The sequence below is a fragment of the Thalassotalea sp. ND16A genome (assembly GCF_000764205.1).
GTDB lineage: Bacteria > Pseudomonadota > Gammaproteobacteria > Enterobacterales > Alteromonadaceae > Thalassotalea_A.
This window is the reverse complement of record NZ_JQDZ01000114.1, coordinates 1-57,671: the sequence shown is the minus strand read 5'-3', so window position 1 is coordinate 57,671 and position 57,671 is coordinate 1. Positions and strand designations below refer to the sequence as shown.

50 protein-coding genes and 4 tRNA genes are annotated in these 57,671 nt (G+C 40.2%); 38 read left to right on the top strand and 16 right to left on the bottom strand.

The annotated features are described in order from the left end of the window. The first annotated feature begins 60 nt into the window (after positions 1-60). From ND16A_RS02355 to ND16A_RS02365, 3 genes are read left to right on the top strand one after another with little or no spacing between them, the layout of a single operon-like run. On the top strand, positions 61-906 hold the full coding sequence (locus ND16A_RS02355; protein WP_033079048.1) for an AAA family ATPase: 846 nt from the start codon (positions 61-63) through the stop codon (positions 904-906). Continuing rightward, entirely contained in the window at positions 906-2,078 is a 1,173-nt protein-coding gene (locus ND16A_RS02360) for a vWA domain-containing protein (protein WP_033079047.1), read from the top strand. Before ND16A_RS02355 ends, ND16A_RS02360 begins: the two co-directional genes overlap by 1 nt. A 52-nt stretch (positions 2,079-2,130) precedes the next feature. After that, positions 2,131-3,387 (top strand): RDD family protein, encoded by a 1,257-nt coding sequence (locus ND16A_RS02365; protein ID WP_033079046.1) that lies wholly within the window; start codon positions 2,131-2,133, stop codon positions 3,385-3,387. A 77-nt stretch (positions 3,388-3,464) separates the two neighbouring features. On the opposite strand, the gene ND16A_RS02370 is transcribed toward ND16A_RS02365, so the two are convergent. Further along, the gene (locus tag ND16A_RS02370) at positions 3,465-5,732 is read right to left on the bottom strand and encodes a carbohydrate binding family 9 domain-containing protein (protein ID WP_033079045.1); all 2,268 of its coding nucleotides are present in this window, start codon (positions 5,730-5,732) and stop codon (positions 3,465-3,467) included. Between the two features lie 247 nt (positions 5,733-5,979). Here ND16A_RS02370 and ND16A_RS02375 point away from each other — a divergent pair, with 247 nt between their 5' ends. The 3 genes from ND16A_RS02375 to ND16A_RS20415 are packed head-to-tail and all read left to right on the top strand — an operon-like array spanning position 5,980 to position 7,415. Then, positions 5,980-6,693 carry a DUF599 domain-containing protein gene (locus tag ND16A_RS02375; protein ID WP_033079101.1) on the top strand — a complete coding sequence of 238 codons (714 nt, stop codon included), beginning with the start codon at positions 5,980-5,982 and terminating at the stop codon, positions 6,691-6,693. After that, positions 6,686-6,886, top strand: coding sequence for a hypothetical protein (locus tag ND16A_RS02380; protein ID WP_052073299.1), 201 nt, complete (start codon positions 6,686-6,688; stop codon positions 6,884-6,886). The genes ND16A_RS02375 and ND16A_RS02380 overlap by 8 nt, the downstream gene beginning before the upstream one ends. A 13-nt stretch (positions 6,887-6,899) precedes the next feature. Continuing rightward, positions 6,900-7,415: a DUF2919 family protein gene (locus ND16A_RS20415; RefSeq protein WP_052073298.1), complete on the top strand. Its 516-nt coding sequence runs from the start codon at positions 6,900-6,902 to the stop codon at positions 7,413-7,415. A gap of 32 nt (positions 7,416-7,447) precedes the next feature. Here the strand turns inward: ND16A_RS20415 and ND16A_RS02385 are convergent, their stop codons facing one another. Beyond that, positions 7,448-8,320 carry an MBL fold metallo-hydrolase gene (locus ND16A_RS02385; protein ID WP_033079044.1) on the bottom strand — a complete coding sequence of 291 codons (873 nt, stop codon included), beginning with the start codon at positions 8,318-8,320 and terminating at the stop codon, positions 7,448-7,450. A gap of 98 nt (positions 8,321-8,418) precedes the next feature. Next, entirely contained in the window at positions 8,419-8,883 is a 465-nt protein-coding gene (gene rnhA / locus ND16A_RS02390; RefSeq protein WP_033079043.1) for a ribonuclease HI, read from the bottom strand. 244 nt (positions 8,884-9,127) lie between these two features. Between rnhA and dnaQ the strand changes: the two genes are divergently transcribed. From dnaQ to ND16A_RS02425, 7 genes are all read left to right on the top strand, one after another. Next, positions 9,128-9,838, top strand: a complete 711-nt coding sequence (dnaQ, locus tag ND16A_RS02395) for a DNA polymerase III subunit epsilon (RefSeq protein ID WP_033079098.1) — start codon at positions 9,128-9,130, stop codon at positions 9,836-9,838. Positions 9,839-10,001: 163 nt separating this feature from the next. Next, positions 10,002-10,078: transfer RNA gene (locus ND16A_RS02400), tRNA-Asp, on the top strand. 90 nt (positions 10,079-10,168) lie between these two features. Beyond that, positions 10,169-10,245, top strand: a tRNA-Asp gene (locus ND16A_RS02405). Between the two features lie 91 nt (positions 10,246-10,336). Continuing rightward, a tRNA-Asp gene (locus ND16A_RS02410) sits at positions 10,337-10,413 on the top strand. A gap of 42 nt (positions 10,414-10,455) precedes the next feature. Beyond that, positions 10,456-10,532, top strand: a tRNA-Asp gene (locus ND16A_RS02415). 1,086 nt (positions 10,533-11,618) lie between these two features. Then, positions 11,619-12,230 carry a hypothetical protein gene (locus tag ND16A_RS02420; protein WP_033079042.1) on the top strand — a complete coding sequence of 204 codons (612 nt, stop codon included), beginning with the start codon at positions 11,619-11,621 and terminating at the stop codon, positions 12,228-12,230. A gap of 416 nt (positions 12,231-12,646) precedes the next feature. Then, positions 12,647-13,081, top strand: coding sequence for an SRPBCC family protein (locus ND16A_RS02425; protein ID WP_033079041.1), 435 nt, complete (start codon positions 12,647-12,649; stop codon positions 13,079-13,081). 88 nt (positions 13,082-13,169) lie between these two features. On the opposite strand, the gene fadE is transcribed toward ND16A_RS02425, so the two are convergent. Further along, on the bottom strand, positions 13,170-15,638 hold the full coding sequence (gene fadE / locus ND16A_RS02430; RefSeq protein WP_052073297.1) for an acyl-CoA dehydrogenase FadE: 2,469 nt from the start codon (positions 15,636-15,638) through the stop codon (positions 13,170-13,172). Positions 15,639-15,854: 216 nt separating this feature from the next. Between fadE and ND16A_RS02435 the strand changes: the two genes are divergently transcribed. Next, entirely contained in the window at positions 15,855-16,643 is a 789-nt protein-coding gene (locus ND16A_RS02435) for a class II glutamine amidotransferase (RefSeq protein ID WP_033079040.1), read from the top strand. Here the strand turns inward: ND16A_RS02435 and ND16A_RS0119695 are convergent. From ND16A_RS0119695 to purM, 3 genes are all read right to left on the bottom strand, one after another. Beyond that, positions 16,640-17,413 carry a DUF3108 domain-containing protein gene (locus ND16A_RS0119695; protein WP_052073296.1) on the bottom strand — a complete coding sequence of 258 codons (774 nt, stop codon included), beginning with the start codon at positions 17,411-17,413 and terminating at the stop codon, positions 16,640-16,642. The genes ND16A_RS02435 and ND16A_RS0119695 overlap by 4 nt on opposite strands. Positions 17,414-17,525: 112 nt before the next feature. Further along, a complete protein-coding gene (gene purN / locus ND16A_RS02440) occupies positions 17,526-18,176 on the bottom strand; it encodes a phosphoribosylglycinamide formyltransferase (RefSeq protein WP_033079039.1) in 651 nt (216 codons plus the stop codon). 1 nt (position 18,177) lies between these two features. After that, entirely contained in the window at positions 18,178-19,218 is a 1,041-nt protein-coding gene (gene purM, locus ND16A_RS02445; RefSeq protein WP_033079038.1) for a phosphoribosylformylglycinamidine cyclo-ligase, read from the bottom strand. Between the two features lie 406 nt (positions 19,219-19,624). On the opposite strand from purM, the gene ND16A_RS02450 reads away from it, so the two are divergent. Both ND16A_RS02450 and hda read left to right on the top strand, forming a co-directional pair. Beyond that, positions 19,625-20,728 carry a DUF2066 domain-containing protein gene (locus ND16A_RS02450; protein ID WP_033079037.1) on the top strand — a complete coding sequence of 368 codons (1,104 nt, stop codon included), beginning with the start codon at positions 19,625-19,627 and terminating at the stop codon, positions 20,726-20,728. Positions 20,729-20,730: 2 nt separating this feature from the next. Further along, the gene (gene hda, locus ND16A_RS02455) at positions 20,731-21,429 is read left to right on the top strand and encodes a DnaA regulatory inactivator Hda (RefSeq protein ID WP_033079036.1); all 699 of its coding nucleotides are present in this window, start codon (positions 20,731-20,733) and stop codon (positions 21,427-21,429) included. Between the two features lie 363 nt (positions 21,430-21,792). On the opposite strand, the gene ND16A_RS02460 is transcribed toward hda, so the two are convergent. The 4 genes from ND16A_RS02460 to ND16A_RS02475 all read right to left on the bottom strand — a co-directional run bounded on the left by ND16A_RS02460 (position 21,793) and on the right by ND16A_RS02475 (position 26,062). Continuing rightward, the gene (locus tag ND16A_RS02460) at positions 21,793-23,694 is read right to left on the bottom strand and encodes a hypothetical protein (protein WP_052073295.1); all 1,902 of its coding nucleotides are present in this window, start codon (positions 23,692-23,694) and stop codon (positions 21,793-21,795) included. A gap of 43 nt (positions 23,695-23,737) precedes the next feature. Next, positions 23,738-24,181, bottom strand: coding sequence for a DUF2069 domain-containing protein (locus ND16A_RS02465; protein ID WP_033079034.1), 444 nt, complete (start codon positions 24,179-24,181; stop codon positions 23,738-23,740). Continuing rightward, complete coding sequence (gene arsC / locus ND16A_RS02470; RefSeq protein WP_033079033.1) at positions 24,181-24,531, bottom strand: arsenate reductase (glutaredoxin); 351 nt, start codon at positions 24,529-24,531, stop codon at positions 24,181-24,183. Before arsC ends, ND16A_RS02465 begins: the two co-directional genes overlap by 1 nt. 67 nt (positions 24,532-24,598) lie before the next feature. Continuing rightward, positions 24,599-26,062 (bottom strand): M48 family metalloprotease, encoded by a 1,464-nt coding sequence (locus tag ND16A_RS02475; RefSeq protein WP_152593930.1) that lies wholly within the window; start codon positions 26,060-26,062, stop codon positions 24,599-24,601. 227 nt (positions 26,063-26,289) lie between these two features. Between ND16A_RS02475 and ND16A_RS02480 the strand changes: the two genes are divergently transcribed. Both ND16A_RS02480 and ND16A_RS02485 read left to right on the top strand, forming a co-directional pair. Further along, positions 26,290-26,517: a sulfurtransferase TusA family protein gene (locus ND16A_RS02480; RefSeq protein WP_052073294.1), complete on the top strand. Its 228-nt coding sequence runs from the start codon at positions 26,290-26,292 to the stop codon at positions 26,515-26,517. A gap of 7 nt (positions 26,518-26,524) precedes the next feature. After that, positions 26,525-27,595: an AI-2E family transporter gene (locus ND16A_RS02485; RefSeq protein WP_033079031.1), complete on the top strand. Its 1,071-nt coding sequence runs from the start codon at positions 26,525-26,527 to the stop codon at positions 27,593-27,595. 88 nt (positions 27,596-27,683) lie between these two features. Here ND16A_RS02485 and bcp read toward each other — a convergent pair whose 3' ends face one another. Continuing rightward, positions 27,684-28,157 (bottom strand): thioredoxin-dependent thiol peroxidase, encoded by a 474-nt coding sequence (gene bcp, locus ND16A_RS02490; protein ID WP_033079030.1) that lies wholly within the window; start codon positions 28,155-28,157, stop codon positions 27,684-27,686. 453 nt (positions 28,158-28,610) lie between these two features. Here bcp and bamC point away from each other — a divergent pair, with 453 nt between their 5' ends. From bamC to ND16A_RS02505, 3 genes are all read left to right on the top strand, one after another. Beyond that, positions 28,611-29,690: an outer membrane protein assembly factor BamC gene (gene bamC, locus ND16A_RS02495; protein ID WP_033079028.1), complete on the top strand. Its 1,080-nt coding sequence runs from the start codon at positions 28,611-28,613 to the stop codon at positions 29,688-29,690. 355 nt (positions 29,691-30,045) lie between these two features. Further along, a complete protein-coding gene (locus ND16A_RS02500) occupies positions 30,046-30,867 on the top strand; it encodes an ABC transporter permease subunit (protein ID WP_033079027.1) in 822 nt (273 codons plus the stop codon). Further along, positions 30,864-31,769 carry an ABC transporter ATP-binding protein gene (locus tag ND16A_RS02505; protein WP_033079026.1) on the top strand — a complete coding sequence of 302 codons (906 nt, stop codon included), beginning with the start codon at positions 30,864-30,866 and terminating at the stop codon, positions 31,767-31,769. Before ND16A_RS02500 ends, ND16A_RS02505 begins: the two co-directional genes overlap by 4 nt. Here ND16A_RS02505 and ND16A_RS02510 read toward each other — a convergent pair. Both ND16A_RS02510 and ND16A_RS02515 read right to left on the bottom strand, forming a co-directional pair. Next, positions 31,766-32,839 (bottom strand): hybrid sensor histidine kinase/response regulator, encoded by a 1,074-nt coding sequence (locus tag ND16A_RS02510; protein WP_052073293.1) that lies wholly within the window; start codon positions 32,837-32,839, stop codon positions 31,766-31,768. The two genes, ND16A_RS02505 and ND16A_RS02510, sit on opposite strands and share 4 nt — an antisense overlap. A 357-nt stretch (positions 32,840-33,196) precedes the next feature. Continuing rightward, positions 33,197-34,486 (bottom strand): citrate synthase, encoded by a 1,290-nt coding sequence (locus tag ND16A_RS02515; RefSeq protein WP_033079025.1) that lies wholly within the window; start codon positions 34,484-34,486, stop codon positions 33,197-33,199. Positions 34,487-34,997: 511 nt separating this feature from the next. Here ND16A_RS02515 and sdhC point away from each other — a divergent pair. The 8 genes from sdhC (at position 34,998) to sucD (ending at position 44,982) form a co-directional block, all read left to right on the top strand. After that, positions 34,998-35,372: a succinate dehydrogenase, cytochrome b556 subunit gene (gene sdhC, locus ND16A_RS02520; protein WP_033079024.1), complete on the top strand. Its 375-nt coding sequence runs from the start codon at positions 34,998-35,000 to the stop codon at positions 35,370-35,372. Then, positions 35,366-35,713: a succinate dehydrogenase, hydrophobic membrane anchor protein gene (gene sdhD / locus ND16A_RS02525; protein ID WP_033079023.1), complete on the top strand. Its 348-nt coding sequence runs from the start codon at positions 35,366-35,368 to the stop codon at positions 35,711-35,713. Before sdhC ends, sdhD begins: the two co-directional genes overlap by 7 nt. Further along, positions 35,714-37,483 (top strand): succinate dehydrogenase flavoprotein subunit, encoded by a 1,770-nt coding sequence (sdhA, locus tag ND16A_RS02530; RefSeq protein WP_033079022.1) that lies wholly within the window; start codon positions 35,714-35,716, stop codon positions 37,481-37,483. A gap of 12 nt (positions 37,484-37,495) precedes the next feature. Next, complete coding sequence (locus ND16A_RS02535) at positions 37,496-38,206, top strand: succinate dehydrogenase iron-sulfur subunit (RefSeq protein WP_033079021.1); 711 nt, start codon at positions 37,496-37,498, stop codon at positions 38,204-38,206. Positions 38,207-38,388: 182 nt separating this feature from the next. Further along, a complete protein-coding gene (locus ND16A_RS02540) occupies positions 38,389-41,187 on the top strand; it encodes a 2-oxoglutarate dehydrogenase E1 component (protein ID WP_033079020.1) in 2,799 nt (932 codons plus the stop codon). Positions 41,188-41,209: 22 nt separating this feature from the next. After that, on the top strand, positions 41,210-42,697 hold the full coding sequence (odhB, locus tag ND16A_RS02545; RefSeq protein WP_033079019.1) for a 2-oxoglutarate dehydrogenase complex dihydrolipoyllysine-residue succinyltransferase: 1,488 nt from the start codon (positions 41,210-41,212) through the stop codon (positions 42,695-42,697). Between the two features lie 246 nt (positions 42,698-42,943). Continuing rightward, positions 42,944-44,110, top strand: coding sequence for an ADP-forming succinate--CoA ligase subunit beta (sucC, locus tag ND16A_RS02550; protein WP_033079018.1), 1,167 nt, complete (start codon positions 42,944-42,946; stop codon positions 44,108-44,110). Then, a complete protein-coding gene (sucD, locus tag ND16A_RS02555) occupies positions 44,110-44,982 on the top strand; it encodes a succinate--CoA ligase subunit alpha (RefSeq protein WP_033079017.1) in 873 nt (290 codons plus the stop codon). The genes sucC and sucD overlap by 1 nt, the downstream gene beginning before the upstream one ends. A 161-nt stretch (positions 44,983-45,143) precedes the next feature. Here sucD and ND16A_RS21900 read toward each other — a convergent pair whose 3' ends face one another. Further along, positions 45,144-45,269: a hypothetical protein gene (locus ND16A_RS21900; RefSeq protein ID WP_268746321.1), complete on the bottom strand. Its 126-nt coding sequence runs from the start codon at positions 45,267-45,269 to the stop codon at positions 45,144-45,146. Positions 45,270-45,350: 81 nt separating this feature from the next. Continuing rightward, the gene (locus tag ND16A_RS02560; RefSeq protein WP_033079016.1) at positions 45,351-45,995 is read right to left on the bottom strand and encodes an ERCC4 domain-containing protein; all 645 of its coding nucleotides are present in this window, start codon (positions 45,993-45,995) and stop codon (positions 45,351-45,353) included. A 171-nt stretch (positions 45,996-46,166) separates the two neighbouring features. On the opposite strand from ND16A_RS02560, the gene ND16A_RS02565 reads away from it, so the two are divergent. The 9 genes from ND16A_RS02565 (at position 46,167) to cas6f (ending at position 56,641) form a co-directional block, all read left to right on the top strand. After that, the gene (locus tag ND16A_RS02565; protein WP_033079015.1) at positions 46,167-46,592 is read left to right on the top strand and encodes a GFA family protein; all 426 of its coding nucleotides are present in this window, start codon (positions 46,167-46,169) and stop codon (positions 46,590-46,592) included. A 114-nt stretch (positions 46,593-46,706) separates the two neighbouring features. Next, entirely contained in the window at positions 46,707-47,540 is an 834-nt protein-coding gene (locus ND16A_RS02570; protein ID WP_235282233.1) for a WYL domain-containing protein, read from the top strand. 190 nt (positions 47,541-47,730) lie between these two features. Further along, positions 47,731-48,699: a type I-F CRISPR-associated endonuclease Cas1f gene (gene cas1f / locus ND16A_RS02575; RefSeq protein WP_033079013.1), complete on the top strand. Its 969-nt coding sequence runs from the start codon at positions 47,731-47,733 to the stop codon at positions 48,697-48,699. Next, on the top strand, positions 48,692-49,060 hold the full coding sequence (locus ND16A_RS02580; RefSeq protein ID WP_033079012.1) for a hypothetical protein: 369 nt from the start codon (positions 48,692-48,694) through the stop codon (positions 49,058-49,060). The genes cas1f and ND16A_RS02580 overlap by 8 nt, the downstream gene beginning before the upstream one ends. Before the next feature lie 7 nt (positions 49,061-49,067). Beyond that, a complete protein-coding gene (gene cas3f / locus ND16A_RS02585; protein ID WP_033079011.1) occupies positions 49,068-52,508 on the top strand; it encodes a type I-F CRISPR-associated helicase Cas3f in 3,441 nt (1,146 codons plus the stop codon). Between the two features lie 223 nt (positions 52,509-52,731). Continuing rightward, positions 52,732-53,988, top strand: a complete 1,257-nt coding sequence (gene csy1, locus ND16A_RS02590; RefSeq protein ID WP_033079010.1) for a type I-F CRISPR-associated protein Csy1 — start codon at positions 52,732-52,734, stop codon at positions 53,986-53,988. Beyond that, positions 53,985-54,929, top strand: a complete 945-nt coding sequence (csy2, locus tag ND16A_RS02595) for a type I-F CRISPR-associated protein Csy2 (RefSeq protein WP_033079009.1) — start codon at positions 53,985-53,987, stop codon at positions 54,927-54,929. The genes csy1 and csy2 overlap by 4 nt, the downstream gene beginning before the upstream one ends. A 61-nt stretch (positions 54,930-54,990) precedes the next feature. Further along, on the top strand, positions 54,991-56,016 hold the full coding sequence (gene csy3 / locus ND16A_RS02600; protein ID WP_033079008.1) for a type I-F CRISPR-associated protein Csy3: 1,026 nt from the start codon (positions 54,991-54,993) through the stop codon (positions 56,014-56,016). A 37-nt stretch (positions 56,017-56,053) separates the two neighbouring features. Next, complete coding sequence (gene cas6f, locus ND16A_RS02605) at positions 56,054-56,641, top strand: type I-F CRISPR-associated endoribonuclease Cas6/Csy4 (RefSeq protein WP_033079007.1); 588 nt, start codon at positions 56,054-56,056, stop codon at positions 56,639-56,641. Positions 56,642-57,671: the final 1,030 nt, after the last annotated feature.

The window sequence follows — 57,671 nt, the reverse complement described above, 5'->3', positions numbered from 1 at the left end:
TATTACTTATTTGCATATTAATAGCTGTTTTATCCACTTTAGTCACTTTTCAGGACCATTATGACCACTTTCACCGGTACCAAAAACTACATCGCCAGTAACGATCTGCAACTTGCGGTAAATGCAGCTATCGCCCTGGAAAAACCTTTATTGATAAAAGGCGAGCCGGGCACGGGCAAAACCATGTTGGCTGAAGAGTTGGCCCTTGCCCTAGATACCGAGCTGATTCAATGGCACATAAAATCAACTACCAGGGCTCAGCAAGGGTTATATGAATACGATGCCGTATCGCGCTTAAGAGACAGTCAATTAGGCCGGGAGGGGGTAAAAGATATCAGCAATTACATTGTCAAAGGTAAACTTTGGCAAGCATTTTCCGCCGGCAAACGCCCGGTGCTGTTGATTGATGAAATCGACAAGGCCGATATTGAGTTCCCCAACGATTTATTGCTAGAGCTCGATAAGATGGAGTTTTATGTGTATGAAACTCAAGAAAAGGTGGTGGCCAAACAGCGTCCGATTGTCATTATTACTTCCAATAATGAAAAAGAGCTCCCGGATGCATTTTTACGTCGTTGTTTCTTCCATTACATCAAGTTTCCTGAGAAAGAAGAAATGCAAAGCATTGTTGATGTGCATTTTGAAAATTTAAAACAAGCATTACTCGATGAAGCCTTGGCGGTGTTTTTCAATTTAAGAGACATTCCTGGCTTAAAGAAGAAGCCTTCCACGTCAGAGTTAATTGACTGGTTAAAATTATTGGTGGCGGAAGATATTGCCACTGATGTATTGCATGAAACCAACGAGAAAAAATTGATCCCGCCATTGCACGGCGCGTTATTGAAGAATGAACAGGACGTACATTTATTTGAAAAGCTTGCCTTTATGCACCGAGGTCAGCGTTAATGCTAATAGAGTTTTTCTTTAAGCTTAAAGAGTACCGGGTACCTTGTACGCTACGCGAGTTACTCGATTTATTATCGGCGATGGAAAAACGGGTGATTTTTTGCTCGGTTGACGACTTTTATACGCTGTCGCGGGTGATATTAGTGAAAGATGAAAGCCATTTCGACAAGTTTGATCGTGCCTTTGCCGATTATTTTCAGGGCGTCTCGAACATTGAGCTGGATTTATCCAATATCCCCAAAGACTGGCTGGAAAAACGCTTTCAACAGCAGTTATCGGCAGAAGAAAAGGCCCAGGTGAAACAGTTAGGCGGCTTAGACGAATTGATGAAAACGTTGCGCGAACGCTTAGCCGAACAACAAAAGCGCCATCAAGGCGGCAATAAATGGATAGGCACTGGCGGCACGTCACCTTTTGGTGCGCATGGCTATCATCCGGGCGGGGTCAGAATAGGCCAGGACGGCAATCGTAATTTTTCTGCGGCAAAAGTATGGGACAAACGCGAGTTTAAGAACTTAGATTCAAATGTTGAGCTTGGTACCCGAAACATTAAAGTGGCTTTGCGTAAACTGAGACAGTTTGCCCGTACCGGGGCTGCAGAGGTGTTAGATTTAGATCATACCATTCGCGCAACGGCAAAAAATGCCGGTTATTTGGATGTGAAAATGCAGCCTGAACGACACAATGCCATTAAAGTGTTGATGTTTTTTGATGTCGGCGGTTCTATGGATGAATACATTAAAGTGTGTGAGGAATTGTTTAGTGCGGTGCACACCGAATTTAAGCATCTTGAATACTTTTATTTTCATAACTGCGTATATGAGCACGTTTGGCACGATAATGGCCGCCGTTATCAAGAAACCATCGAGGTATGGGATATTCTCCATCGCTTTTCTCGTGACTATAAAATCATCTTTGTTGGCGACGCCACCATGGGACCTTACGAGGTTTCTTACCCGGGGGGCAGTGTCGAGCATTGGAATGAAGAGCCGGGCAGTGTCTGGTTAAAACGGATTACCGATCATTTTGATAATTGCATCTGGTTAAATCCACAACCAGACAAGTATTGGCATCACTATCAGTCAATCGGGTTAATCAACCAGCTGATGGCACAGCGAATGTACCCAATGACAATATCGGGTTTATCTTCCGCCATAAAAGAATTATTGTAGTAAAATTAATTGCTTATATAGTATAAATATTGAGGTTGCCACAGGATTGTCGATGAAAAATATTTTTACCAAAACGAAAAAGAAACTCACCTTTGATGAAACCCAAGAAATCGTTACCCCGTTTGCTTTTAAGTTAGATCAAAATTTATTTGGTACGCCAATCGCCAGCCCATGGAAACGGGGGGTTGCCTTGGCGATAGACGGATTGCTGATTGCTATGTTAAGTAGTGCCGGTGGTGAATTTTTAGCGGTAGCCTTTGCCATCATGGCGTTTCGCATGGGCAGCAAGAAAAGAGCAGAGCAGCAAGGCAAAGTGTCGGGCCGAAAGCGGCGGGCGGTGATGCGATTTTTTGGCGCTTTTATTGTGTTTGTCTTGCTGGTGGAAACCTTGCCACCTATGGTCAATGATATTTTTGATGATGATACATCCTCTCATCGTTCTAACAATGCGACTGATAATGGTGCTGAATATGACGATGATGTTGACGGTAAAGACGTTGATCTTGCCACTGCACTTAAAATTACTGGTTATGCGATAAACGTGGTGAGCCAGGCGGAGCAAAGCGATTGCCAACAGCTTGACTGCTGGCAACGGATATTAAAGGATGTGCCTGAAAATGCCGTTGAGTTTGACTTTGACCGACACCTGGCTAACGAATTGTTTGCTGAAATAGCAGAAGCGACAGAGTTGGATGCAACTGATCAACAAGCATTGGTTGCTGGTTTCAAGGCTCAATATCAACGAATACAGCCCGATGCTGAAATAAGTGCAAACACTGAAATTGAACCCGTAGAAAATACTGTGCCCACGACAGAACAAAAATTGGCAGAGCAAAAACCGGCAGAGAAAAATGGCGATATTGATAAGCTAAATAATGCTTTGGAGAAAATAGAGCAATTGGAATCAGAAAATAACGGCAACGATAGACCTATTTATTCGATTGTGGAATTAATCAAAGGCTTTATTGTTGACGATTTAGGCCTGGGTATCGGTTGGGCGGCACTGTACTTCTCTGTGTTTACCTCTCGCTGGAACGGTCGAACGCCGGGTAAGCGTTTGATGAATATTAGAGTGTTGCAACTTGATGGCACGCCGCTATCGCTGTGGGACAGCTTTGGCCGCTTTGGTGGCTATGCGGCCGGGACGGCAACTGGCTTGCTAGGTTTTTTACAAATATTCTGGGATCCAAACCGACAGGGTATTCACGATAAAATATCTGCTACGGTAGTGATTGATGAGAAAAAACGCGTTGACCCTGAAATTATCCGCGTTGCCAAAGAAAAAATAGCAGCCCAACAAAGCAAATAAAGAGGTCCTATCCTAGAATAAGTTGACGGAATTAGAGGCCAGTTACCGCAGTAACTGGCTACTATTAATGTGAGGAATTAATGAAACGCATAGCTCAGCTTTAAAAATGCCGTTCTATCTTTTTTCTTTAATTCGTTTAGCGCATCATCTTCGATGGCGATATCTGAATAACCTAAAAAGAATACCGTTTGCGGGTTAAGCTTATAGGAATATAATAATTCGGTCACTAGTTCATCTTCTTCAGTTGAAGGGTATATTACATCGGGATTGTTGCTTAAATTATAATCTGTTTGCGTGTATACCAGGGTAAGGCGTAAAAAGCTGTTCACGTCAAACGCGTAAGTAAGTCTTAAGTCACTAATGTTCTCTCTAAACACGTAAGCACCGTCGGCTTCAAGTTCGGCGAAACTGTAGTTAAAATTGAATTCCAGGTGGCGAGTGATATTCCAAACTAAGCGAGGTGAAATTTCAACAATATCGCCTTTGCGATCATTTCCATAATCGATGGCATCACCGAATAAAGTATAAAAATTCATATAAACGCTGGCAACGGGCTGGAAGTCGGTATAAAGCTGGATCTGATTTAAATCATAACCATCGGTATTGCCATCAATTGCATCATTGTGTTCATCAAATCGCAGGCCAACTTGCTGCTGATCGATGAAAGTTAAACTGAATGTCGATTGCCAGGGGCCATACATTCGAAAATTCAGCTCTGTGGTTTCATTGATTAATTCATTATCGTCATTGTGAGTGGTTTCAAATTCAACGCCAATATTGGCTTCTGTCCACCAACCATCGTCATTATAAAAGTTACGAACCAATTCAGTTGAAAATTCATTGCTGTCGACTTTCGGAAGAAACCCTAAATCGGCACGAAAATCTTTACCAATAGCCTGGTACATCAAGTTAAACAACCAGTCTTCACTGCTGTGTTCAAAAGCAAGATGATAGGCCTGATCTGACAAATCATTGACATTATTATCTTCATCACTATGGTCGAGCAAATAATTCGGATATTCACTGTCAGAGGTTAATACCTGCGCAATGACTGAGTTACTTAGTGATAACTTATATTTGGCATCGATTCCACTTACCAGGTTTGCATAATCATCGGCACTTCTTAAGGTAGAGATAAAGCCGAAAGATAAGTCTTCATCGACGTCATACCGATAGCGTAATGCAGCAGAAAAGCTGTCATCATCAATTTCGGCAATGGAAGAGAAGAGGTTACCTGGGAGTATGATATTGGTGCGGTTGTCCTGAGTGATAAACAGACCAAATGAATGCTCATCAACGCGGCCAGTCACTTTACTGCCGTAATCAGGATCGGCAATGTTGCGGGTATAAACCAGGTTAAATGGACTGGAAAAATACTCGGCATTGTCTAGGAAAAACGGCCGCTTTTCGTCATAAAACAAGGCATAGGTTTTATTAACCTTGAGTTTACCAGCATCCGATTCGACCGTAGAAAAATCTGGGTTCACCGTGGCATTTAGTAAAATGTCGGGAGTGATGCCCCATCGCACGCTCAAACCTACTTCAACGTCTTCATCACTATGCCATTCTTCATTAGAATAAACATCACGTATTTCATTACTGCTGGCAACAATGGACGGAGTTATTAATACGTTATTGCCAATTTTTGCCTGTTCGAAGCCCTGCATTTCTGCCATTTGGCAAATCCAACATGGATCATCCCGATTAAGTGGGATGTTGGATATTCTAAGAATATTATCTCTGGGGTATTGGCGAATGAGTTCGATGCCCCAGGTTTTGATATCGGACCCTTCGGCAAAGTTTAGTTCAGAATAAGGTATGGCAAATTCAACCTGATAGCCTGTTTTAGTGATTTTTCCAAAAGATTGCCAGATGCCATCCCAATTAGTATTCGTGTTACCGGTCATTTCATTTTCAATGCCATCATTTTGTACACCATAGGGGTTTACAAAGAATTGATAGGCTAAACGGTGATCATTAAAGGTATCTAATTTGATGCCGACGATATCATCTGAGAAGGCATCATCCCGGTCTCTGATGAAAGCCTGAATTTTTTCAGGGTCGGGATCTTGGGCATTGAAGGCAAAATAGATATGTTCCCCGTCCTCAAAAATGTAGGCGTCAGTTTTAATGGGGCTGGGGGTGTTTTCATAGGGGTAGTTAACAATATTTAATTCGACATGCTTGGCTTGTTGCCAGGCAGGTTCATTAAGTTCCCCGTCAAAGGTAATGCTGGCTTTGATGTTAGGAATGGCTAATGGTTGGTTCGCTAAAGAGGGAAAGGCTAACCCGAAAAAAAGTGATAAAGTACAAAATTTTTTTGCACTTTTCCATGGCAAAATCATGACTACTTCCTATGTTTGCTCTAATTTAATTATTATTTTATTTACTAGCTGGAAACTACCAGTGATACTTGCCATTTTATAACGTATTAAAGGACTTACTGTCAATTGTTAAAAAATGTTTCGAGGCGGGTAATTCAATATTTTAATGAGCCAAGGAACTGCATTTTTGGTCGTATATTGTGCTTGGATTGGGCATAATAATATTTACAGAATTTGTAATCACTTAGCAATTAAACGGGAGTCTTTGGTGTCTTTAGCATTTGTTGATTTTATTGCGCTGGCGATTTTTTTTAGTAGCTGGGTCGGCTATACCCAATTTGCGCGAATTAAAGCCAAAAATACCGCTTGTTTATCAAGATGCTTACATCAGCATCGAATTTTGTGGATGCGGCAAATCTTAGATAATGATGTGCGGGTTTCACACGCGTCGTTGTTATCCAATTTAGAGCGACACGTATCGTTTTTTGCATCGACTACCTTGCTGGTAATCGCGGGGGTTTTAACTTTGTTTACCCAGGTAGACAATGTCAATGAAGTACTGTCTTCGATACCCATAGCAACGGAAAGAAACCATGTTGCCATTCAAATCAAACTCAGTTTGTTAGGCATGATATTTATTATGGCATTTTTCCAATTTACCTGGTCGATGCGTCAATATGGTTTTTTAAACATCATGATCGGCGCGGCACCGGTAGAGTTGCATACTAAAAGCGCGCGTTTACTCGATTACGCCAAACAAATGGGCGTAGTACAAGATCAGGCCGGGCATGCCTACAATTATGGTTTACGCTCTTATTATTTTTCTTTAGCGGCATTGAGTTGGTTTTTCCATCCATTACTGTTTATTATTTCCAGTTTAGCGGTGGTGTACGTATTGTTTACTCGTGAATTTAAATCGCGGGCCTTACAAGCGATCAAACAGGGCATTCAAGATTTAGACCCGGAGAATAGCTATGAATAAGATTGCCAAACATTATTTTTGCAAAAACTGCGGCATAAAATCATTTTACCTACCACGGTCAAATCCTGATGGTTTTAGTATTAATGCCCGCTGTCTGGGCACTAGCGATTGGCAAGAGAGGCAAATTGATGCGTTTGACGGGCAACATTGGGAAGCCAATGCTGGTCGCTTAGCACATTTGTCGAAAGAGTAGGGCATTCGTTAAAATGCACCCTCTGGCACAATACAGCTTTAAAGATTTTGATAAGCATAACTGTTTAAAACTCTCCTTTAGTTTTTATTTTATTTTGATTTTTTTGCTTAGGGGTTATGCCATTGGCATACTTTCTTTAAGTAATATGCGCGATAAACTCAGTTTAATTCAGTGGTTTTACCCTGAATCAACGGCTTTTTATCTAAGTTTAGTTACCGGAATTCCCGGATTGTTGTTGTTTGTGTTGTTGCTTGCACGCAGACCTGCGGCAAGTTCGTGGCTAAAATCTCTATGGCCAAAGTTCCTGCTATTAAGCACGATTGCAGTATTTATTGATTTAAGCTTTTACTGGGGGCTGTTCTTTATTCTTCAGCAGGGAAAATTGAGTTGGTTAATTGGCCAAAGCGTGATTGGTTGTGCATTATTATTACTGATAAAAACCAGTCATCGGGCAACCATTAATTTAGTGGAATTCCCTGAAGAGATAGAAGAAAAACCGAAAAAAAGACGCACAACTGATCTTCCTTAAAGGGGAATCCCCTTTCAGGAATGCTCAACCAGTTAATGTAAGTTCGCAACCCCGGCTATTGGGGTTTTGAAAAATCGTAAATTATCTGCATCTGCGGCGGGCAATTCACCCGCTTGAATATTGCATTGTAACGATGGAAAAATAAGTCTTGGATTCGCCAGCGTTGCATCTCGCGCTTCACGGATTTTCACGTAATCGGCTTGGCTTACCGCGGCGTTAATTTGAATATTTTCAGCCCTTTGTTCAGCAACCGAAGTTAAAAACTTTAATTCTCGTCCACCAGGTTGATAATCATGACACATATAGAGCTGAGTGTTATCGCCCAAGGCATAAATCTTTTGGATTGAGCTGTAAAGCAAGGCGGCATCACCGCCAGGGAAGTCACAGCGGGCTGAGCCAGAATCGGGCATAAATAAGGTATCTCCGATAAAGGCATTGTCGTCAATCACATACGTAAGGCTGTCTGCCGTATGGCCCGGCGTTTCGAGAATGCTGAATTCAAAATTACCCAATGGCAGTGTATCACCTTGTTTTAATAAACGATCAAATTGAACGCCCTGAGTGTTAAAGTCTTTGGCTAAATTGAATAAAGATTTAAAAGTTTGTTGGATGCCTTTAATACCGCCGCCAATACAAATATCACCGCCAATTCTTTCTTTAATATAAAACGCGGAAGAAATATGATCGGCATGCGCATGTGTTTCAAGAATATATTTAAGATTGAGTTCATTATCTTTAATAAAGGCAATGAGTTGCTTGGCATAAGTACAATTGATGCTACTTGCTAATTGATCGTAGTCTAGTGCTGGATCAATGACTGCACAATCTTTAGTCTGATCATCAAATACGATATAGCTAAGAGTAAACGTTGCTTTATGGAAGAATTGTTCAATTTGTAAAGCCATGGCTATTCCTGATCTTAAATTTGTTGATGCATTATTAAAGATTTAATCAATGCTTTCTGCTCTTAAAGATGATTAAGCGGTTATATTTAAACCGTTATTTATGGCTTATAGCCAGTATCTTCGATTAAACCCTTACCTTCGGCGGCACTGCGAGCCAATTGATCACATTGTTCATTTTCGGGGTGGCCAGAGTGACCTTTGACCCAATGCCAATCTATGTCATGACGTTGGCTTTGTTCGTGCAGTGCTTTCCATAGATCAACATTTTTTACTGGTTGTTTACTTGCGGTGCGCCAGTTATTTTTGATCCAGTTTTTTATCCAGCTAGTAATTCCTTGGCGAACATATTGACTATCGGTGGTTAAGGTAACTTTGCAAGGTTGTTTCAAGGTTTTTAACGCTTCAATTGTTGCCAGCATTTCCATCCGATTATTGGTGGTTAGCTTAAAACCTTGTGACAACTCCTTACAGTGACCATTATACTTTAACACTGCACCATAGCCACCCGGACCAGGGTTACCTAAACAAGAACCATCGGTATATATTTCTACGTGTTTTTGCATTGCTGTTTATATCTTTTGTTGCACATTTATGCGAAAGAGTTTATCAGCTAAACCGTCTTGCTTAAATATATAGTCTGTTTAATTGTGTTATTTTTTAATAATCGATTTACAGCCTGGGGTAAAATTTGATTGAATAGCGTTTATAAAGAATTAATTGATAGCGAAAGGCTAATTTGTGCAAAACCATTCAACAGAGTCTCAACATCCTCAACCCCAGGGACAACAAGATGAACCACAAGAACGCATTATTGTTCTTGATACCGAAACCACAGGTATAGACCCAAAACAAGGTCATAGAATTGTAGAAATTGGTTGCGTTGAGCTGATCGACCGGAAACTTACCGGCCGTAATTATCATGTTTACATTAATCCGCAAATGCACATGGACCAAGAGGTTATTAATATTCATGGCTTGAGTAATGAATTTTTACTCGATAAACAGTTGTTTAACCAAGTTGCTGATGACTTCATCGAATTTATTCGTGGTGCCGAGCTGGTTATTCATAACGCTCGATTCGATGTTGGCTTTATGGATCATGAATTTGCCATGACCCGTCGTGGTTTACCGAATACTTATGATATTTGTACCGTAACCGATACGCTAAAGACATCAAGAGACGAATTTGGCTCGCCAAAAACGTTGGATTTTCTAGCGCGTCATTATGGGGTTGAGAAACTGGTTGATCGTACTTACCATGGCGCATTAATTGATGCCCAGTTATTGGCGTACGTGTATATTGAGATGACTCGTCATCAAAATACCCTGAACTTAAGCCAAGGCGATGAAAATACAAGTGATTCGCTGAGTGTACGACGAGTAGATCAAAATAGATCAGGTTTAAAGGTGATTGCAGCGTCAACAGAAGAACAACAAGCTCATGACCAAAGAATGGCAATTATCGAGAAAAAAGCAGGACACAGTATTTGGCGCGGTGAGGTATCAGCCGAGAACTAACTGATCGGCTAAAATGGAGTCATTTTGCCCTAAAAATATGCGGATTGTATGACATTTGTGCAGTCAAACATTTTTATTAAAAAAAGTAGTTGACTCGTATAGTTCATATCCGTATTATTCGCTCCGCATTCAACGACATGTTGTTGAAGATGACTTATGCAGCGGAGTGGTAGTTCAGTTGGTTAGAATACCGGCCTGTCACGCCGGGGGTCGCGGGTTCGAGTCCCGTCCACTCCGCCAAGTAAGCTGATATGCAGCAGGAACTCGAAAGAGTCCCGGCAACATATCCGCCAATAAGTCATCAAGTAATGCTGCAAGTATATCCTTTGCGGAGTGGTAGTTCAGTTGGTTAGAATACCGGCCTGTCACGCCGGGGGTCGCGGGTTCGAGTCCCGTCCACTCCGCCAATTTGGTTGATATATAGTAGGGTACTCGAAAGAGTCCCGACAACATATCCGCCACTTGATATACATAAAGCATTACCAATCAAATCTCAGCGGAGTGGTAGTTCAGTTGGTTAGAATACCGGCCTGTCACGCCGGGGGTCGCGGGTTCGAGTCCCGTCCACTCCGCCAACGATTTGATAATAAACATGTATCTTTTGCAAATGATTTTGCGGAGTGGTAGTTCAGTTGGTTAGAATACCGGCCTGTCACGCCGGGGGGCGCGGGTTCGAGTCCCGTCCACTCCGCCACATCATTTGATTCAAATGTTTATCTTCCTGACATTCAAAATACCCTTATTAAATTACCGTGTGGTAGTTCAGTTGGTTAGGCTCTTTATAAAGTTAGCGGCCTGTCTCGCCATGCTCTTTTGGGGTCGCGGGTTCGAGTCCCGACAACGAAGCCAATATGTTTTCTAAATACAAAAATTCTTATTAGCTCCAAATATTATTTATTAAATTACCTGAGTGGTAGTTCAGTTACTCTTGTCATATCAGCGCTCTTGATAAAATTAGCGGCCTGTCTCGCCATGCTCAGCTCTTGTAAATAATTGCTCGCGGGTTCGAGTCCCGACAACGAAGCCAATATGTTTTCTAAATACAAAAATTCTTATTAGCTCCAAATATTATTTATTAAATTACCTGAGTGGTAGTTTAGTTACTCTTGTCATATCAGCGCTCTTGATAAAATTAGCGGCCTGTCTCGCCATGCTCTGCTCTTGTAGATAAGTGCTCGCGGGTTTGAATTCCGGCAATAAAGCCATTTATGTCATTTCATTTTATTTTGCCGTTATCACTCTTCCATTAAGCATTTGAATAAATGCATTTATCCAACCATACTCAGCACTAGCCGTTATCTCTGAAAAAAGGAATAATTATGTCGTGAAATGAAAAAGATCTAGGAGTAATTACCGTACTCCTTAAGCGGTTTGAAACTGAACGACTGCCAAGGGCTCAAGCATTAAAAGCTAAGGTTGATAATGGTTATATACTCGATGATGCGGACCTTAACTATCTTGAATTGGTGTTAACCGACTCTCATCAAGTGTTGGGACTAATCAAAAAGCATCCAGAATTTGCAACTTTAGCAAAAGCAGCTATCATAATTTATGAAGAGATAATGAGTAAGTCACAACAAAATAGTCAGTCTCAGTAATCTTGATCCTGGCAAGCATTAGCCTGTAGATTAATTGCTATATATTACAATAAACATCAATGAGTAGAGCTAAATAATACTCAACCAAAAGCTCACAGGTTGCTGCGAACGATAAGCGGATATAACTGCTTTTAGATAATAAGAAAAGATAGATAATAATAAAATTTCAAGGAAATAAGAGTATGAGTATTAAACAGATTGTTTTTTATGCTTCATTGGTTTTAGTGTCAAGTTGTTCGTCACAAAATCAAACTGAAAATGAGGCTGGCGACATGCCACTGCAATCAAATTCTTGGAGTTACACTCCTAATTCTAGTGAAGAATGCCCTCAAATTAACGACCTGTACCATTTATCTAGTGAATCCTTTAAATCGCAGAATGACCAATACTTGAATCTGGGTAATTCAGATATTAATTGGGTAAACTTGATTAATAATTTAGATAGAAAGGCCAAGACTAGTAAGTTCTTACGAAGCAATGGTGAAAATTTAAATGGGGAGCTAAAAGTCGATCTATCTAAGCAGCAACTGCTGATAACCTATTATGGCAACGATAGTCAGCATAAGTATGTAGATACATTAGATTTGGAAAAATTGGGATTTAGCTGTTCTGGTGGTAAGCTAATATATCCTATACATGATTTTTTCGGCGGCGGGGGTAGCAGCGCAATTAATGTAAAAGTTTATCGGGAATTATTTGTATCTGATGACAATAATCTTGTTTTGTATAGACAAACAATTAACAGTAAAAACTCAGTACATACCTATCATATTTTCAAAGCCAGTAAATCATAAAAGATGACTGTATCTTAACAACACGTTATACCGTTCAGTGATTTAACGTAATGTAATCAAAAGCTCACAGGAGGCTGTGAGCGAATAGGCGACTTCCGCGATAAAAGAAAACACACACCGTCATCCCTGAAGAGCACTAGCGATATCAGGGACCTCCTAACGCGTAATGTGGTTATAATAAATAGCACAGCTACCATTTAAGATATTGTTAAATATATTACTTTATTAAACCTCTGCTCAACTGAAGGAGGTCCCGTGTCTCGCTTAAGCTCGCACAGGATGACGTTGTTAATTGTTTCTGAGTATTGCCCGGAGATCCCGTGCAAAAGCATAACGGGATGCCTTCAAGGCTCAACATTATTGAATTATTCTCGTTCTCTCTTATAGTTAATGAGTAGAAGAAATTAGAGTGACTTATGAACTATACGTTAGAGATAGATATCGATTTGCCTGTTCAACGTGTTATTGAATTGTTTGATGACAGTGAAAACATGAAACGTTGGCAACCGGATCTCATTAGCTTTGAGGCGGTTAGTGGTGCTCCTGGACAAGTAGGGGCAGAATCTAAACTGACTTATAAGATGGGTTCTAAAGAAATAGTGATGACTGAAACCATCACCATAAGAGATTTACCTGAAAAATTTGCTGGGGTTTATGAAACTGAAAACGTATGGAATTTGGTTGAAAACTCATTTGTTGAGTTAGACAACAATAAAACCCGCTGGATTTGTAAAAACGAATTTAAATGCACGGGATTTGTTAAGCTTATGTCGATGCTTTTGCCTGGCATGTTTAAAAGCCAGTCGTGCAAGTATTTAACCCAGTTTAAAACCTTTGCCGAAACACAATAGTGTTAAACCGTAAATGCTAAAAAGCCGTAGCGATTATGCTACGGCTTTTGGCGTATTAAGCGGCGGTGTTGGTTATAACGGCTCTTGCTTAAGCGGCTTTAATTTTGTTTTTCTCCGGTAAGTTTGCCTGATGCTTTTCCTGGTTTGCGATTAAATCCATGGTCTCAAAGTCATCTACGTTAATCACGGCTTTACGTTGCTTTTCAGTAACAACAAGCAGCTCGGCTTCTTCGGTTGAGATATAACCATTGGCAAGTGCAGTATCGGCGAGTTGATCAAGATTGATAATGGCGTGTCTTTTGCCAGTGGCTTTGTTGATTTTATCGATAACCTTCTCAGCTTTAATGATGTTGATTAACGTTGCTTCTAGCTGTCCGGTTACACTGCCATTTGTTTGGTTCAAATACTGGCCTTTCCCTAGACGGTCTCGACTCGCTGATGGGGTTTGTATAATCATAGCCACTTTATGATCTAATACATCACTCGGTTTTTTCATTGAGGTGCCAAATGGTAAAACCAGTAGCTTAAACAGTTTCCCAAGCAAGCGGTTAGGGAAGTTTTGAGTTAACTCTAACATTGCCTTTTCACATTTATATAAGCTATCTTCAACGGCCCACATCATTAATGCTTCGTCTTCTTTTATTCGGCCTTCGTCGTTAAAACGTTTTAACGTAGCGGAGGTTAAATATAAATAGCTTAATACATCACCCAGACGGGCCGAAATACGCTCACGGCGCTTTAAGTCGCCACCAAGAGAAGCCATAGATAAGTCTGAAATTAAGGCCAGGTTTGAACTAAAGCGCGTCATAATTTGATAATAACGATGGGTCTTATCTTTAAATGGTGCTTTTACAAAATGCGCTGCCGATAATGAGAACCAAACCGAACGGATCATATTCGAAATAGTGAAGCCCACATGCCCGAATACTGCTTGATCAAAGTCTTCAACGGCTTGTTCAAAGTTTGGATTTGCCGCTGCTTCCAGCTCAGCCAGCACATAGGGATGACAACGTATTGCTCCCTGGCCGTAAATAATCATGTTGCGGGTTAGAATGTTTGCCCCTTCAACCGTAATGGCAATGGGGGCTCCTTGATAGCCCCTTGCCAGGTAGTTTGCCGGGCCCATGCAAACCCCTTTACCGCCATGAATATCCATAGCATCAATAATGCAGCTGCGCATTTTTTCGGTTAAATGGTATTTACAAATGGCGGAAACAACCGATGGCTTTTCACCTAAGTCTACCGCACCGGTAGACATAGTCGTTACCGCATCCATTAGATAAGCGTTGCCACCAATACGACCCAGAGCTTCTTCCACCCCCTCCATTTTACCAATAGGCAGTTTGAATTGACGACGAATATGGCTGTAAGCCCCAGTAGCTAAAGCAACCTGCTTGGTGCCTCCGGCAGCATTTGAAGGCAGGGTGATTGCCCGGCCTACCGATAAACATTCAACCAGCATGCGCCAACCTTGGCCCGCCATGTCAGAACCTCCGATGATAAAATCAAGCGGAACAAAAATGTTTTCACCTTGAGTCGGGCCATTTTGAAAGGGGACGTTCAAAGGGAAATGTCTACGACCCGTTACCACCCCTTCAATATCGGTAGGGATCAAGGCGCAAGTGATGCCTAAATCACTCTCTTCACCGATTAAATTATCCGGATCATAAAGTTTGAATGCCAAACCTAAAATGGTAGCAATCGGCGCCAGAGTAATGTAACGCTTATTCCAGGTTAAGCGCATGCCCAGCACTTCTTTGCCGTCAAATTCGCCTTTACAAACAATACCAAAATCAGGAATTGCACCCGCATCAGAGCCTGCTTCTGGGCTAGTTAAGGCAAAACAAGGGATTTCTTCCCCGGTAGCTAGTCGTGGCAGGTAATGGTCTTGTTGTTCTTTGGTGCCGTAGTGTTGCAATAGTTCACCAGGACCTAAAGAGTTGGGCACGCCAACGGTACTGGCCAACACAATAGAAACACCACTGAGTTTTTGTAAAACTCGAGATTGCGCGTAGGCACTAAACTCTAAACCGCCGTATTGCTTTTTGATGATCATCGCAAAAAACTTATTGTCTTTTAAGTATTGCCATACTTCGGGGGATAAATCGGCTATTTCGTGCGTCGTTTCCCAGTCATCACATAAACGGCAGACTTCTTCTACCGGGCCATCGAGAAACTCTTGCTCTTCGAGGGTTAATCTTGGTTGTGGAAATTTGTGCAATTTGTCCCAGTTAGGATCGCCTTTAAATAGCTCCGCTTCAAACCAGGTAGTACCGGCATTAAGTGCGTCTTTTTCGGTGTCAGACATTTCGGGCATGATCTTTTGAAAAGCTTTGAGTAACTTGGAGCTAATTAATTGCTGACGTAAACTTCGAACATTGAGAGGTAAGGCCACAGCTACAAACACTATCCAAGCGAATGTTCCAACAAAATTATAGATATAACCAATAAACAGCATGGCAGTAAAAGCGAGGGTAAATACCCTTAAAGAAGCTCTGTTGTAAGCTAAATAACTAGTCACGATAAGGGCTATGGCTAAGCCAATTAAAAATTCCACATTAAATCCTTTATATATTACGACAGGGAGAGAGGTCTGACCACTAATTTAAGCATAATAACATTTTGTTAATAATTCAAATTAAATGTATCAATAAGTATAATTCATCCTGTCAGTTATTCGAATAAACTGAAATAATGTCTAATAATTGAAATGAGCAAACGCTATGGCATAACATAGTGTGAGTTAGTTTAAACATAGTGATAGGAACAGCGCATGTGCGAATTATTGGCGATGAGTGCCAATGTACCAACGGATATTTGTTTTAGTTTTGCCGGGTTAATGCAACGAGGTGGCAATACCGGGCCGCACCGAGATGGGTGGGGGATTACCTTTTATGAAGGCAAGGGCTGTAGAACTTTTAAAGATCCACAACCGAGTTTCGATTCTGAAATTGCCAAACTGGTCAGCAATTACCCGATCAAAAGCGAAGCCGTAGTGTGTCATATTCGTCAGGCAAATGCCGGTGCGGTGAGTTTAGAAAACACCCACCCATTTTCTCGAGAACTGTGGGGACGAAATTTTACTTATGCACACAATGGTCAGTTAGCAAATTATCAAGAAATTCTTAAAACTCATAAATTATTATCTATAGGTTGTACCGACAGTGAACAGGCATTTGTCTGGATTTTAGAGCAGTTACGGGTAAAATTTGGTGATAGCCGGCCAGAACAAGAGCCACTGTTTAAGTTTCTGGCAAGCTTGTGTCGTTTAATTGATCCACTTGGGGTGTTTAATTTGATTTTGAGTGATGGTGAATTTATCTTTGCCTATTGTTCGAATAATTTGCATTGGATCACCCGGCGAGCACCATTTGGCCCGGCCAAGTTAATTGATACCGATGTTGCCATCGATTTTAAAAAAGAGACCACGGAAAATGATGTGGTTACGGTAATTGCTACTCAGCCCCTCACCGCGGATGAAACCTGGATTAAATTAAAAGCGGGTGATTGGTTAGCTTTTGTTAAGGGCGAAATTGCCTTTAGCGGCAACCGGCTCTCTTAATTCTTGTTATTTTCTTCGGAATTGGCGCTAGCTGCTTTTTTGACATCTGGGTCAACCGAAACCAGCTCTGCTTGAAACTGTTGAAAACTGCTTTCTATTTGGTGAAGTTTCACCATCATGTAATTAAGCTCAGGGGCAAACCAGGCATAAGTGACTTGTTTAGAGCCTGGTTTTTTACGCTTCAATTTAACCGTATCTAACACCCCATAAGGTAATAGCAGTTCTTCTGTGCCTAAGTATTCGTAGTGATAGCTGCTCACTTTACCTGAGCTACTTAACGCTTTGAAATTGAAGTCTTTCTTTTTATTGATCAAATTTATACGAGATTGCAGGTGATAACTCAGCTTACTTTGTAAGCCATCTACCCATTCACCTTTCATCGGTTTGTTGTTCTTTTTTAAGTTGTATGCGGTTTTATTGTCTGCATCAAACCGCCATTCATAAAACTTGTCTTTACCAGTGCCTTCTCTATCTGACTTATAAGTTAGCGGGATAACCTGGCCATTGACAATTCTGTTGGTGGTTATTTCACGGCGGTGATCAGAAAATATAAGCCACTCAATGTCGGTTTTATAATTGAAGTCGAAACTGCCATCGGGAAGGTTTTTTAATGTTCTAACCGCTTTGCCAACAATGTCGCCATCGTGGACAATATTGTACTTCGCGGTAAAGTCGTCGATGTGGCTGACCACTTCATTGGCAGCTGCCGCTTGAGAAAAGTAGGACAGGCCAAGGCCAATAATAACGGGAGGTAAAAACTTACTGCGCATAGTGTTCCTTATTGCTTACTTTAGTTGCTAACACTTTGTTAGAGTTAGCTAAAGTTGGAGTATGGTAACAGTAAGTTAGTTCAAAAAAATTCTCATACCAATTTTAATACTGTTAATCTTCGCTGGCATAGCCATTTTCAGGCAATGCTTTACCATCAAGTTTGGCACAATCTGCAGACATTGCGAGGCGAGATTGACAGAACCATTTCGCCACTAACGGATAGATACGGTGTTCTTGTTGATGCACTCGCGAGGCCAGATCATCGGCACTGTCACTTTCAAATACAGGTACTTTCGCTTGTAGAATGACCGGGCCGCCATCGAGCTCTTCAGTGACAAAATGTACGCTAACCCCATGTTCTTTATCGCCCGCATCGATGGCACGCTGATGCGTATTCAGGCCTTGATATTTAGGCAATAGCGAAGGGTGGATGTTCAGTAACTTGCCTTGAAAATGTTGCACAAAACCGGGGGTTAATATGCGCATAAAACCGGCGAGAATAACCAAGTCAGGTTTAAAAGTATCAATATTGGCAATGAGCTCAATGTCATAGGCTTCGCGCGAGTCAAACTCTTTGTGCGATAACACACAGGTGGCAATATCAGAATTTTGCGCTCGGGTTAAACCATAAACATCGGCTTTATTTGATACTACACCAACCACATCACCCTCTATGTATTGGTTCTTGCAGGCATCAATGATAGCCTGCAAGTTAGTACCACTACCCGAGATAAGAACAACAATTCTTTTCTGGGCCGTCATTTTAGTTAATTACCACTTGTTCTTCGTTGTCATTTGCTGCTTGAATTTCACCTATGTGCCAGGCATTTTCGCCATGCGCGGTTAAAATCTCAATACTTTGTGCAACTTTATCGCTTGGTACTACGATGATCATGCCAACACCACAGTTAAAGGTACGGTACATCTCATGCGTAGTGATGTTACCTTTTTGTTGTAACCAGTTAAAAATTTCAGGCCATTGCCAGCTGCTACCATCGACTACTGCTTTGGTGTTTTTAGGCAATACGCGTGGAATGTTTTCCCAGAAACCACCGCCGGTGATGTGAGAAAGGGCATTTGCTTTCACTTCTTTGAGCATGGCTAAGGTGGATTTAACATAAATCTTGGTTGGCTCTAATAAATGATCCGCAATAGTTTTATCCGCTAACATTTCACTGGTGTCAGTGTTATTAACTTCTAAAACTTTACGGATTAATGAGAAGCCATTTGAGTGTGGACCCGAAGAGCCAAGGGCAATTAATTGATCGCCGGCTGCAACATTGTCACCAGTAATTAATTCAGATTTTTCTGCAATGCCGGTACAAAAACCAGCGATATCGTAGTCGCCTTGATGGTACATGCCTGGCATTTCTGCCGTTTCGCCGCCAACCAGAGCACAGCCAGATTGAATACAGCCTTCAGCGATACCTTTAACAACGTCAGATGCTACATTCACATCGAGCTTTGCCGTGGCATAATAATCAAGGAAGTATAGAGGTTCAGCACCTAATACCAATAAATCGTTAACACACATAGCAACCAAATCGATACCAACGGTGTCGTGTCTTTTTAAATCGATCGCTAAACGTAACTTGGTACCAACACCATCAGTACCCGAAATAAGCACTGGCTCTTTATAACCTGCTGGAATTTGGCAAATTGCGCCAAAACCACCAATGCCACCCATCACTTCTGGACGAGTCGTGCTTTTTACCGCGCCTTTGATGTTTTCAACCAAGGCATTACCAGCATCAATATCAACACCAGCGTCTTTATAGCTTAAAGATTGTTTTTGCTCGCTCACTTCGAACCCTTAACATGTAATTAGTAAATTAGAATACGTAAAAATTTTATACGCGTTTCCATTCAGAGTGTAGGATTTCAGTGGGAGTTAAAAACGATTTAGGCAAGGCATTAATTTTAAATAATGGTTCTTCCATTGTTAAACTTAATAACGCTGCATAAATCGTTTTTAAACCCATCGAAGAAGCGCTTGAGCAATCCTACTACCTCGTTGCAACTATTTGTAAGGGAATAACCATTACTGTATAGCTGCGCCTTGTATTAGAATTGCTCAAGCACTCTGAAACCTGCATCCTGAATGGAAACGGGTATACATATTCTACCAGTGCTGGCACAGATATAAAATCTTTGAGAGAAAATAATTTATTTCTTGGTTAAATTGTTAATCTTTATGATAATATTTGCCTATGAATTTAAGAAAAACATTCCCAAAATCAACAGTTAGCTTGTTTATTGCGCTAATTGCTGTCTTTTTCCCCTCCCATGCGGTTGAAGTTAGCAATTTATACCAAGCTGAAGTCGTTGTTGAAGCCACATCGTCTGGAAAACAACAAGCGGCAAAACTTGCCTTTAAAAAAGTGCTGGTGAGTTTGTCCGGAGAAAAATTTGTAAATTCAAATAAACAAATTAAAACGGCCTTAGCAAAAAGTAATAATTACTTGAGCCAGTTTCGTTATAGCCAAAAAGACGGCAAAACTTTTTTGTTGGCCAGTTTTGAAGAAGCTAAAGTTAATAAATTATTACAAGACAGTAATGCCAGCATCTGGGGCAAACATCGACCGTTAATCACCGTTTGGACCATAGATGAGCAAGGTTTAGAGCGCAAAATTATTGATGACTCATCGTTGACCGTGAAGCAAACCATAATTTCTTCGGCGCGTGAAAGAGGCTTGCCAGTCAATTTTCCGTTGATGGATTTAACCGATACCATGCAGGTATCAAAAAGTGATATCTGGGGCCGGTTTCAAGACCGTTTACTAAATGCGTCTAGCCGCTATTTGGCGGAGGCGGTGTTGATTATTAGAATATCAAACTCAACCCTGATTGAGGAGCCTGACATTACGATGTGTGGGCAGGTGTGTAAACAACCACTGTTTGTTGCCGATTGGCAACTGCTGCAAAATGGTATGGTTTTGCAAAATAAAATTTCAGCGGATGATAAAGATAAATTATTAACCACTCTTATCCATAATGTGGCCGAACAGCTACATCAGCAAAACTCGTATGTATTTAGTAATGATAAGAAAACCTATTTGGATATTGAGATAGCCAATGTTACTTCAATGCATGACTTTGTTGGCGTCAGTGAGTTTTTAACTAATTTAACTTTGGTGTCAGAAGTTAAACTGATTAATGTTGCCGGTGAAAAAATGCTGTTCCGGTTAAACATTCTTGCTGACGAAAATGCCATTATGCAATCGTTGAAACTTGAAAATAGTTTAGTTGAAAATGTCGATCCACTGGCTCAGATGGATGTAGATAAACAACTTAGTTTTTTCTGGAAGGGTTAACATTGAACACAGAACAATTGCCATTGGCGGTACATTTACCTGATGATGAAACGTTTGACAGTTTCTTCGCCATTAACAGTGGCGCGATATTAGGGCAGCTAAAAGCATTTATTCAGCATCCGGCGAAAACTACCAATGGATTTTATTTATTTGGCCAGGAAAGCGTGGGCAAATCACACCTATTGCATGCCAGTTGTGCTTACGCATCACAATTGGGGCTTAGCTCATTATGTTTATCCTTATCTGAAATAAAGCATTTATCGGTTGAAGTGTTGGCCAACCTTGAACACGTTGATTTAATTTGCCTGGATGATTTACACCTTATTGCCGGTAATAAACAATGGCAACAAGGGATTTTTGATCTTTATAACCGGGTGATTGAAAACAACAAAAAGTTAATTATTGCCGGTAATAATAGTGCTAATAGCTTACTGATCACTCTGCCTGATTTAGTTTCCAGGATCACTTGGGGCTATACCGAACAAATTAAGCCACTGTCAGATAGCGATAAGATCAAGGCTTTACAACTTCATGCAAAATTACGAGGCATAGAAATGAACGATGAAACGGTGAAATTTTTGTTAAATCGTTTATCTAGAGACATGAATCACTTGCTTGAAAGTCTGGATATTCTCGACAAAGCTTCAATTAAAGCGCAGCGTAAAATTACTATACCGTTTATCAAAGAAGTGTTGTTTTAGGAAGGAGAAACGAGAAACGAAATGACGGCATAAATTTTTTTGATACAATTAAACGTCATCCCATCACGAGCATTAGCGAGATGTGGGACCTCCTAAATTCACAACGTGCTTCTAAACAGATCCTGCTTTAAATCCGCAAGCGTATCGAACCAAACCACAATAGCGGTTCATGAGGTCCCTGATGTCGCTAGTGCTCCTCAGGGATGACGGCGCTCTTTTTAGAATTTGGTAATGGGTATAAGCACACCCATGCAAAAAAAAGCCCCAAGTGAGTATTGTAAACAAACTTGGGACTCCAACAATGCTGCTTGTACCTTGTACCTTGTACCTTGTACCTTGTACCTTGTACCTTGTACTTTGTCCTTAGTGCTTCGGCATAGGCCTTGCGTGGTGCTGATGGGTTCGGAATTTTGGTTGCAGGGTATTACTTGATTTCTGTAGTAGCACATGTAGGGCTTGTGGTACATTCGGGCTGATCGCTAAGTTTTCCCACCAATCTAAACCTGGGGTCATTTGAATTGGCGATGGCAAACTATCAATCAGGTCAAGATCAAATTCAGGTAAAAGTCTACCGGTAACATAAGCAGCTCTTTCACTGATACCTGGCTCTGCAATTCTGCCACGTTGCCCCCAGGCAACAATTACGTGCTTGCTAGGATTTGGATCCGGAGGAGTAGTAACCGCCGTATCACGTTGAACACCGTAGCGTAATGACATCATTAGCGATTCAAATAATATGCCTAAATCTTCTTTTTCATTGGTGTAATTGTAAAAGCCATTGGCGATGTCGTCTTTGTAAAAAGTGGCCACATCATCAGGGGTATATGCTTTTTGAATATCATTTGCTTCTTTTTCCGTGGTGAATCGGACTGCTGCTAAATCTTTCATTTCTTGTGACAGTAATGGGTAACGAATAATCATGTCATCAGAGATCTCAGCAACATCAGTGGCAGCTTCGTAAAAGCTGTCTGATGGTGACACGCTAGACCACTCTGCTGGTGGCAAATAGTCGTTTGCGTGAGCTAACTCATGATAGAGCAAGTCAGCCAATTCAAATTTCATATCGACTAAACTGCGGTTGAGTCGGTCGTTAACCGGATAATTAAAAGATACATCTTTATTCTCTTTTACATATCGCCAAGGCATAATGAATTGTAAATCGTCACCTAAATTAGCACGATAATCCGGTGCTTCATTAATGGTGTCGCGCTGCTCCGCAGTTAACCAATAATTGTTTGGATCTAAATAAATCGCTCCGGTTGCTGCCCAATAGAAAGAAGGGCGCACATCGTAAGATAAGACAATTGCAGTGGTGGCTCGGAGCAAGTTTTTAAAGTCATCTTGGTTATCAAATGCCTCCAAATAGGCTCTAAAGTTTTCTGCCATCCAGTCGTGCGATACCACGACACGATCCATTATCTGCTCAATGCTCGGGGTTGAACCATTGCTGGTGTTCGCCAATATTGGTAACTCAGATAATTCACAAAAGGTGGAGATCTTATTTTCAATTTGATTCGAGTAAACACATTTAATTAACGCATCGGCAAATGCTGAATCAGGGTTATAAGCATGTATGTTTGCTAATGCATCATCAAAAAGCGCACCGCTCACTATGCTTGGTCTATTTTCAATCAATAAAGACACTCTGTCTTTATGGGTGTCACCGGCAGTGGTTTTGGCGGTGACTTCTAATTCTATGACTGAATCTGCAGATACACTAGGGACATCAAAAATTGTAACCGCAGTATTAGTGTTATCAACATCAAAGCTCACTTGTGGGCCCGATAATTGTTGCCAAGTAATCGAAGAGGTATCAATATCGTTACTGGTGAATGCTCTTAACGATACTCCACCTTGTTCAACCACACTGTGACCTAAGCGCGCAACCACTTTATTAGAACCGCTGCTTGCGCTAAAGCTTATGCTTTCACTCTTGGCGGTAAAGCCATCGAGATAATCTACTTTAAAGCTGTAATCGCCAGAAACTGGAATGGTGAAGGCAACAACTTTGCTGCTACTTAATAACGTTACCTGTACTGGGCCGCTGGTTTGCTGCCAGGATATCTGACTGATGTCTTGGTTTGGCTGCAGCAAAATGAGTTCGGTACTGCTGCCTGCTGTCGGATTACTATCACTTTGCATTAAGCCGGGAGTAGGTTCATTGATTGGATCATCATCGTTACCGCTACCGCTACCGCCACCACAACCCGCCAGGTTTAAGGCAGATGCAAGTACTGTGGTTAATAAAATTGCTGGGTATTTCATAGTCATTCCTATTATCAAACGCTACCGCGACAGTAGTGCTGATTTATTGCTGTTCTCGTTGTTTTTCTTCTTCTAATTCTTGTTTTAGCTTTTTGATTTTCAGTCCAAGCTCTTGGCCTCGATACTTTGAGTAATAAGACCCGGCTAAGAACATAGTTGTTGCAAAAAACAATTCAATTAATGCGTAAAGTGTTTCGTCAGTCGACACCCATAATGTGGTAAGAGAGTGCAAAAAGTAAATCATCACCACAAAATTCGCCCAGGCATAAGTGTAAGGGTTACCTGTCACTAAGCCTTTTAGTGGGAACAATAACGGCAGGGTGAACATCATCATCGACAATATTGGCGATAAGCCTTCACTAGGGCTTAACAATAACAGCCAGACAGGCATAAAAATTAATAAACCAAAATAACCGAATAATGTGATGTTTTTTAGTGTGTGTGTGGCAAATAGCTGTTTGTGCTGGTTACGCTCATTCATAGTCATTAAAGTAGTGCTAATACATTTTCAGGAGGGCGACCAATACAGGCTTTGTTGTTAGTAACGACAATAGGACGCTCTAATAATTTAGGTGTTGCCACTATGGCAGCAAGCAAGTCTTGTTCGGTTAAGCTTGGATCAGCAAGGTTCTGCTCACGATATTCGCTTTCTTTTACTCGCATCATCGCTCTTGGTTCAACGGCCAGTAATTTTAAAATAGTTGCTAACGTTTCAGCGCTAAGTGGCGTTTTTAAATATTCAACAATCTCTACATCAACATTAGCGGCCTCAATAAGTTGTAGTGTTTGTCGGCTTTTTGAGCAACGTGGATTATGATATATCGTTAATGTTGTCATGTAATTCTCTTTTAAATAGTAGGTTGGTTTGCCTTGTGGGCATTATTAGCAATGTTATTGTTTAATCTTACAATCTTTTCAGCTGATTTTCTTCTTCTTGAAATTGTAATATTCTCGCTTTAATCCGCTTTTGCATTAACGAATTTTTTTCCGAAAAATTATAGGCGGTATGCAACTCATCAACTGCTTTCGGGTACAAGCCCATTAATGCGAAAACTTCTGCTTGTTGGCCGTGCATTTCGGCCATTTTGTTTTGTCGGCGATACACTTGTGTTAATAAATCGTGGCCGATAAAGTTTTCTCGATTTAAAATTAAAAAATCTTGCAACAAACTGGTGGCTAAATCGTATTGTTTTGCACTTAAAGCGGTGTTGGCATAATTTAACGTAACCACTTGGTTATTTGGCATGATCAAGTTTAATTTTTTCAGCATTGCCAAAGCTTGATCATGTTTTTTCTGCTCAATAAAAGTATCGGTCATCGCATCGGCATAAAACAGATTTTTTGGCGCTTGGCTCAGTAATTCTGATAATAGCTTTTCCGCTTTAGCGTATTGTTTATCCTCAAAGTAAGAAAGCGCCAAACCATATTGTGCAGCCTCTTTAATCTGATATTTATGCTTGCGAATTTCGTTTTCAAATATAGCAATGTTACCTTTGCCGTTACCTTCATATCTAGCTCTGAGCCTGGCTTTGGCCAGTTCAAAATCTAAACTTGGTGCAAGTAACTTATTGGGGTACATTTGCGCGCGGTTTCTTGAATCACTGATACGCGAATCCGGTAAAGGGTGAGTCAGCAGCATTGCTGGTGGTTTTGAGGTATAGCGATATTTGCCCGACATTTTTTTAAAAAAGTCAGGTGCTCCGTTAGGATCAAAACCGCTCGCAACCAAAATGCTCATACCGACTCGGTCTGCTTCCTGTTCATTGCTTCGGGTGTAATTGATACCGGCTTGTTGAGTTGCCGCCATAGTTGCACTAAGAGTAGCAAAACCTGCTTGTGGATTGACTAAAGATAATAATACTCCGGATATTAACCCGGCAATACTGAGTGGCGTGTTGCGGCTTTGAGCTTCCATTTTTCGTGCTAAATGACGTTGCGTTACATGGGCGATTTCATGAGAAAGTACGGAAGCAAGTTCACTTTCATTGTCGGCCATGGTGATTAACCCTGAATGTGTGCCAATATGGCCACCAAAAAATGCAAAGGCATTGAGTTCTTTGTTATTTATCAGGAAAAATTGAAATTGATAATTTACTCCATCAGCATTTTTGACTAACTCATTACCCAAATCATTGATGTATTCAATGAGAACAGGATCTTGAATTATTGGCTGTGATGCTCTAACGGATTTCATCATAGCCTTGCCATAAAGACCTTCCTTATCTAATGACAAGGTGCTTATCGCCGAGGTGCCAATTTCGGGTAATTGGTTTTTGTCGGTAGACAGGGCCTGGGCACAGTGGGCAAATAATAAACCCGCGACAAAACTGGTAATAACGGCGGGCTTAAATTTTCTGGTTTTATTCATTAACATCCTGGTACATCTGAGGTCTGTTGATAATATCTGAACTTAGAGCATAAAAGCTGGATATAGTTGCAATTTATTTTCTTAAATTCGCATTCCTTGTATTCATCTTATTTTGGATTATGTGGGGCTATTTTACAAGCCTATATCGTGACTTGCACAATGAATTAGGTTTATTTAAAGTTCTGTAATTGATACTATTTTGGCAAACGGTAGTAAATAAGCTAAATATGCAAAAAATACTGGAATATGATGCGCGGTTGGATAAATGTCCGCAGGTACTGGTAAATACCAAGTTGCTGTTAAAACAACTTAATTGTGGTGAGCAACTAACACTACTTTTGTCCGATCCCGGCTCCAAACAAGATATCCCACGTTTATTAAACAAACTAAGCATATCGTTTACCCAAAAATCAATCGCTGCCCATGCAATTGAGATAGTGATAATAAAAGAGTAATTTTTGAATGATTAAATACATTGTCGATTGGTATAAAGAAAAATTTTCGGATCCCCATGTTGTAACCCTTGCTTTATTTATTTTAACTACATTTTTATTGCTCTATTACTTTGGTAACTTATTGATGCCGGTGATAGTGGCGGTAGCATTTGCTTTCTTGCTTGAGTCGCCGGTTTTGCGGTTTGTAAAATTTGGCCTGAGTCGAAATAAATCAGTAATATTGGTGATGATCATCTTTATTGGTATCAGTTTATTGACCATTTTAGGCTTGCTACCTGTACTGTGGCAGCAAACATCAAATTTAGTCTCAGAAGTGCCACAAATGTTGGTCGAGGGTAATTCTTACTTATTAGCCTTGCCAGAAACGTATCCGGATCTTATTAAAGCCGAACAAATTGATACCGTTATCGCATCGGTTAAAGAAAATTTGTTAGTCTGGGGGCAATTGGTGTTAGAGGCCTCTTTGAACTCTATTTCAGACTTAGTAGCTTTATTGATCTATTTGATTTTAGTGCCGTTAATGGTGTTTTTCTTTTTAAAAGACAGAGCTGCAATGATCGACAATGCTGCCCGTTTTCTGCCGAAAGAACGCCGTTTAACCACTCAGGTGGCCAGCGAAATGCATCAGCAAATTCATAACTACATACGTGGCAAAGTCATTGAGATTTTAATTATCGGCATAGCTTCAACTATCGCGTTCTTATTTCTTGATTTAAGATATGCGGTGTTACTCGGTGCCTTAGTGGGCTTGTCGGTACTGGTCCCTTACGTGGGAGCTACGGTAGTAACGATTCCAGTTTGTCTGGTGGGCTTATTTCAATGGGGCTTCAGTCCAGAATTTGGTTATTTAATGCTAGCTTATGGCATTATCCAGGTGATTGATGGCAATATTTTAGTACCATTATTATTTTCCGAAGCGGTGAACTTACACCCGGTGGCGATAATTATTGCGGTGATTTTGTTTGGTGGGCTCTGGGGTTTTTGGGGTGTGTTTTTCGCCATCCCGCTGGCAACTCTGGTGAAAGCCGTCATTAATGCCTGGCCAGCAGAAGAAATTACCGAAACGGTAAGCGCTTAAGTTCATCCGAGTTTTATAGCAAGCAATCAGAAAAGGCGATACCCAAACCGGGTATCGCCTTTTTTTGGACGAAGCATTTACAAAATGTCTAGGTTAATTCTGCAATCGCTGCCAACACAACGTCATGATGATTTTTGGTTTTAAACTTATTGAAAACTTTTTCAACTTTACCATCAAGGCCAATTAGAAAACTCAAACGGTGAATACCGTCATATTCTCGGCCCATAAACTTTTTCAGCCCCCAAACGCCAAATTGATCGGCAACATTGTGATCAACATCGGATAGCAAGCTGAAATTTAATTCGTCGCGAAGACAAAATTTATCCAGCCGTTTTACTTCATCTGGACTGATGCCAAAGACCACGGTGTTTAACTGTTCAAGCTGAGCTTTACTGTCTCGCAAGCCTTGTGCCTGTACGGTACAACCTGGTGTCATCGCTTTTGGGTAAAAATAGACGAGTACGCGCTTTTTATTGATGAAATCAGCAAGTGAAACCATCTCGTTGTTTTGATCGGGTAATGAAAATCGCGGAGCGTTATCGCCAGCTTGTAAAGTGTTCATGTAATTCCTTAAAGTATTTAGTAATACGCTTGTTTGCCAGAGATGCAAAATCAAGTTGCTAACATCAATCTTATTATAAAATTGTACTAGCGCTACGGCTGTTTTTGATTATTGTAATGAGTTATCAGCACAATTTATAGTTTTGCCGATAAAAATTAGCGAACCACAGTGAGTAAAACTTGTGTTTGCAACTTCAGCCAAGTACCATAAACCGCAACTTTAATCGCACTATACAGTTTCGTTATCAATCTAAATAAATCGAGATTTTTTAGGAACTTTTTGCCAGCAATTAAATCAAAACATCTCAATGTTTCAATTTGAATCATAAAACTATTCAAATTGCAGCGTAAATAACAAATAAAGTTACTTAACCAGCCGTGCTGTGTGCATTTGGCTGATAATTTAACCGTAGACATACCTATAGTATGACAGGCTTTTTCCTCGGGAGTTTTAATGGATCGCCGTATAATTTATTTTTCTTTATTAACTTTATCTCTTACTGCTTGTAGCGGTGTAGAAACCCGTAAACAAGCCAAAGGTAATTTTGATTACGTAAACATTCAAGCCAATGAAGAGTTAAAAGTCCCTTCAGATCTAACCGCGCCACCAAAACATGATAAGTACAGCATCCCAGATGTGAAAGGCAACGATAACCCGGTTGGCAAGAAAGTAGATATTCGTGCCCCAGCGTTGGTTTTGCCTCTTGCTTCTGGCAGCCGAATTGATGAATTCGATAAAAGTGCTGAAATTTGGTACGACAAAGTAGACGATAACCGCGATTTACGTGAGCAAGTGATTAAAGCGATTAGTGACTACCTTGCCAGTGAAAGTGTTGAATTCTCTAGCAGCGATGCTGACAACAATGTGTGGGAGTCAGATTGGTTTCATGTTGAAAAAGAAAGTGGCCACCTATTTTGGAAAAGTGTCGACTTGACCGAAAGCTGGCGCTTTCGTTATTCGTTGGTAACCAAACCTCATGGCCGTAGTATTGGTTTAAATGTTGAACTCATTGACTATATGTTTACGTCAGGCAAGGGATCAACCAAAAAAATTGACCCTATCGAGCAACAACGTGTAGAAATGGGTATGATCAATGCTGTTACCTCGCAACTGGATTACCATTATCGATTAAATAATAAAGAAGACAGAATTGCCCGGGCAAACATGCAAATTGTTACCTTAGGTCAATCGGTGAAAGAAGAACCCGCTTATATTATTGATTACCCAATTGATGAGTTATGGTCTTATCTGCCAGGTTTTTTTGAAAAATATAATTTTGTAGTAACAGATTTAAACGAAGAAAAGTATTTTTACGAAGTGGAATATACCCGTACTGAACCGAGTTTATGGGATTCAATCTGGGGTGATGATGTACCTGTTATTTTACTTGAAAGTGGCAGTTATCAATTTCATTTACAAACCACTGGTGAGAAAACATCCCTAGTGATCAAAGATGCTCAACAACAAATCATTACCAAAGAGTTGCTTGATAAAAACTTTGAAGTATTAGAGCCAGCACTTTCTTTTAGATAAATTGCTTGCAACTTATTATTAAAAAGCTCCCTCGGGAGCTTTTTTTGTATATGGATATACTTATACCTTCAGGCGGGAAACCTTTAGAGGGGCTTGCAGAACTCGCAGAACAATTTTCTTACCCGGTTGGCGGGGTTTTAACCTCGCGTAATTTCAGGACGTACTTATACCTGACAGGCCGGACGCCTTTAGAAGGTTATTAATTGTTAGAAATTTTTTCTGTAGGCAAATAATGTTCGCTATTTTAATCACTTGATAATACTCTGCTATAGAGAGAATCAAGTTGATTAAATTGAATTTTAACTACATTTTAATTGATAACAGGATTGAATGATAACTATGTTGAGTGAAAACTATGCTCTGGCAATTTAGTGTGCATCGGGTTTGGTGTTTGGCCAAATTTGAATTAGTAAGACTGTTTTTAACCAAAAGTGGCGTTATGGCGCTATTGGCGTTTGCGACTACCTGGTTTTTGATCTTGTATTACCCGGTCAATTCTGCGGTAGATTTTATTTATTCGGCGATGTTTAAAGATATCGCCAAAGACGTCTTTGGCGCTTTTGGTTTGGCCTCTTTGTTAAAGTGGCCAGTCCCAGAGCTCGCCATGTACTGGCTCATTGCCATTTATTCTTTTCCGATGTTTGCGCTTGTCATTGCCAGTGATCAAACCTGCTCAGATCGCATTAGAGGAACGCTGCGTTTTATTTCTTTAAGGGCAACTCGGGCAGAAATTATCTATGGCCGCTTTCTCGGACAATTGATCATCAATGCCACGTTAATTGCCATCACCTTAATCGCTGCAGTACTTATTGCCAGCTTTCGCGATGGCAGTTTATTTTTGCCTGGTACGAAAAAAGCTGTTGAATTGTTCATTGAACTTTTCATTGTTGTTTTGCCTTTTATTGCGTTGATGGCGTTTTTTAATTGTTTCGCCAAATCATCGAAACAGGCTTTGGTATTCACTGTGTTGTTTTTTGGTATTTTACCGCTAATCATTGGCTTTGTAGGCTATAAATTTAGCGTTGTTAGCCAGTTAAATTATCTGTTTCCGGGAATGCAAATTGACCAGGCGATAAACCCTAAGCAATTTAGTTACGCAATTTATGCGATACCAGTGCTACAAATGTCGGCTTACCTGCTATTAGCGCATTTGTTGATGAAAAGGAGTTCGCTATGAGCTGTTTAATTAAAGCACAACAATTAAATAAATTTTTTGGTTCAAACCACGCATTGTGTGACGTTGATTTTGAAATTGAACGGGGTGGACCAGTGGCGCTGGTTGGGCCAAACGGTGCGGGTAAGACCACACTGTTTAGCATTTTATGCGGCTACCTTAAACCATCATCAGGAAGTGTTACTGTCTTTGGTGAACAGCCTGCGAGTCATAAAAACTTGTCCCGGCTATCGGCGCTACCGCAAGATGCGCAATTAGATCCTCGTTTTGCTATTGCGCAACAGTTATCCTTCTATGCGCAATTGCAAGGGTTTTCAAAACGTGAAGCTCACATTGAAGCTGAACGCACGCTAGAATTGGTAGGTTTAAGTGAAGTCTTAACCGAGAAACCAGGATCGTTATCTCATGGCATGCGCAAACGTGTGACAATTGCCCAAGCGTTAATTGGTGCACCTGAAATAGTCATGTTAGATGAAGCGACAGCTGGTCTTGACCCTAAGCATGCAAGAGAAGTAAGAGAACTTGTTGCGACACTTTCTTCCGATATTACCTTTATCCTAAGTTCTCATGACTTAAGTGAGCTTGAACGCTTATGCGATCAGGTTCTTTACCTTGATCTGGGGCATTTACAACAACATCAATCATTAAACGCAGAGGACAACCTGAGTTTTTTCACCTTAAGAATGGAGCAACAGCAGCCTGATTTGATAGCCGCACTCAGTTCCTTAAAATGGGTGACTTCGGTGGTAAACTCACAAGATAAGGAATATCAAATCAGTGTGCAAACACTGTCTGCTGAACAGCCAATAGATATCGAAATTCTAAAACTTTGTTATCAAAATAAATGGCGCTATCGGCAGCTGATTAATGGCAGAACTCTGGAAAATCAGTTGTTTAGTGATTAATAAGCGGGCATTAACACGGTAAATTCAGTGAAGGTTTCATCAATAATAGTAAAACCGATTTCACCTTGTTGCGCTTCGGTCATCAGTTTAGCCGAGTAAGCGCCTAACCCTGAACCTCTAAGGTGATTTGAAGACGAAAATTTCTCGAATAAGCTTGTTCGTAACTCTGCGGGGATGGCACCGGTATTTTTTAATTTAAATTCTACTTTGTCGTTTTTTTCACTAAGGCTGATATAAATATTTCCATTATCGGGAGAAGCTTCAACCGCATTTTTAATTAAGTTGTTAAAAATTGACAGGCATAACAATTTTTCTCCGTTCATATACGTTGCCGCATGTTCAGATTCGATGTGAAAGTTGATCCCTTTTTTTTTCGTTAAACGGCTTACTGATTTTATTGCTCTATCAACCAAATGATTGATATCCACCATGTCAGGATTGAGCGGGTAAGTGCCACTTTCAATTTTAAAAACATCGAGCGTGTTGTTCACCATATTCAGCACATTATTGATCGATTCTTCTATCGATCTGGCCACGACTTTGTCGGCAATTTTCGGTAACTCGAATAAAATCACCCCAAGTGGACCTTTTAAGTCGTGGTGGGTCAGTTTTTCGATATCGTCTCGCAACTTGGCATTTTCAATTAACGTTTCAACTTGATTTTTCAGGGCGATTTGACTTTCACGCAAGGTAATATGGGTGTTTACTCGTGCCTTTAAAATTTCAGGCTGCAGTGGTTTAGTGATGTAATCTACCGCACCTAAAGTGAAGCCACGTGTGATATCAGCAACTTCGGTTTTTGCGGTTAAAAATATTACCGGTATGCTTTTTGTAGAAGGACTGGATTGTAGTTGCTTACAGACCTCAAAGCCATCCATTTCTGGCATCATAATGTCTAGTAATATCAAATCAATATTAGGGTCTGCTTGCGCTATTTTGAGTGCAACTTTACCATTAGTAGCCGCTTTAACTTTATAATTATCTCGTAATAGAGCTGATGCTAAATCGATATTACCGGGCTCATCGTCTACCACTAATATGGTATTTTTAGCTTTTGTTTCTGTTGTCATAGTTGAATAGTTATTCACTTAATGTTCAATGGTAAAGTATAGAACTTACAACTTAAATTTATTGCTAAACAGTGAATAAAGCAACATTTAATCGCAATCTACATAAGCTGAGTTGATTATACCAATTTGAATAAATGTGTAGACAACTTTTTCATGGGGTAAAACGGATAAACACACCCGAGTACAAACCCTAGCGATATACCGCCCTTGGTAGTCTAGGAAAATACATCCAGGTATAAACCCTCTCTATCCACCGTCCCTGGCTCGAGAGGATAAATACATCCATGTATAAAAAAGGCAGCTAAAAGCTGCCTTTGGTTTGATGTTTTATGACTAAAAAATTAGTCTTTGCAAGCTCTACTTGTGCGAGCTTAAAGGGGAAAACTCTTTATTTATTTCACCGGTATAGTTTTGACGTGGGCGACCAATTTTTTGGCCTGGTTGAGTTAACATCTCATCCCAGTGTGCGCACCAGCCAACCGTACGTGACATCGCAAAAATAACGGTGAACATGCTAGTTGGAATACCGATAGCTTTTAAGATGATACCTGAGTAGAAATCTACGTTAGGGTATAATTTTTTCTCGATAAAGTATGGGTCTTCAAGAGCAACTTTTTCAAGTGCCATTGCCACATCTAATAATGGGTCTTTAACACCTAGCTCTTTTAACACTTCATGACAAGTTTCACGCATCACGGTAGCGCGCGGGTCGAAGTTTTTGTAAACACGATGACCAAAGCCCATTAAGCGGAATGGATCTGCTTTGTCTTTCGCTTTGGCAACAAATTCGTCCACTCGGTCAACACTGCCAATTTCTTCTAACATGGTTAAGCATGCTTCGTTAGCACCACCGTGGGCAGGGCCCCAAAGGGAAGCAACGCCAGCAGCAATACATGCATATGGGTTAGCACCAGATGAACCCGCTAATCGAACGGTTGAAGTCGATGCGTTTTGTTCGTGATCTGCATGAAGAATAAATATGCGATCCATTGCTTGCGCAAGGGTAGGGCTAACCTTGTATTCTGCAGCCGGCACAGAGAACATCATGTGTAAGAAGTTTTCTGAATACGATAAATCGTTACGTGGATATACGAACGGTTGACCGATGCTGTATTTATAGGCCATGGCTGCGATAGTTGGCATTTTCGCAATTAAGCGATGTGAGCAACGTAAACGCTGGTCTGCTGCATCGATATCTAAATCTGAGTGGTAGAATGATGATAATGCACCAACTACACCACAAAGCATTGCCATCGGATGGGCGTCTGGTAAGAAGCCCTGGAAGAAACTGGCTAACTTCTCATGCACCATAGTATGGTTAGTGATAACTTCGATAAATTCATCATACTGTTCTTGGTTCGGCGCCTGGCCATTTAGAAGAATGTAACAAACTTCCAAATAATCTGCTTTCTTGGCTAAATCGTCAATCGCATAACCGCGATGTTGTAGAATGCCTTTACCGCCATCAATGTAAGTGATTTCAGATTCACAAGATGCCGTAGCTAAAAAGCCAGGGTCATATGTAAAATAGCCTTTGCTACCTAATGTACGGATATCGATTACGTCGTTACCAGCAGTACCTGAAAGAATCGGTAACTCTGCTATCTCTTTACCTGCAATGCTTAGCGTGGCTTTATTCTCAGCCATAGTTCATCCTCTATATTATCTATAATGTACGTTCTATTTATCTAATCTTTGTTTATTATTTTGCATTGCCCGTGATAGGGCAAATTTTTGTAATTGTATGCGATGACAATTGAGAAACATTTGTCATAAATCAAATGTTTTGAAAACTTAGTCAATAATCATGAATATAAAATTGCCGATATTCTACTCTACTAAGGGGGTAGTAAGTCAATTTAAAAGTTATTTACAGCCAATAAAATTAGACTTTAGGCTGATTTTTGACCTAATCATTACCATTCACTAAACTTATTCAGAACATTCATTAAAAAACACCCGTTAAAATTGTAATTCAATATATACCTCTATATAATTTGGTCGATCTAATTGCGACATGCTTTATCACATTTGCGTAATTGGCTCAAAACCCGAAATACTTTACTAAAGTAGCGTATCTTTTTATTTTGAGTTCTTAGAAAATAAAAACATACATTCACAAATAATAGTTAGACAAATAACTTTTTAGGCAAGAACTGTGAAAAAACAAAGACCTGTAAATCTTGATTTAACCACAATCAACTTACCGGCAGCTGGTAAAGCCTCTATCTTACATCGCGTTAGTGGTGTGATGATGTTTTTTGCTGTAGGTATCTTAATCTGGACACTTTCATTATCTCTTTCATCGGCAGAAGGTTTCGCTTCTGTTAAAGAATGTTTAAACGGAGCATTCTTTAAGTTTATCATGTGGGGCATCGTTTCTGCTCTTACGTATCATTTTGTCGGCGGCATTCGCCACTTAATTATGGATCTAGGTCATCTAGAAGAGAAAGGCTCGGGGCAAACTAGTGCCAAGTTCGTTATTGCTCTTTGGATCGTATTATCTGTAGTAGCAGGAGTCTGGTTATGGTAACTAACGCAGCAACTTTAGGTCGCAGTGGTGTACATGATTTTATCTTGTTACGCGCTAGCGCAATCGTTTTAGCTTTATACAGCATCTTCATGATGGGGTTCTTCATTATTACACCGGAAGTAACCTTTGAAATCTGGCATGGTTTATTTTCAAACCTTGCCATGCAAATATTCACAATACTTGCCGTTGTTGCCGTACTGTTCCACGCATGGATAGGTATTTGGCAAGTATTAACAGACTACGTAAAAAACACTATGTTACGTGGTCTATTACAATTTTTATTTACTCTTACCCTGTTTGTTTATGTTGCAGCGGTATTATTAACTGTGTGGGGTGTGTAAGTGAGCGTTCCTGTTCGTGAATTTGACGCCATCGTAATTGGCGCAGGCGGCGCGGGTATGCGCGCTGCATTAGCAATCTCTGAATCAGGCCAGTCTTGTGCCTTGATTTCAAAAGTGTTCCCTACTCGTTCTCATACGGTATCGGCGCAAGGTGGTATCACCGTAGCGTTAGGTAACGCTCATGAAGATCACTGGGAACAACACATGTACGATACGGTTAAAGGTTCTGATTTTATCGGTGACCAAGACGCTATCGAATACATGTGTAAAACCGGTCCGGAAGCGATCATCGAACTTGAGAAAATGGGTCTGCCTTTCTCTCGTACCGAAGAAGGTAAAATTTACCAACGTCCGTTTGGCGGCCAGTCAAAGAATTTTGGTGGCGAGCAAGCGGCACGTACCGCAGCTGCGGCTGACCGTACCGGTCACGCACTGCTTCACTGTTTATACCAACAGAACGTGAAAAACAAAACTAACGTTTTCTCTGAATGGTATGCACTCGATTTAGTAAAAAATGATGATGGCAACGTTGTTGGTTGTACTGCCGTTTGTATCGAGACAGGTGAAGTGGTTTACTTCAAGGCTCGTGCCACAGTATTAGCAACAGGTGGTGCAGGTCGTATTTTCGCATCAACGACAAATGCTCACATTAACACTGGTGACGGTGTTGGTATGTCGCTTCGTGCTGGCGTACAAATGCAAGATATGGAAATGTGGCAATTCCACCCAACGGGTATCGCCGGTGCTGGTGTACTGGTTACTGAAGGTTGTCGTGGTGAAGGTGGTTACCTGCTGAATAAAGACGGCGAACGTTTCATGGAACGCTACGCACCAAATGCTAAAGATTTAGCCGGTCGTGACGTTGTTGCTCGTTCAATGATGACAGAAATTCGTGAAGGTCGTGGTCTTGACCATCCACAATTTGGTAAGCACATTCAACTGAAACTTGATCACTTAGGTCGCGAGACTCTTTACAAGCGTCTACCAGGAGTATGTGATTTATCGAAAACATTTGCTCACATTGATCCTGCTGAAGCGCCAATTCCAGTTATTCCTACCTGTCATTACCAAATGGGTGGTGTACCTTGTAACGTTAACGGTCAAGCATTATCAATCGGTGCCGATGGTACTGAAAAAGTGGTTGAAGGTTTATTCGCTGTTGGTGAAATCGCTTGTGTATCTGTACACGGTGCAAACCGCTTAGGTGGTAACTCACTGCTTGATTTAGTGGTATTTGGTCGTGCGGCAGGTAACTTCTTAGGTACTTACTTAAACGATACGCAAAACGGTAAAGACGCATCTGAGTCAGACTTAGACGCAGCGCTTTCACGTTACAATCGTTGGGAAGGAAGTGACAAGGGCGAATGTCCGACTCAAATCCGTAAAGACTTACAAAACTGTATGCAAATGAACTTCTCGGTATTCCGTGAAGGTGAAGCGATGGCCCAAGGCATGAAAGAGTTAACGGAAATCCGTGAACGTCTACAACATGCTCGCCTAGACGACAAGTCATCTGAATTTAATACTCAACGTATCGAGTGTTTAGAATTAGATAACTTAATGGAAACAGCATTCTGCAGTGCCAAAGCGGCAAACTTCCGTACTGAATCTCGTGGTGCTCATGCCCGTCAAGATTTCACTGAACGTGATGATGCTAACTGGTTATGTCACTCAATCTACTCTCCACAAACGGAAGAGATGACCAAGCGTGATGTAAACATGGAACCTGTACACCGTGATGCTTTCCCACCGAAAGCAAGAACTTACTAAGGAGCAGCTGAGATGATTCAGAAGTTTTCAATTTATCGTTACAACCCTGATGTTGACGCTAAACCTTACATGAAAGACTATGAGCTGGAAGTTCCAGAAGGCTCAGACATGATGGTATTAGACGCATTAATTCTGTTAAAAGAAGATGATGCCACCTTATCTTTCCGTCGTTCATGTCGTGAAGGTGTGTGTGGTAGTGATGGTTTAAACATGAACGGCAAGAATGGCCTTGCATGTATCACCCCATTGTCAGACGTAAAAGCAAACGTTATTGTGTTACGTCCATTACCGGGTTTACCTGTAGTACGTGATTTAATTATTGATATGACTCAGTTCTATAATCAATATGAAAAAATCAAACCATATTTAATCAATGATGGTAAAGAACAGCCAAGCCGTGAACACTTACAATCGATTGAAGAGCGTGAGAAGCTAGATGGCTTATACGAGTGTATTTTATGTGCTTGTTGTTCAACATCTTGTCCATCTTTCTGGTGGAATCCAGATAAGTTCATTGGCCCAGCAGGACTATTACATGCTTATCGATTCTTAATCGATAGCCGTGATACTGCTACCGATGAACGTTTAGACGACTTACAAGACGCGTACAGCGTTTTCCGTTGTCACGGCATCATGAACTGTGTTGACGTATGTCCTAAAGGGCTTAACCCTACTAAGGCCATTGGTTCAATTAAGTCAATGTTGCTACAAAGAGCGGTATAACTAAAAGTACTAACCTTATAAAAGATTAGTATTAGCCGGACGTGTAATCAATTGCTTAAATAGCACTCTGATTTACCCGGTCCGGCATTTTAGTTTTACATTTGTAATGCCGATCACTTTAAATTTAGATACTGTTAAAGTAATTGGCTTGAATTGCTTTTATCCAAACATAGGAACCAGCAATGCCCGAAGGTGCAATGAAGGCTTGGTTAGAGTCTTCCCATTTCAGCGGTAATAACGCTGAATATATTGAAGAGTTATACGAATCATATCTTGAAAATGCTCATTCTGTAGCAGATGAATGGCGCAAGGTTTTTGATCAATTACCGAAAGTTGAAGGCGTAGAAGTTGAAACCAACCACTCCGTGGTTCGTGATGAATTTCGACAATTAGCCAAAGAAGGGGTAAAACATGTGGCGGTTAGCTCTGAAGCAGATGCTAAGCAAGTTCGTGTTCTACAACTTATCAACGCGTATCGTTTCCGTGGTCACCAAAACGCTCGTTTAGACCCGCTAGGGTTATGGCAGCGAGAACGTGTTCGCGATCTAGAGTTACAACACCACGATTTATCCAAATCAGAATTTGATAAAGAATTTAACGTCGGTTCATTAGCCGTAGGCCATGAATCTATGCGTTTGGGTGATATCTATAAAACCTTAGAAAAAACCTATTGTGGTTCGATTGGTGCTGAATACATGCACATCACCTCAACGACCGAAAAGCGCTGGTTACAGCAACGTCTTGAATCGGTACAAGCACAAGCAAATTTCAGTGTTGAACAAAAGACTGAATTATTAAAAGACTTGATTGCTGCCGATGGCCTGGAGAAATACCTGGGTGCGAAATTCCCTGGCGCTAAACGTTTCTCACTGGAAGGTGGCGACAGCCTAATTCCAATGCTTAAACAGCTAATTACGCGCGCGGGTGAGCACGGTACTAAAGAAGTGGTACTGGGTATGGCTCACCGTGGTCGTTTAAACGTATTAGTTAACGTAATGGGTAAAAACCCAAGCAAATTATTTGACGAATTTGCCGGTAAAGTTGAACAGATGGGCTCAGGTGATGTGAAGTATCACCAAGGTTATTCTTCAGATTTCATTACCCCAGGTGGCGCCGTGCATTTAGCGCTAGCGTTTAACCCGTCTCATCTTGAGATTGTCAATCCGGTAGTTATCGGCTCAGTACGTGCCCGTCTCGATAGACGAGATTGCGACAAAGGTGATTTAGTATTACCCATTACCATACATGGTGATTCTGCCATTGCTGGTCAAGGTGTGGTACAAGAAACCTTTAACATGTCACAGGCACGTGCCTATAAAGTTGGCGGTACGATTCGCATTGTGGTAAACAATCAAGTTGGTTTTACTACGTCTAAACAAGAAGATACCCGTTCTACAGAATATTGTACTGATATTGCGAAAATGGTACAGGCGCCGATATTGCACGTTAATGGTGATGATCCAGAAGCGGTAATTTTAGCAACGCAAATCGCCCTTGATTATCGAAATACTTTCAAGCGTGATGTGGTTATCGATTTGGTTTGTTATCGTCGTCACGGCCATAACGAAGCCGACGAGCCAAACGCTACGCAACCATTGATGTATCAAAAAATCAAAAAGCATCCAACCCCGCGTCAGTTATATGCAGATCAATTAGATGCCGAACGTTCTATAACGGCGGCACAAAATAAAGAGTTTGTAGAGTACTACCGTAAGTTACTCGATGAAGGTCAGTGTACCGTTGAACAATGGCGCCCAATGACAGAGCATTCTGTTGACTGGACTCCATACATTGGCCATGACTGGGATGATGACTACGATCATCAAATTCCAGTAAGTAAATTGAAAGAGTTAGCGGTCAATATCAGCACTTACCCTGAACAGCATAAGTTGCAATCTCGGGTTAAGAAAATTTACGACGATCGTAAGAAAATGGCCGCCGGTGAGAAGATGCTTGACTGGGGCTTCGCTGAAAACCTGGCTTATGCTGCCATTGTTGAGCAGGGTGAACGTGTCCGTATTACCGGGCAAGACGCTGGTCGTGGTACTTTCTTCCACCGTCACTCGGTATTGCATAATCAAGACGATGCTTCTACTTATCTGCCTTTACAACACATATCTAAAGAGCAAGGACCTTTTGAAGTATACGATTCAGTATTATCGGAAGTTGCCGTATTAGCCTTTGAATATGGTTACACTACCGCAGAGCCAAGTGGCTTAACCATTTGGGAAGCGCAGTTTGGTGATTTCGCCAACGGTGCGCAAGTGGTGTTCGATCAATTCATTTCCTCAGGTGAGCAAAAGTGGGGCCGTTTATGTGGCTTAACCATTTTATTACCGCATGGTTATGAAGGTCAGGGACCTGAGCATTCATCGGCTCGTTTAGAGCGATTCTTACAATTATGTGCGGATCACAATATGCAAGTATGTGTGCCATCAACTCCGGCGCAAGTATTTAATATGTTGCGTCGCCAGGTGGTACGTCCGATGCGTCGTCCATTAATTGTAATGTCACCTAAATCATTACTTCGTCACCCGCTTGCTGTCTCTTCATTAGAAGAACTGGCCGACGGCACGTATCACAACGTGATTGGTGAAATCGACGAACTTAATGCCAAAGACGTGACTCGTGTTGTTATGTGTAGTGGTAAGGTGTATTACGAACTACTGGAACAGCGCCGTAAGAATGAGCAAAAGGACGTGGCGATTGTTCGTATTGAACAATTATACCCATTCCCGGAAGCAGAATTGAAAGACGTTTTCGCACTGTATCCAAACGCAAAAGATTTCGTTTGGTGTCAAGAAGAACCGCAAAACCAGGGTGCATGGTACTGTAGTCAACACCATTTCCGCAGCACAATCCCACAGGGTTCAACTTTGACTTATGCCGGTCGCACAGCGTCAGCGGCACCTGCATGTGGCTATATGTCTTTGCATGTGAAAGAACAGCAAGCATTAGTGAATGATGCGCTTAATAAATAAAAGATTTTTCTAAGGAATAAAAATGACAACTGAAATTAAGGTTCCAGTTTTACCAGAGTCGGTTGCTGACGCAACAATTGCAACTTGGCACGTTCAAGTAGGTGATACTGTTACTCGTGATCAAGTACTAGTCGATATTGAAACTGACAAAGTAGTGTTAGAAGTACAAGCATTACAAGACGGTGTGATCACGGCGATTACAGAAGAAGAAGGCGCAACCGTTTTAGGTGAGCAATTAATTGGTACTGTAGGCGCCGCAGCCGGCGCCGCAGCCGGCGTCGCAGCAGCTCCTGCAAAAGCAGAAACCGCCGCAGCACCTACCGCTGCCGCAAAAGTGATTGATATTAACGTACCGGTATTACCAGAGTCGGTTGCGGATGCTACGGTTTCAACCTGGCATGTAAGCGAAGGTGAAGCGGTTACTCGCGATCAAAACCTGGTTGATATCGAAACCGATAAAGTGGTATTAGAAGTTGTTGCTGTCGATGATGGCGTAATTGGTAAAATTATCCACGGCGAAGGCGATACCGTATTGGGCGATCAAACCATTGGTCAGTTAAATGCCGGTGCCAGTTCTGCACCAGTTGCTGCGGCAAGTGTTGAAGAAAGTGCAGGCGATGACATTGCCTCTCCTTCGGTACGTCGCTTATTAACGGAAAGTGGCTTAACGGCTGCACAAGTTAAAGGTACAGGCAAAGGCGGTCGCATCTCTAAAGAAGACGTAGAAGCCCATTTGGCCGCTGCTAAAGCGCCAAAAGCGGCTCCAAAAGCTGCCGCACCAGCGTCAGCTCCAGTAGTTGCTCAAGGTGAGCGTAGCCAAAAACGTGTGCCAATGACACGTTTACGCAAAACTATTGCCAATCGTTTGTTAGAAGCGAAAAACTCAACGGCCATGCTTACAACGTTTAACGAAGTAAACATGAAGCCAATTATGGATCTTCGTAAGCAATACAAAGATTTATTTGAGAAAACTCATGATACGCGTTTAGGTTTCATGTCGTTCTACGTGAAAGCGGTAACCGAAGCCCTTAAGCGCTTCCCGGCAGTAAACGCCTCAATTGACGGTGATGATATTGTTTATCATAACTTCTTTGATATCAGCATTGCGGTATCAACACCACGTGGCCTGGTAACACCAGTATTACGTGATGCGGATCAACTGGGTATGGCTGGTATTGAAAACGGAATCCGTGATTTAGCCATCAAAGGTCGTGACGGCAAGTTAACCATGGATGAAATGATGGGTGGCAACTTCACTATCACTAACGGTGGTGTGTTCGGTTCATTAATTTCAACGCCAATCTTAAACTTACCGCAAGCGGCAATTTTAGGGATGCATAAAATCCAGGACCGTCCGATGGCGGTTAATGGTAAAGTTGAAATCTTACCTATGATGTACTTGGCACTGTCTTACGATCATCGATTAATTGATGGTAAAGAATCTGTTGGCTTCTTGGTAACCATTAAAGAGTTGCTCGAAGATCCAGCACGCTTACTGTTAGATATCTAAGCGTCTATTTTTATTATTTTAGTCTAAGACTAAAGTTATAGTGATTAACAGCCGCATTAATATTACATTAAGGCGGCTTTTTTATTGGTTTTGTCGTTATTAGCTATGAATTGCCCATAAGGGCTTTAATAAGAGTGGCAAAATCTATATAATCACCGCAAAATTTTAACCCGTTAGTGTTTTTACTCAATTGTCCATGTACGGTGAAAACATTAACTCCATTTCAAATAGTAATTGGGAAACACCATGAATTTGCATGAGTATCAAGCGAAGCAATTATTCGCAGAGTATGGTTTACCGGTTTCTGAAGGATTCGCTTGCGATACCCCTCAAGAAGCTGCAGAAGCTGCCGACAAAATTGGCGGCGATATGTGGGTTGTTAAAACTCAGGTTCACGCTGGTGGCCGTGGTAAGGCTGGCGGTGTTAAGCTAGTTAAAACGAAAGAAGAAATCAAAGAGTTCGCACAACACTGGTTAGGTAAAAACTTAGTTACTTACCAAACAGATGCAAACGGTCAACCGGTTTCAAAAATCTTAGTTGAAAGCTGTACTGATATTGCCAACGAATTATACCTAGGTGCAGTTGTTGACCGTGGTACTCGTAAAGTAGTATTCATGGCTTCTACCGAAGGTGGTGTTGAAATTGAAACTGTTGCTGAAGAAACTCCTGAGTTAATTCACAAAGCTGAAATCGACCCTCTAGTAGGCCCTCAGGCTTACCAAGCACGTGAATTAGGTTTCAAACTTGGTTTAAACCCAACGCAAATGAAGCAATTTGTTAAGATCTTCATGGGTCTTGGTAAAATGTTCAACGATTTCGATTTCGCATTATTAGAAATCAACCCGTTAGTAATCACTGACGAAGGCAACTTACACTGTTTAGACGGTAAAATTGGTATCGATGGTAATGCGTTATACCGTCAGCCAAAAATCCGTGCTTTCCACGATCCATCTCAAGAAGATGAGCGTGAAGCACACGCTGCACAGTGGGAACTTAACTACGTAGCCCTAGACGGTAACGTTGGTTGTATGGTTAACGGTGCCGGCCTTGCAATGGGTACTATGGATATCGTTAACTTACACGGCGGTAAGCCAGCTAACTTCCTAGATGTTGGCGGCGGTGCAACCAAAGAACGTGTTGCAGAAGCATTCAAAATCATTTTATCTGACGACAACGTTAAAGCTGTTTTAGTTAACATCTTTGGTGGTATCGTTCGTTGTGACATGATCGCAGAAGGTATCATCGCTGCTGTTAAAGAAGTAGGCGTTGAAGTTCCAGTAGTTGTACGTTTAGAAGGTACAAACGCTGAAGCGGGTCGTGCAGTATTAGCAACTTCTGATGTAAACATCATTGCTGCTGAATCATTAACAGACGCAGCAAACAAAGTTGTTGCAGCTGCGGAGGGCAAATAATGTCTGTATTAATTAACAAAGATACTAAAGTAATCTGTCAAGGTTTCACTGGCGGTCAAGGTACTTTCCACTCTGAGCAAGCGATTGCTTACGGTACGCAAATGGTTGGTGGTGTGTCCCCTGGCAAAGGCGGTCAAGAACACTTAGGTTTACCAGTATTCAACACCGTACGTGATGCTGTTGAAGCAACGGGTGCAACTGCATCTGTGATCTACGTACCAGCACCTTTTTGTAAAGATGCTATCTTAGAAGCTATCGATGCTGGCATCGAACTTATCGTTACTATCACTGAAGGTATCCCAACTTTAGATATGGTTGACGTTAAAGTTAAGCTTGAGCAAACTGGCGTTCGTATGATCGGTCCTAACTGTCCAGGTGTTATCACTCCAGGCGAAACTAAGATTGGTATCATGCCAGGTCACATTCACTTACCTGGTAAAGTAGGTATCGTTTCTCGCTCTGGTACATTAACGTACGAAGCCGTTAAGCAAACTACTGATGCTGGTTTTGGCCAATCTACTTGTGTAGGTATTGGTGGTGACCCTATCCCAGGAACTAACTTCATCGACGTTTTAGAAATGTTCGAAAAAGATCCACAAACTGAAGCAATCGTAATGATTGGTGAAATTGGTGGTACTGCTGAAGAAGAAGCTGCGGAATACATCAAAGCAAACGTTACTAAGCCTGTTGTATCTTACATTGCTGGTGTTACTGCACCAGAAGGTAAGCGTATGGGTCACGCTGGCGCAATCATCGCTGGTGGTAAAGGTACTGCTGACGAGAAATTCGCTGCCTTAGAAGCTGCTGGTGTTAAAACCGTGCGCTCTCTAGCAGAAATCGGTTCTGCTTTAAAAGAGAAAACTGGTTGGTAAATCTAGCTACTTCGTATCTAGATGATAAAAGGTCGCTTGCGCGACCTTCTTTAAGTAAAAAAAGGTCGCTTGCGCGACCTTTTTTTACTTAAAGAATGAAGGAACTGACAATAAGTGATGTGCATTTAGTTTCAAGCGATACCTTCCATGTGCGTTTTCCACTAATTTGTTTCCCTGAGCAACTCCTCGAAATTGAGATCGGCAAATTGCCCTTGTTCTATTTGTTTTAGTCCTATTTCAATATCGGCTTTAAGATCTTCTAAATCTTTTCCTAAATTCAAATTCATCTCATACTCCCGTTATTATCTTTATCATCACATAACTTCAAAGATTGTCAATCTTAGAACTTATGTGATGATAGATACTCGTTAATAACTTACTCTTAATAGCTCGTAGATTTGTTCTGCTTTTTTGATACCAATTCCCTCTATTTGAGTTAATTCTTCGGCACTTGCATTAATAACAGCGTGAACTGATGGAAAGTGAAGTAATAGCCGTTTCGCCAAAGTAGCGCCAATATTAGGTAAACCTTGTAATATATAAAACTGTTTATTTTTACGTCGCTTCGGCTTATAGCCCATTCTCGGTAACGTTTCTATTTTTCTGCTCGCCTTTTGTTTCGCGGCAAACAATAACAAGTTAGTGGTTTCGGTTTTACTGGCGGAGCGTAAAATAGTGATATCGTAGATTAAGCCTATGCTGACTAACGCACCTAAAATTGCATGTCTATGGATATGATAGTTATCAATATCTCGAGTATGACCTTCAAGTATAAATGCGGTAGTAATATCACTTTCTGCAAGACGAGATGCTTGTTGAAATATTCTTCCTGAAATAATTGAAGCAACTAAATCAGCCATAGTTTTTCTTTCGATAAGTAACCAGTCATCAATCAGATAATCACCAAGCGATAAACGCTTAATTTCTAATTGAACTTCTTGATTGGTATCCAGGATGGATATAACTCCACTGGCTTGCTCACGATCGTCAGCAATGATGTTGATTTTATTCATTTAACAATCCTTGTTATTGAAAATCCGATCTAATTATAGTCAGTTAATACTATTTTGCTTTCAGCTATTAACGACTGCATGGGCACGCAATAATTTTTCATTCTTTAAATTTGACAGTGAGTAAATTAAAAATACACTTTAAGGAGATGAAGTTTTTAAAAGGCGTTAATCATGAGTTTTCACGGCAGTTGTTTATGCGGAAAAATTACTTTTGCGGTGACTGAATTTGAGCCGTTAGTGGGCCATTGCCATTGCACTATGTGCCGAAAATTTCATGGCGCGGCATTTTCGACCTTTGCCGATGTTAAACTGGCTAATTTCAAATGGCTTAGCGGTGCAGCATTGCTGAAAAGTTATCAAGCAAGTAATAATACCATTCGTCAATTTTGCCAGCATTGTGGCTCCAGCTTAACCTTTTGCTCATCCTATAATAGCCAGGATAACACAATCGAAATTGCTTTAGCGGCATTTGATGATGATATTAACATTAGCCCAGATGCCCATATTTATACTGATACTAAAGTCAATTGGCTTAAATTAAATGACGGGTTGCCGCAATACCTTCAATACAGGGACTCTACACAGGAAAATAAATAATTTTAAACTATTATTTTGGTATATATTTACTTAGAACTTATCTAATAAACCATTGTATTTTTAACGAGTTAATGTAATTGTATTGGATAAGGAACGTTTTTTTAGAATATGGACATGACAAAAGAAACCAGTAATAGATTTGCCTTTATCGACAATGTTGTTAGTTGGGAAGGGCAAATAAACACCTCTCATATCGCCAAAAAATTTAACTTAAGCCGTCAATCTGCCAGCCACATACTCAAACAATACCGCGAGCAATTTCCACAACTTTTACGTTACGATCTTTCGAGTAAGGCTTTTGTTGCCACAACTGAATTTGATCAAAAAATAAATGGTCATCATTTTTCAAATTATCTAGAGGCAATCTCTTCAAACAATAATAGCTTTATTGAAGGTGTCGATGTATGGGCTTTGGAAGTGGAAGCACCGTTAAGAAATATTAATCCAATTCAAGTTAGGCCAATATTGCGTGCAATCAGAGAGAAACTGGCGATTGATATTGGTTACATCTCTTTATCAAACCCTGATTATCTCGATCGCATCATCCAGCCACATACCTTGATATTTGACGGTTTACGCTGGCATGTTCGCGCCTATTGTAACAAAAAACAAGCGTATAGAGACTTCACTTTATCGCGATTTAATGGGCATGCGGTATTTGAAGGTAAAGCAAAAAATACCGTAAATGAAGATGAAAAATGGAACATTTTTGTTGATGTCGTTATTGAAGCCGACCCTAGGTTAAACCCGCAACAAAAACGGGTGATAGAACAGGATTTTCAAATGACAGATGGTCAAAAAATAATGTCAATTCGTGCCGCCTTTGTGAATTATTTACTGCGGCGGTTGCATATCGACAGCTATAAAAATACTCCTGAAGAACAACAAATTGTACTCAGCCGGGAAAGCCGTAAGAACATTTCTATGTACTTGCCGATACCCCTATAGTTTCTTGACGTGTTGAAAAATACAGTATTGATGATGGCAATGCGTCTAATTATTATTGCTTTAGTTTGAACATCAAACGGTTGATTTAGAATAATAATGTTCGAAGTCATTAATGATATTTTTGTTCTGTTTAACGATTATATCAAGCGTAAAAAACACAAGATTAACATGCTAAGCGACATCTAATTATATGAAAAATTTATCACCATCAGATTTAAAAGCAATACTGCATTCCAAGCGTGCGAATTTATATTATTTGGAATATTGCCGAGTGATGCAAAAAGATGGACGAGTGCTTTATTTAACGGAACAAAAAAAAGAAAATCTCTATTTTAATATTCCTATTGCCAATACTACCGTATTACTGCTCGGTAATGGTACATCAATTACCCAAGCTGCGGTGCGCATGTTAGCACAAGCGGGTGTACTTATTGGTTTTTGTAGCGGTGGTGGCACACCACTTTATATGGGCAATGAAGTGGAATGGCTAACCCCGCAAAGTGAATACCGGCCCACAGAATATCTACAAGGTTGGATGAGTTTTTGGTTTGATGAAAGTAAACGCCTTGCTGCCGCTAAACATTTTCAACAGGCCCGAATTGAGTTTCTCCATAAAGTTTGGAGTAAAGATAAAGATTTAAAAGCGGAAGGCTTTACTACCGACGATTCCGGCATAAAACAAGCCCTACAACGATTTGACGAACGCATGACAACTGCAACCAAACCGTCTGACTTATTACTGACCGAAGCCCAGCTTACCAAAGCACTTTATAAATTTGCAGCTAATGCGACTAAAACTAGTGGCTTTACCCGCCAACATCAATCTACCGATAAAGCCAATGATTTCTTAAATCATGGTAATTACTTAGCCTATGGATTAGCGGCATGTACTCTTTGGGTTTTAGGCATTCCCCATAGTTTTGCGGTAATGCATGGAAAAACTCGCAGGGGCGCACTCGTATTTGATATTGCCGACTTAATCAAAGATGCCATTGTCTTGCCATGGGCATTTATCTGCGCCAAAGAAAATGCAACAGAACAAGAGTTTCGGCAACAAGTATTACAAGCCTTTACCGATAATAAAGCACTAGATTTTATGTTTGATCAGGTTAAAGAAATTGCCTTGCAAGGTGAGCGTGAGGAGCAGACCAATGACTAGTTGGCGCAGTCCTGACTATCAAATTCACCTAACCCTCTCAAAAGGACGTTTAACCTTTCTGGCGGGCAATGTCTTTGAGGCAGAGCTAAAACGAAAGAATCGATCCCGATTACTTGGGGGGATGATAATGATTGCAGCACAAGAGATTAATCAACAATATCACCATATTTATGCCGATCTATGGATTGATTCAAAAACAGCCATAGTGCCGTTAAATGAGATAGTCAGGATACGCTTGATGGATGAGTGTGATCCTTTGTATCAATGTAGCAATGAAAAAGATGAATTAAGAAAAGTACTGCCAATAGAGTTATCAGGGGTTATCTCTTCGATAGAGCAACAAACTGAAGAGGTGAAATAGCAAAACTATGATGGTTACCTTCATTTCACAATGTGAAAAAAACGCGCTAAAGAAAACCCGGCGAGTGCTGGACGCCTTTGCCAACAGAATAGGCGACAACACCTGGCAAACCTTAATTACCGAAGACGGCTTACAAACCGTGAAAAAAATGCTGCGCCAAAGCGCCAGCAAAAGCACCGCGGTGAGTTGTTTTTGGATACGATCGAGATCACGTAGCCAGTTTTTATGGGTGGTTGGGAATAAGGCAAAGTTTAATAGTGAGGGGATTGTGCCGGTTAATAGTACTAGAAAAAATCTATTGAGCAGTGAAATTGAAAATGACTGGAAATACTTACCATTAATAAAATCATTAACGGCCATGTCAGCGTTATTTCATGACTGGGGAAAGGCCTCTAAATTATTCCAAGAAAAGTTAAGCCCTGATAGTAAAAACAAATTTAAAGGTGACCCGATAAGGCATGAATGGATCTCTGTTCTATTGCTTAATGCGTTAGTTAGTACAAAAGCGGATGAATCATGGTTGTGTGATTTAATTAAAGGTGATTTTTCAGAGGTTCAGTTAAAACAAACTGTTCAAGAGCAAAAGGTAACACCATTAGAGCAGTTACCTGATGCCGCTAAATTACTTTCTTGGTTAATTGTTTCTCATCATAGGCTACCAAATTTTTCATATAGCCAAAAAGAAACAAGGAGAGAATGGCTTGGTGTTGGGGCTGAGAATATAGAAGCATTACTCAAACGCATTACTCAAGAATGGGGTTATGAAAATAAACATGATGAACAAGAGTATAAAACACGTGTAAAAAACTGTTTTGAATTCACTAATGGTTTATTAACACAATCAACTGAATGGTTAAAACAAGTGAAACGTTGGTCGAAAAGCTTAATAAACAATTTACCTTTACTTGAATCGTCCATGCAAGATGGCAGTTACCGCTTGGTATTACATCATGCACGTTTATGCCTGATGTTAGGCGATCATTCCTATTCTTCACAACCTGCGGCGAAAAATTGGCAAGACAGCACGGGATTATTTGCGAATACTGATAGAGAAACAAATGATTTTAAACAAAAGTTAGATGAACATTTAGTCGGGGTGGCACAAAGCGCGTTAAAAACAGCACATTTATTGCCAGCTTTTGAACAAGAGCCTCCGTTAGCGACCGATATTCAAGTATTAAGAAAGCCAAGCCCTGATGGTTTTAAATGGCAAGATAAAGCGGTTAGCAAAATCATAAATTGGAAAAAACAACAGGACAAAAAAGAAGTCGGTTTTTTTGCCGTTAACTTGGCAAGTACAGGTTGTGGTAAAACCTTTGCCAACGCCAAAGTGATTCGAGCATTATCGGTTGATGGTAAAAGTTTACGTTATATTTTAGCCCTTGGTTTACGCACATTAACCTTACAAACAGGTGATGAATATCGTGAAAGAATTTTTTCAACTGATGATGAGGCAAAGAAAAATTTAGCAGTTTTAATCGGTTCGCGTGCCGTTGCGGAGCTACATAATCAGAAGTTCATTGAAAAAGATGAAGTTACTGAAGAGGTGTTAGGCTCTGAATCTAAACAAGCCTTGTTAGATGAATTTATTGAATATGAATGTGAGTTACCCGAAGAGGGTTTAAGCACGGTGTTAACTTGCGATAAAGATAAACAATTTTTATATGCCCCCGTATTAGCTTGTACCATTGATCATATAATAGCAGCTACTGAAACTAAGCGTGGTGGGCGTTATATTTTGCCTAGTTTACGATTAATGTCATCAGACCTTGTTATTGATGAAATAGATGATTTTACGGGTAATGATTTAATTGCCATTGGTCGCTTAATTCACTTAGCCGGCATGTTAGGGCGAAAAGTGATGATTTCGTCCGCCACTATTCCACCTGATTTGGCGCAAGGATATTTCAATGCTTATAAAAAAGGTTGGCAAGTTTTTAATAACAGTAGAGATGAAGCCAAAGCTGAAATCGGTTGTGCGTGGATAGATGAATTTAATAGTGCAGTGCATTCAATTAAAGTTAATGATAGCGATAAAGCACTAGTGCAATACCAACATCATCATGATGATTTTATTGATAAACGTGTTGCTAAATTAAAGAAGCAAGTAGCTAAACGAAAAGCTGAAATAATTGCTTGTCCAATATTACCGGAACCAAAGCTTGATAATGAAAAAGTAGGCGGTGAGAAAAGTGAATTATGCGAAGAAGCTAAGTTAACACATTATTTTTCTACTGTTAAAGAAGCCATTTTAATTAAGCATCACCAGCACTATAGTGTTGATGAAAAAACGAATGTCAAGGTGTCTTTTGGCGTAGTTCGTGTTGCCAATATTTCTCCCTGTATTGACCTTACTAAATACTTATTACAAGCGGATTATCCAGAAAATACCCAAGTAAAAGTAATGGCGTATCACAGTCAACAAGTGTTGTTATTGCGCCATGAGCAAGAAAAACATCTTGATGGGGTATTAAAACGTAAAGAAAAACAAGGGCAAGAACAACAAGCTTTTGCAAATCCTATTATCCGTAATCACCTTGATAACGCTAAACAAGGTAACCATAGCCAAAATAACAACTCCCCAAGTAATGTAGTGCAAAATATTATTTTTATTTTAGTGGCAACCCCTGTTGAAGAAGTTGGGCGAGATCACGATTTTGACTGGGCAATTGTTGAACCTTCCTCTTACCGCTCAATCGTGCAATTGGCTGGGCGAGTACGTCGTCATCGAACAGATGGTGTTGAACAAGCAAATATAGGTTTAATGCAATACAACATCAAAGCATTTAAAGGGAATGATAAAAAAGGAGAAAAATATTTTATCAGACCTGGTTATGAATACGGAATTACTAAAGCACTTGTAACACATAATATTACTGAACTAGTCGATAACAATGAGCTTAAAAATAACTTAACCGCTATTCCTCGAATACAAGTGCCATTAAAACCTAAAGAACAAATACTTGCGTCATTAGAGCACCATGTAACTAAAAATACATTGTCAAAATTTAACCAAATTGGGGCAAATACCTTACAAGGTTATCTAGCCGAAACATGGTATTTAACAGCCTTACCGCAAATATTAAAACCTTTTAGAAAAAGCGAGCAAAGCGTTAATTTATTTCTGTTTTATAACGAAAGTGACGATTGTTGTTATTTCACCCAAAAAGATGAAGCAGGTAAGGCGTTGCTTGATATTAACAACCAAGTGGTTAATCGAGAAAACATACTTAGTATAACTAGAATGCAGTTAACAGAGAAAGAAAAACAAAACCTATGGCTTGACCGCAATTATCAAAAATTACTGCCGCAGTATATCAGTGAGCCATGGTTAATAACAGTCAAAAGCGTGTCACTGAGCTATGGTGAAATTAATTTTGTTGAACGAGACAATTTACAATACGAATATAACGACCAATTTGGTTTGATGCCAATAAAGAAAGCCTGATTAGTTAGACTAATCAGGCTTTGAAGCTGCTTGTTCAGCAGTGAACATTTTAATCAATCAGTATAATTTATAAGCTACCTATGCGGCAGTATAGAAAGTATAAAAAAATGTAGCAGTAAAAGCACCAATTAAATGTCGATAAATTTAATTAATCATTATAAGGTTGAGTTTGTGTTGCTTTTACTTTATTGTTTAGTTAGTAAACAAATTTAAGGAGGCAAAAATGCTAGATCCTGCAATACAGAGTTATTTCTCTGAACGAAAAGAAGCATGGTTAAAGAAAAATGTTAAACCCTCAATGCCAGAGTATGAAGTAAAGGAGCTAGAGCAAACATGCGATCAACAATTTTCACTAAATGAATGGTTACCAAATGCAGCAAGGAGGGCGGGGCAAATTTCAATGTCTACTCACCCCTGTACCTTTAGCCACCCAAGCGCTAGAAAGAATAAAAATGGCTATGTCTCGTCTGTATTGGTAGAAGTAGATCGCATTGAAGATGGTTTTTTAAAAACGGGTAATGTATCTGTTGCGACTGATGCATTGGGCAATGCTGCCGCACTTGATGTTTATAAATTTCTAACACTAACCATGTCTGATGGCACTACTTTGCTAAGTCATATTCAACAAGATAGCGAGTTAGCAACAAAACTATTGAGTATTAAATCTGAAAACTATCAGAACTTGAAAGTGGGCTTTTTAGCTATGGTAGAAAGTTCAGCAGAAAATATTACCAGCTCTAAAATAAAGCAAATTTATTTTCCTGTTGAAAATGAATATCACCAACTGTCACTTTTAACTAATTCAGGCATGGTTTATCAATTGCGTTCACGACTTGATAAGTTACGTTTCTCTGATGAAGTAAAAGAGTTGCGTGATAAAAAACGTAAAAATGAATTTAGCGAACAAGGTTATAGCGAAATTTACGGCTTAACAACTATAGGCTATGGCGGAACAAAACCACAAAACATTAGTGTGTTGAACAATCAAAATGGTGGTAAAGCACATCTATTATCATCATTACCGCCAAGTATTGAAAAACGCAACATTCATTTCCCCAAAAGTGATTTCTTTGTTGAGTCATTTAAAAAATATGACTACACCGACACTTTTAAAGCCTTGCATATACTGTTTCAAGCAGACCATAACAATATCAGTATTCGTGATGCCCGTGATCGTAGGTTACAAGAAATAATGGATTTGCTGATTGAAAAAATGTGGTCTGTTCGAGCTGTTTCACAAGCTCAATTTCATCAAGAATCGTCCTCACTCCCTAGTTATCAACGTACTTGGTTACATGATGATTTTTCAGTGCAAAGAGAAGAGTCTGAGCAATGGTTAGATAAGTTGGTAAATGAAATATCACGCTGGATAACTCGTAGTTACGAAAAAACATTAGCTAAACAAGCAATAAAACTAGGTGAACAAGAGTTGTCGCTATTTACAAACGTTGTTGAACAAAATAGGGAGTCTTTAAAATGAGCGACTTAAAACGATTATTAGTAATCCCTCACTTAACTGTGCATAACGCAAATGCATTTTCTAGTCCGTATACTATTGGCTTTCCTGCAATGACAGCATGGCTTGGTGCTACCCATGCTTTGCAACGAACGTTAAATGCTAATGGATTTTCCGATATTAAATTTACTGCCACTGCGGTTATTAGTCATCAGTGTGACTTGCAAACCCATAAAGGGGTAGGTGACTTTGTTCAGTCAATTGTAGGTACAGGCAACCCACTTGATAAAACGGGTTCAAGAAGTGCTTTTATTGAAGAAGCGCGTTGTCATCTTGATATCTCGTTAATCGTTGAATATACAGGCATTGAAAAAGATGATGAAGCTCTTGTACAAGAAAAAATCACTCACCTGCTTAACGCTAATATGAAAATAGCAGGAGGGGATATTTTAACCTTTAAAGCGCCTGAGTTTTTTAAAGTTGAAGATGGCAATACAGGTGATATTCAAACTTTAACTAGAAAAATAATGCCGGGTTATGCACTAATAGAGCGTCGAGATTTGATGCTTGAAGCAATGACACAAGGGCAAGATGCAATGGATGCGTTATTAGAATATTTGGTACTCCATCATCAATGTAAAAAAGAAGAAAATAATAATGGTGAAGAAAAGGTTACTTGGACAAGTGCTAGAAAAAGTAAAGGTTGGTTAGTGCCAATTGCCACGGGATTTCATGGTTTAACGGAACTTGGAGAGGCAAAGAACCAACGCGATCCAGAAACACCGCATCGTTTTGCTGAAAGCGTGGTCACGCTAGGTGAATTTAAAATGCCTCACAATATTAAATCAATAAATGAAATATTATGGCGTTATCAAACAGAGCATAGCAACAACTTATATCTATGTACACAGCAACAATCGGCACAAAGTGAAACAGAAGATGTTTTATCAGCGCTATTTTGTTAACAAACCGTTTTTAAGCTCGAATAAAAACTTACACATTAAAATATTTTAAAAGGAAATTATCATGGCTAAAAATCAAGATACCGCATCAGTATTAGCATTTGAGAAAAAATTAGTACCGTCAGATGGTTATATGTATGGCACGCAATGGGAAAACCGTAATAACGTAACGCCATTGCAATTAATTGAAAAGTCAGTGCGCGGTACTATTTCAAATCGTTTAAAAGCGGCAATAAAAAACGACCCCGCTAAATTAAATTCTGAAGTAGAAAAAGCCAATTTACAAACGGTTGATAGCTGCGCATTAGCACCAGAGCAGGACACCTTAAAACTTCATTTTACTTTAAAGGTCCTGGGTGGCGTGCAACAGCCATCTGCTTGTAATAATGTGTTATTCAAGCAAAGTTATAACAGCGCAGTACGTGATTATATTGGTAAAGAAGGGTTTAAAGAGTTAGGTAAACGTTACGCAATTAACCTTGCCAATGCCCGTTTTTTATGGAGAAACCGCGTCGGCGCTGAAAATATTGAAGTGCAAGTAAAAGCCTTAAATAAAGAGGCACAACAGGCTTGGACGTTTGATGCGACACAATTTAGCACTAAACATTTTGATTGTAACGATGCTCAAGTGATTGAGTTAGGTGATCGTATCGCCAAAGCGCTTGCCAGTGAAGATGATTTTTTAATGTTAGAAATCAACTGTTTTGTTCAAGTAGGTAAAGCACAAGACGTTTACCCAAGTGAAGAGTTAGTGCTTGATAAAGGAAAAGGTAAAAAGAGTAAAATTCTTTATTCAGTCAAAAATATTGCTGCCATGCACTCTCAAAAAATAGGGAATGCACTGCGTAGTATTGATACTTGGTATCCAGAATTTGACGATGCTGAAAAAACTGCAGGCCCAATTGCTATCGAACCTTATGGTGCTGTAACTAATTTAGGTAAAGCGTATCGTACGCCAAAAGACAAACAGGATTTTTACACCTTTTTCGATAAATGGGCGCGTGCTACAGAGCTTGACCGTATAGAAGATGAACATTATGTCATGGCGATTCTTGTGCGAGGTGGTGTTTTTGGTGAAAGTGATAAGTAAGTGATATTAATTTCTTAAACATGAGTAAGGAAGATAAATGAAATATTATCTCGACATCACCTTATTGCCAGATAACGAAATCACTTTAGGTTTTATTTGGTTTAAGGTTTATCAGCAAGTACATATTGCATTAGCTGAAAACAAAGTAGATGAAAATAAATCAGCTATTGCTTTATCGTTTCCGCAATATTGTGAAAAAGATAAAGAATTTCCGTTAGGGAATAAAATACGTTTATTTGCACCAACGCAAGCGTTGTTAGAAAAGCTAGCAATAACTAAATGGTTAAAACGCTTTACTGATCATACGCATATTACTTCAATAAAAACCGTGCCTGAATCGTTGAGTCAATATGCATGTTTTAGCCGGAAACAATTTACCACTAACCTTTCACGTTTAGCACGGCGCAGAGCTAAAAGGCATGATGAAACGTTTGAGCAGGCGTTACAGCATTATGCTAGTTTTGAAGATGAACAAACTAAGTTACCATTTATTAATGTTAAGAGTTTGTCAAAAGGTGAACAATTTAGGATCTTTATTGGACAAGAAGTGAGTAATCAACCTCAAACCGGTGTGTTTAACTGTTATGGGTTGAGTAAAACCACAGCAACAGTTCCTTGGTTTTAAAGTCCTCAAATTAAAGAGTTTTAGAAAAGTCGTTTTAAATACGTCGAATTCGACGTGTTTAAAACCTTCGCGTTGACTTTTTAATATAGGTATATACATATGCCCCAAGTTATCCTATATTTTTAACATATGCCAAGCATATGTTTCGAGCATGTTGGAGGTTTTATGAGAACAGTTTCAATTTTTAAAAAGGATAAAAAATCAATCCATTAGGCTCCCTAAAGATATGGTGTGAGTGAACTTGAAATAATCAAAAAAGGAGATACTGTAATATTGCGCCCTTCGTTCATGGTTGTCATTTTCTGAAAATGGCAGGGCAGAGGATGGCTTTTTATCTGAACGTACAACCATTATTTCTGATGAAGATCGTTTTGAATGGTAAATACAGCGTATATGTTAGATACTGCATTTGTAGTTTTATCATGAGAAAGCAACCTGTTTCGGTCTTGAAAAAGTTGCATGAAGTGTCTGCTCACCAAAATCGTATTGTAATCTCTCTTATTACTTATGTAGAAATGCGCTACGGCTGCATTGGTAAAAAATTTTCTCCTAAACATACAACTAATAGTTGAATCATTTTGTTGGTTTGAACTACGAAGATTGGGTACTGTAGATATATCTTTTTAGGTTCAAAGGGCTATTAGTTAGTTGTTTAACTTAGTTAATTCATTGTCACTTTATTATATAATTCAGGTTTACCTAAAAAAACCAATAAAATTGCTCTTTAAAAATTAGGATAAATTTCAATAAGTTATAAATATGCTGAAATTTTAGGTGAAATTTCCTAAACTAATTTAGTTAATTGTTATTGCTTGTTTTTTTGTTTGTTTTTCATTGTTCACTGCCGCACAGGCAGCTTAGAAATTTTGTTGGTGGGACTTGTCGGGACAGTCCCGGTTCACTGTGAGCTTACGGCGGGATAGTGTGACATGGCAAGTTGAGTTATTTAGAATGGCGCTAACCCAGTCTATGACTGAGTTATCTCTTGATTTTGTTGGTAGTTCCAAGGGAGGTAATGCTCAGGATTTTC

Coding starts and splice junctions, on each gene's coding strand:
- csy1 (WP_033079010.1), top strand. CDS start 52,732: ATGCTAGATCCTGCAATACAGAGTTATTTCTCTGAACGAAAAGAAGCA.
- rnhA (WP_033079043.1), bottom strand. CDS start 8,883: ATGCAAAAACACGTAGAAATATATACCGATGGTTCTTGTTTAGGTAAC.
- sucC (WP_033079018.1), top strand. CDS start 42,944: ATGAATTTGCATGAGTATCAAGCGAAGCAATTATTCGCAGAGTATGGT.
- ND16A_RS02540 (WP_033079020.1), top strand. CDS start 38,389: ATGCCCGAAGGTGCAATGAAGGCTTGGTTAGAGTCTTCCCATTTCAGC.
- odhB (WP_033079019.1), top strand. CDS start 41,210: ATGACAACTGAAATTAAGGTTCCAGTTTTACCAGAGTCGGTTGCTGAC.
- ND16A_RS02505 (WP_033079026.1), top strand. CDS start 30,864: ATGAGCTGTTTAATTAAAGCACAACAATTAAATAAATTTTTTGGTTCA.
- ND16A_RS02420 (WP_033079042.1), top strand. CDS start 11,619: ATGAGTATTAAACAGATTGTTTTTTATGCTTCATTGGTTTTAGTGTCA.
- ND16A_RS02380 (WP_052073299.1), top strand. CDS start 6,686: ATGAATAAGATTGCCAAACATTATTTTTGCAAAAACTGCGGCATAAAA.
- ND16A_RS02435 (WP_033079040.1), top strand. CDS start 15,855: ATGTGCGAATTATTGGCGATGAGTGCCAATGTACCAACGGATATTTGT.
- csy3 (WP_033079008.1), top strand. CDS start 54,991: ATGGCTAAAAATCAAGATACCGCATCAGTATTAGCATTTGAGAAAAAA.
- purN (WP_033079039.1), bottom strand. CDS start 18,176: ATGACGGCCCAGAAAAGAATTGTTGTTCTTATCTCGGGTAGTGGTACT.
- ND16A_RS20415 (WP_052073298.1), top strand. CDS start 6,900: ATGCACCCTCTGGCACAATACAGCTTTAAAGATTTTGATAAGCATAAC.
- ND16A_RS21900 (WP_268746321.1), bottom strand. CDS start 45,269: ATGAATTTGAATTTAGGAAAAGATTTAGAAGATCTTAAAGCCGATATT.
- sucD (WP_033079017.1), top strand. CDS start 44,110: ATGTCTGTATTAATTAACAAAGATACTAAAGTAATCTGTCAAGGTTTC.
- ND16A_RS02370 (WP_033079045.1), bottom strand. CDS start 5,732: ATGATTTTGCCATGGAAAAGTGCAAAAAAATTTTGTACTTTATCACTT.
- cas6f (WP_033079007.1), top strand. CDS start 56,054: ATGAAATATTATCTCGACATCACCTTATTGCCAGATAACGAAATCACT.
- bamC (WP_033079028.1), top strand. CDS start 28,611: ATGGATCGCCGTATAATTTATTTTTCTTTATTAACTTTATCTCTTACT.
- ND16A_RS02460 (WP_052073295.1), bottom strand. CDS start 23,694: ATGAAATACCCAGCAATTTTATTAACCACAGTACTTGCATCTGCCTTA.
- ND16A_RS02480 (WP_052073294.1), top strand. CDS start 26,290: ATGCAAAAAATACTGGAATATGATGCGCGGTTGGATAAATGTCCGCAG.
- ND16A_RS02360 (WP_033079047.1), top strand. CDS start 906: ATGCTAATAGAGTTTTTCTTTAAGCTTAAAGAGTACCGGGTACCTTGT.
- ND16A_RS02580 (WP_033079012.1), top strand. CDS start 48,692: ATGACTAGTTGGCGCAGTCCTGACTATCAAATTCACCTAACCCTCTCA.
- ND16A_RS02485 (WP_033079031.1), top strand. CDS start 26,525: ATGATTAAATACATTGTCGATTGGTATAAAGAAAAATTTTCGGATCCC.
- ND16A_RS02510 (WP_052073293.1), bottom strand. CDS start 32,839: ATGACAACAGAAACAAAAGCTAAAAATACCATATTAGTGGTAGACGAT.
- ND16A_RS02365 (WP_033079046.1), top strand. CDS start 2,131: ATGAAAAATATTTTTACCAAAACGAAAAAGAAACTCACCTTTGATGAA.
- ND16A_RS02565 (WP_033079015.1), top strand. CDS start 46,167: ATGAGTTTTCACGGCAGTTGTTTATGCGGAAAAATTACTTTTGCGGTG.
- bcp (WP_033079030.1), bottom strand. CDS start 28,157: ATGAACACTTTACAAGCTGGCGATAACGCTCCGCGATTTTCATTACCC.
- ND16A_RS02500 (WP_033079027.1), top strand. CDS start 30,046: ATGCTCTGGCAATTTAGTGTGCATCGGGTTTGGTGTTTGGCCAAATTT.
- cas1f (WP_033079013.1), top strand. CDS start 47,731: ATGAAAAATTTATCACCATCAGATTTAAAAGCAATACTGCATTCCAAG.
- ND16A_RS02355 (WP_033079048.1), top strand. CDS start 61: ATGACCACTTTCACCGGTACCAAAAACTACATCGCCAGTAACGATCTG.
- ND16A_RS02570 (WP_235282233.1), top strand. CDS start 46,707: ATGACAAAAGAAACCAGTAATAGATTTGCCTTTATCGACAATGTTGTT.
- ND16A_RS02465 (WP_033079034.1), bottom strand. CDS start 24,181: ATGACTATGAATGAGCGTAACCAGCACAAACAGCTATTTGCCACACAC.
- ND16A_RS02535 (WP_033079021.1), top strand. CDS start 37,496: ATGATTCAGAAGTTTTCAATTTATCGTTACAACCCTGATGTTGACGCT.
- cas3f (WP_033079011.1), top strand. CDS start 49,068: ATGATGGTTACCTTCATTTCACAATGTGAAAAAAACGCGCTAAAGAAA.
- ND16A_RS02560 (WP_033079016.1), bottom strand. CDS start 45,995: ATGAATAAAATCAACATCATTGCTGACGATCGTGAGCAAGCCAGTGGA.
- ND16A_RS02385 (WP_033079044.1), bottom strand. CDS start 8,320: ATGGCTTTACAAATTGAACAATTCTTCCATAAAGCAACGTTTACTCTT.
- ND16A_RS02475 (WP_152593930.1), bottom strand. CDS start 26,062: ATGAATAAAACCAGAAAATTTAAGCCCGCCGTTATTACCAGTTTTGTC.
- csy2 (WP_033079009.1), top strand. CDS start 53,985: ATGAGCGACTTAAAACGATTATTAGTAATCCCTCACTTAACTGTGCAT.
- ND16A_RS02515 (WP_033079025.1), bottom strand. CDS start 34,486: ATGGCTGAGAATAAAGCCACGCTAAGCATTGCAGGTAAAGAGATAGCA.
- arsC (WP_033079033.1), bottom strand. CDS start 24,531: ATGACAACATTAACGATATATCATAATCCACGTTGCTCAAAAAGCCGA.
- sdhD (WP_033079023.1), top strand. CDS start 35,366: ATGGTAACTAACGCAGCAACTTTAGGTCGCAGTGGTGTACATGATTTT.
- ND16A_RS0119695 (WP_052073296.1), bottom strand. CDS start 17,413: ATGCGCAGTAAGTTTTTACCTCCCGTTATTATTGGCCTTGGCCTGTCC.
- ND16A_RS02425 (WP_033079041.1), top strand. CDS start 12,647: ATGAACTATACGTTAGAGATAGATATCGATTTGCCTGTTCAACGTGTT.
- ND16A_RS02450 (WP_033079037.1), top strand. CDS start 19,625: ATGAATTTAAGAAAAACATTCCCAAAATCAACAGTTAGCTTGTTTATT.